Source organism: Massilimicrobiota sp. An142 (genome assembly GCF_002160725.1).
Lineage (GTDB): Bacteria > Bacillota_I > Bacilli_A > Erysipelotrichales > Coprobacillaceae > Allocoprobacillus > Allocoprobacillus merdigallinarum.
This window is the reverse complement of record NZ_NFLD01000003.1, coordinates 1-57,671: the sequence shown is the minus strand read 5'-3', so window position 1 is coordinate 57,671 and position 57,671 is coordinate 1. Positions and strand designations below refer to the sequence as shown.

Here is a 57,671-nt window from a genome sequence, read left to right as displayed (position 1 = left end):
GGTGATTCGCTTGGCAAAGATACCAGAGCAACCATTTCTAATATGAGTCAGCCGTTAGGTTATGCTATTGGAAATAGTCTGGAAGTCAAAGAAGCTATTGATACTTTAAATGGCCATGGACCAGAAGATTTATTAGAGCTTTGTTTGCAGGCCGGAAGTCATATGTTAATTCAGGCTCAAAAAACTGATTCTCTCATTACCGCAAGAAAAATGCTTGAAGATGCTATTGAAAGTAAAAAAGCACTTCGTACATTATGTGCTATGGTGAAAGCACAAGGTGGCGATGATGCCTTTATCAGACATCCAGAAATGTTTCCTAAAGCGAAAGAGGTGATTCCTGTTTATAGTCAAAAAACAGGATATGTCAAAGATTTAAAAGCAAAGCCTTTAGGAATAGTGAGTATGAAATTAGGTGGAGGACGTGAAAAAACAGATGATGACATTGATTATAGTGTCGGTCTCGTTCTTCATAAAAAAATAGGGGATTTTGTAAAAAAAGGTGAAGTGTTAGTTGAAGTTCATACAAATACGGGTTTGAGTCAGGAGCTTGAAACTGAGATTTTCAATGCTTATGATTTTTCAGATGAATTTGTTGGAAAGCCACAACTCATTGATGAAGTTTTGTCATAATTATTTTCAAAAAGTGATATTTTTATATGTGATGTTGAAAAATGATGTATAATAATATGCGGTGGTGAAAATAATGGGAAAATTTTTATTTTTTGATATTGATGGGACATTAGTAGGAAAATCTAAAATGGTGACAGAGAAAACAAAGTTGGCCATTCAAAATGCAAGACAAAATGGACATCGTGCTTTTCTTTGTACAGGGCGTGCTCCAACGTCTATTGTTGGGGATATTCGAAATATTGAATTCGATGGTGCTATTTGTAGTGCTGGAGGATTTGTCATTGTGGATGGAGAATATATTTTTGAAAACTTTATGAATCAATATATTCTATCTGAAGTCATGACTTTATTCATTAATAATCATATTTTATTTACATTAGAAACAAAAAAAGCTTTATATCAGACACCAGGTGTGAATGAATTTTTTGATCAGAAACATCAAAAAGATTGTGAAAACAATCTTGAATTAATGCGCTTTTTTCAACTCAGACGTATGGGTGAAAATCGTTTGCCAATTAAAGACTTTAATATTTTAACGACAGGTGTCACAAAAGTGTGCTTTATTGCTCCAAATAAACAAAGTTTTTATGACTGTGTACCATTTTTAGAAGAATTCTTTAATATTGTGACTTTTTCAAAAGAAGATGATGATTTTATCAATGGTGAAATTATTTTAAAACATTGTACAAAAGCTGATGGTATTTTAAAGGTTGTGAATCATTTTCATGGTCAGATGAAAGATACAATTGGTTTTGGTGATAGTATGAATGATTATCAGATGCTTCAAGAAGTCGAAACAGGTGTTGTTTATGAAGGAGCATCAGATAATTTAAAAGCGTTAGGAAAATATTTCTTTACTGATCCAGATCAAGATGGTATTTATAAGGTTATGAAAGAAATGGATTTAATAGGATAATACAATATCAGGCTTGAATGGAATCAAGCCTTTTTCAATGAAAAAATTTGTCATTCTTTTCTTTAAAAGAAGCTTTTTGATGATAAAAATGATTTATTTCATAGAAAAATAAGTATTTGATTATTATTTTTGATACAATCATTATGTCTTCTATCTATTTGAGAAAAAAACATGTTTTTTGATAAAAAAGGATTATAATAAAATTATCAGATAAGGAGGCTTCTTTATGGACATTGTTTTATCAAGAATTTTAAAGTATTTAAATGGATGTTTAGATGATGACCATATGTATCGCATTGGATTGTTTATTGTTCATCATTATGTGGAGATGGAAGATTATTCATTGCAAAGGGTCATGGAGGAAGGGCATTTTAGTGAAGATGAGATTTTAGATTTCTGTCGTCACTTAGGTTTCCAGACATATGAAGATTTTCAAGACGAACTGATTGCGGATTATATGCTTCGTGTTTCTCAGATTCGTGCACGTATGTTAGGTGTTTCTGCTGCTGGATTAATTGAACAATTAGATTCATCTTATGATAAAGAAAATCTTGTGAAGGAATTAGAATTAATCTGTGAACTTATATTTAAAAATAAACGTGTGATTCTTATTGGAGCTTTGTATCCAACAAGTATTGCTGTAGAGTTCCAGACGGATTTTATTACTTTTGGTAAAGAAGTGATTCAATATCATCATTTTGTGAAAGATTTTCAATTCCAAAAAGATGATGTCGTTATTTTTATGAGTGCAACAGGAAGAACATTGCATGATTATTTAAAAGAAAGTGCGCATCAAAATATCCAGGATGCTCAAATTGTATTATTGACACAAAATGTTAAATATAAAAATAAAAATGATTTAGGAGCACAATATGTGATTCAGGTCCCAGGACGTTTTGATGGTATTCAATTCAATTATCAGATGATGATGATTTTTGATGTTTTACGTATTTATTATTATACAAAATATTATATTTAGAAGGTTTCATTTATGGATGTTAAAGCAATTATGTGTGATGTTGATGGAACATTATTAAATAGTCAAGGAATTGTTTCACCAATGACAGTAGAAATGATTAAAAAAGCAAGAGAAAAAGGAATTTTATTTGGTTTATCAACTGGTAGAGATGTGCATAGTGTCAAAACGCTTTTAAATATTTGGGGTATTGATGGTTTGGTAGATGCAATTGTAGGAACAGGTGGCGCTGAAATTTATGATTATACTCTTCAAGTCGATAAATCAAGCTATCCACTGGATGGAGAACTGATTAAAGACATTATTCATCATTATGAAGATATGGATGTCAATTTTGCAGTGCCATATCAAGGTGTATTGTATGCACCAAAAGATGATGATTATATTCAAATGTTATCTAGAGATGATCGTGTGCCTTATGAGGTTGTAGATTTTGATGAATTCTTAAAGGAACCACGTCCTAAACTGATTATTATCTGTAATCCTGAATATATGGATAAAGTTGTGGAAAGAAGTCAGACATTTTCAAATGATAAATATAAGTCATCTTCTTTAAAAACAGCCAGTGTTTTATATGAATATATGGATCCAAGAGTGACAAAAACACATGGATTACAGGAAGTTATGGCAATGCATGATATTTCAATGGAACAATTATGTACATTTGGAGATGCCGATAATGATTATGATATGACACTTCATGCTGGTGTAGGTGTTGTGATGGCGAATGGTAGTGATAAGACAAAGAGCGTCGCTGACTATATCACTGACGATAATGATCATGATGGTATTGGAAAATTTATTGAAAAACATATTTTATAAGCTTTCATTTTGATGAAGGCTTTTTTTCATGTATAATAAAAATAGGAGGTGATAGGGATGAATATAGCTTTGATAGCACATGATTCTAAAAAACAGGAAATGATTGAATTTGTGAAAAAACATGAATCTTTTTTTAAACAGCATACACTGTTTGCGACAGGAACAACAGGACTTAAAATTATGGAAAATACAGATTTGAAAGTTCATCGCTGTTTATCTGGGCCATATGGTGGAGATCAGCAGATTGGAGGATATGTGGGAGAAGGAAAAATGGACTTTGTCATTTTCTTTAGAGATCCTTTGACAGCACAGCCACATGAACCAGATATTAATGCTTTAATGCGTGTTTGTGATGTGCATCAGGTTCCTCTAGCATCACATCAAAAAACAGCAGAACTGATTATAAAAACTTTAGAAAGTGAGGGAAGTATAGAATGAAGTATGAAATTCAAGGAACCCCTTTTCCAGTTGTCATTTGTGAATTAGAAAAGGGAGAAAAAATGGTGAGTGATAGTGGAGCTATGGCTTGGATGGATCCATGTATGACGATGGAAACAACAAGCGGTGGTATAGGGAAAGCTTTTGGGAGAATGTTTTCAGGTGAAACAATGTTTTTAAATGTCTATCAGGCTAGAGAAGCTGGTAAAATTGCTTTTGGTTCTTCATTTCCTGGTGAAATTCGTAAATATGATATTGCACCTGGACAGGAAATCGTTGTCCAAAAATCATCTGTTCTGGCATGTGAAGAAACAGTAGAAAGAAGTGTTTTCTTTAATAAAAAAGTATCTACAGGACTTTTTGGTGGTGAAGGTTTTGTTATGAGTCGTTTATCGGGACATGGTATTGCATTTATTGAACTTGATGGCGCAACGGTTGAATATCAGCTGGAAGCAGGTCAACAATTGATTGTTGATTCAGGAAATCTGGCTATCATGGATGCGACGTGTCAATTGTCAATACAAAGTGTACCAGGCATGAAAAATAAATTATTAGGTGGCGAAGGTTTATTCAATACAGTGATTACAGGACCAGGACGTGTCGTTTTACAGACAATGCCAATATCAACAGTCGCCAATAGTATTATTCCTTTTATACCAACTGGTAAGTAGACGATGATTTTTAATATAAGTGGTCGCACAGATATCGTTGCTTTTTATAGTGACTGGATATTTCAACGTATCAAAGAAGGATATGTCTATGTGAGAAATCCTTATTATCCAACCCAGATTACCAAATATTTGATTAATGAGGATGTTGTTGATTGTTTTATTTTCTGTACAAAAAATCCTCGACCTATATTATCTCGTTTAGATAAACTGAAGCCTTATCCTTCTTTTTTCTATGTGACTATAACGCCTTATGGTCGCGATATAGAGCCTCATGTTCCTGATTATCAAAATGTCATATCAGACATTCAAAAGCTATCTTCTCAATTAGGAAAGCAATCTGTTAGCATCAGATATGATCCTATTTTTATCAATCAGGAATATACAATAGAGAAGCATCTTTATTATTTTGAAGATATCCTCTCTCAGCTTCAAGGTTATGTTCATCATTGTGTGATCAGTTTTATTGATCTTTATCAAAAAACAAAAAGAAACTTTCCTGGTATTCAGGAAGTTCCTTTGTTTTGGCAACAACAGCTAGTAAAAGCTTTTGTACAGATTGCTAAAAAATATCAATTTCAGATTCAAATGTGTGCAGAACCATATGATTTTTCAGAGTATGGTGTTTTATCACAAAGTTGTTTGAATGCGAGAATACTCAAAGATATAACAGGATATGATTTTATATCTGTGTCTAGTCAGCCTTTAAGACAACATTGTCATTGTTATCCTAGTCGTGATATAGGGGAATATAATACATGCCCACATGGTTGTTTATATTGTTATGCAAATGAAAATAAGCAAAAAGTTATAGAGAACTATCAACTTCATGATCCTTTATCTCCATTGCTGATAGGACATGTTCATGAAGATGATATTATCAAGCAGGCTAAACAAAAAAGTTATAAAAACAGACAATTATCTTTGGATATATAAAAAATGCAAGGTGGATTACCATCTTGCATTTTTAAGATAAGAGCCAATCAATGAGATATAAAGATTTGATACCCTCATAGGATTTAATATAGCTTCTATCCATTGATAAAATTATTTTACCATTATATAAAACTTTACATTATTCCCACATCTGCAAATACCAGTTACAATTTTAACAAGATGAATATCTTTGTTTGAAATGAGCTGATTTCAATATTCGGGACGGTTTATAAGCTTAGTCATGAAATTCCTTCTATCTTTTTTATATATTATATCCGAAAATATAAAAAACAATAGTTTCAGACATGTAAGTCTAAAACTTTGTAAAAAACGATATTTTTCGACATATAAACTCATTATTTCAACAAATTGTACAAATGATTTGTTTTGTTAATATGTCTACATAATAAATGAGATCAACATTTCTCATTTTTATGAGATATGTGGTTTTTATGATTTGTCATCATTTTGATACAAAAATGAATGAAGTGAATAGAATAAGTTTTTTGTTGAAGTAAGCATAAACAATCTTTGTAAAAATGGACTGTTTTTCGCTTTTTTTCATATAATAAATTGAGGTGTTTTGATGATAAAAAAATGGTTGATTTGTTTATGTGTCTTTGTATTATGTCTCCAGATAACACCGGTTCATGGAGAAGAATTAAAATTAGCACCAAATGCTTCAGCATCCTTATTAATGGAAGCATCAAGTCGACAGGTTCTTTATTCAAATCATGAAAAAGAAAAGCTTTTTCCAGCTTCTACCACAAAGATTATGACCATGATTTTACTTTTTGAAGCTATTGAAAAAGGCAGTTTAAAATGGGATGAAGAGTTGACATGTAGCGCCTATGCAGCCAGTATGGGTGGTAGCCAGATTTATCTGGAAGAAGGAGAAAAAATGAGTGTCGCAGATTTGTTTAAAGCGATTAGTATTGCTTCTGCTAATGATGCCTGTGTGATGATTGGAGAACGTATTGCTGGAACGAATGATAATTTTGTGAAAATGATGAATGAAAAAGCGAAGGAACTCAAATTGGTGAATACTCACTTTGTGAATCCTACTGGTTTACATGATGATAATCATTATACATGTGCCTTGGATTTAGGAACAATGGCCGCCTATTTAATAGAAATGGGTGGAGAACGTTTATTACAGACAACTTCTTTATACGATAGTTATATCCGTGAAGATACTGCTCATAAGTTTTGGCTTGTGAATACGAATAAGTTATTGAAATCTTATCAGGGAGCTGATGGATTAAAGACAGGTTATACCAAAGAAGCAGGCTATTGCATTGTTTCAACTGCCAAAAGAAATGGTTTAAGATTAATAGCGATTGTTTTAAAAGAAAGTGATCCTAAAGTCAGAAATCAGGAAGTATCACAACTCTTGGATTATGGATTTTCTTTATACGAAAACATCACTTTATTTCAAAAAAATGATGTCATTGAAAAAGTTAACATTGATAATGCCCGTGTATCTCAAGTGGAAATCATAGCAAAAGATGATATTCAGTATGTTCAAGATAAAAATGATACGACCAAAGTCACTTATCAGATGAATTATACAAATCTTGTGCCACCATTAAAAAAAGGTGAAGTGGTTGGTCATCTGTTATTGATGCGTGGAGATATTAATATTGGTTCTTTTGATGTTACTGTGAAAACAGATGTTGAAGCCTTATCTTTTGTAGAAAAAGTCGTCAATCAACTCAAAGTTTTACTTTAAAAATCTATCTTGTGATGGATTTTTTATTTTGCATAAATATTCTAGTTTTGTTGAATAAGTTCTAGTTTTAGCGAAACGATTTTTTTTCATTTGGAATTGGTATATGATACCAAAGAAGGAGGAAGAGATATGGATAATCATATAGAGATTGAAAAAGCAAATCATCTGATTATTGTTCATTTTTATGGTGAAATTGATAGTGTTATGGCACCGGTTTATCGTGGACAGTTAAGTGATTTGATAGATGAGAGTGAAGAAGATGTGATTTTTGATTTTCAAAATACATCTTTTATAGATAGTTCAGGCATAGGACTTGTGCTAGGACGTTATAATCAGTTGAAATTTGAACATCGTACACTGATTTTAACAGGATTAAATCCTGTGGCTTATCGTCTTTTTGAATTAACAGGAATGTTTCAGATTATGCCTTATTATGAATCAATAGAAAATTTAAAGGAGGGAACATTATGAATCAAATGGAAGTCAGTTTTAGCGCTATCTTGGATAATGAAAATTTTGCCAGAACAACGGTAGCGGCTTTTTTAACACCTTTAAATCCAACTATTGATGAAATTATTGAATGGAAAACAATTGTATCAGAAGCAGTCAGTAATGCTATTATTCATGGTTATAATCAAAATACAGAATGTTCTGTGGTTATGAAAATGAAGATTGATGGACGTCAGGTTCAACTGATTGTACAGGATTATGGTAAGGGGATTGAAAATTTAGAAGAAGTCAAAGCACCTTTTTATACAACTGCAAAAGACCTTGAACATGCAGGAATGGGATTAACCATTATTGAAACACTGGCGGATCAGTTAGAAATAGAAAGTGTTGTCAATATAGGAACAAAACTTATCATCACAAAAAGTTTAAAGAATCATGACACAATCTAAAACATTGGATCTTTTAAAAAAAGTCCGTTTAGGGGATGAACAGGCTAAAGAAGAGGTCGTTAAAGATAATTTAGGATTAGTTTGGTCAATTGTGCATAGATTTAAAAATAGTTATTATGATAAAGAGGATTTATTTCAGATTGGCTGTATTGGTTTGATGAAGGCTATTAATCATTTTGATACATCATATCAGGTTCAGTTTTCAACCTATGCAGTACCCATTATTATGGGCGAAATTAAACGCTATTTTAGAGATGATGGAACCATTAAAGTTTCTCGTTCTTTAAAAGAATTAAATATTAAAGTCACCAAAGCAAAAGAATACCTGCAAAGTCAAAACAATCAGGAACCAACGATTGAAGATGTCGCCAAGTATTTAGGTGTTGAACCACAGGACGTTGTAGAAGCCATAGATGCTTCTTATTATCCAACATCATTAAATGAACCCATTTATGAAAAAGATGGATCGACGATCAGTGTAGAAGACCGTCTGATTGATAAAAGTGATGAAATGTGGTTTGAAAAGATTGCTTTAGAAATGGAAATGGAAAAACTGGATGATAAAGAAAAAATGATTATTTATATGCGTTATCAATTGGATTATAATCAAGATAAAATTGCGAAATATTTAGGTATTTCTCAAGTACAGGTTTCTCGATTAGAAAAGAAAATTGTGACAAAATTAAGAACACGCTTAAAAGATGGAAAATAGTATGCTATAATACATCAGAGGCGAGAAAAATGGAAAAAAGTGATTTTAAAAAATCTTTATTAGAATATATCAAAGTCATTATTATAACAGTGGTTTTCACACTGGGCGTTCTATATTTTGTTCAAATATCAAGAGTTGTGGGTTCATCAATGGAGCCGACTTATCAAAATGGAAATATCATTTTGGTTGATAAATTCTTTTATAAAAGAGGGAAACCCTCTTATAATGATATTGTTGTTGTGAAGTATCATGTGGGGGAGGGTGAAGATCAGATTATTAAAAGAATTGTTGGGTTGCCAGGTGATCGTCTTGAAATGAAAGATAATCAGCTTTATCGTAATGGTCAATTACTGAATGAAGATTATATCAATGGACCTATGGAAGGTAATGAAGATTTTTCTTATGATATTCCAGAAGGTAAGATTTTTGTGATGGGGGATAATCGTAATCACAGTGTTGACTCTAGAAATATAGGATATATTGATTTTGATGATCAGGTTGTTGGTCGTGTCTTTTTTAAGGTCTTTTGATAAGACCTTTTTCTTTTGGGAGGTTTTATGAAAAAATTAAGATATGAACGTGTATTGTTAGTTGGTGTGATTTTATGTTTACTCATTGGAACGATTGGATATATGTATTGTCATCGAAGTCGTTATTATGAATATCAGGGAGCTATGACAACTTATATAGGCACATATCATAAAGATGAGAAAATCTATACGTTTGATTTCAAAGGATTTCAAAAAGATAATCAATATTATTTGTCTCTTAATGATTTATATAACTGGTTTGTGATTCAAGATCAAAATGCCAAGGTCTATGTTGACTATGGTAAACATACGATGGTTTATCAATTACATGATGTGACTTATCATATTGATTTTGGAAGAGATGAAATCAGATATAATGGAAATTGTATAAATGTAAGTAAAAATAATCAACATATTTATATTTCTCATAAAAATATATACCTTTCTGTCTATTATATAGAAAAAATACTGTTAAAAAATGAAAATCAACTCAAAATAGAAAATAAAACCGCTATCATTTCATAAATTTTATGATTTTTGTAGTCAAGATGGCATTTTTTTGATAGAATTGATTCATATTTGAAAGATGGAAAAACATCTCTCAAAGGAAAGGGTGAAAATATGGCATATAAATTTAATATTACTCGTGGTAATGCAATTTTAAATTTTTCTGAAGAATTCTGTCAAAGTCGTTGTCAATTAATTGAAAGTGAGTCTTTTGCGAAAGTTTTAGAAAAATATATTAAACATATTAAAAGAACTGATACAACTATTTATGAATATTTACATGCTATTGAAGAAGATGATGTTGACTTATTAAGAGATTTAAGAGATGTTTTTAAATTATTATTAGTCATGTCAGTAGAAGAAGTTTGTGCTATGCGTTCTCAGACAAAAGCATATTTTAAAGATCGTGATATGTTTATTGCTTTGGTTGAAGATATTTATTTATTCTGGCGTCGTTTACAAAGATATGCAATTGTTTTTAATGAAACAAAAAGAGCAGGTTATCAAAATGTTCAGTTTGCTGATGCACAAAGTGAATTTGAAGAATTGGTATTAGAAGTTTATCGTTCTATTCAATCAGCGATTGGAAAGAAAGATAAAGTTTTACGTCAGATTACTGCAGGGGTAAATGCTGGTTTAGCTGTAACGCATATGCGACCATTTTTACCATATGAATATCGTAATTTAGATGAAATTCCATTTATTGAATCTGTTGTTATTCATCCACCATTTATTGCTTATTCTAAACGTAATAAACGTGATGGAGTCTTTCCAGAAATCAAAACAAATCCTATTGAAGATAAAAAGTTTGATGCAGAATCATGGTTATGTTATCCTGCAAAAGTAGGAGATTTGTTATGTTTTGTTTACTTTAACGTAAAATTTATGGCACAAGGTGTAACATTATGTAACTTGTTTGATTTGGCTGATGAATCTGAATATCGTAATCGTAAACCAGACTTAATTTATGTTTATGGTTATGAAGATGGTGAAATGAATCAGGCTTTCTATCAGGATGAATCTAATGATATGATTGTTGCTTTATTATCAGCAAGTGATGATTTTGATTATTTTGGATATATGAAAAAAATGTGTTTAACATTGCATAATGTTCAAAAAATTAATCATCGTGAATTACCAATCCATGGAGCTATGGTTAAAATGACACTTCATAATGGTGAAACAAAAAATATCGTTGTTATGGGTGATAGTGGAGCTGGTAAGAGTGAAACAATTGAACAGATTAAAGTGATTGGAGCTGCTTATATTACAGACTTAAAGACAATCTATGATGATATGGGAGTACTTTCACTTGGTGATAAAGGAAAAGTGAAGACTTCAGGAACTGAAATTGGAGCTTTTGTCAGATTAGATGACTTGGATGCAGGATATAGCTTTAAAGAATTAGACCGTTCAGTCTTTATGAATCCAGATAAAGTCAATGCACGTATTGTCATTCCAATTACAGACTATAAAGATGTTGTGGCAAAACATGATGTTGATTTGTTCTTATATGCAAATAACTATGATGAAGATGGTGAAGCATTAAGTTTCTTTGATACACCAGAAGAAGCTTTAGAAGTCTTCAGAGCAGGAAATCGTATGGCAAAAGGAACAACAACAGAATATGGACTTGTAGGAAGCTATTTTGCGAATCCATTTGGACCAGTTCAAAGAAGAGAACAGACTGAACCTATTTTACAGGATTATTTTAAAAGAATGTTTAAGCAAGGTGTAAAAGTTGGTCAGTTGCGTACACGTTTAGGTATTAAAGGAAACGAACATCAAGGACCAAAAGATGCAGCTATTGCCATTTTAAAATATGTAACAGGTGAGGAAGAATTAAAAGAATTACCTGTTGAAGAATAATAGGAAACAGCAATGTTTCCTATTTTTTAAAAGGAGGAGAAATATATGTGGATTATATTTGGAATATTAACTCTTATCATGACTTTATTGAATTTGTATATGTATAATGCTGGTAAAAATTATCATATTTTTATGGTTCTTTCCTTATTCTTGATGGCATTGACACTTTGCGATCAGTATCAAATGATAGCGTCTTGGAGTTTAGCAGGGGATTGGAGTGCTATTGCAGATGTTGCACCAACATTATCTATGATGCTATGGATATTTGTAATAGGTTCTTTTGTGGTGAATGTCATACCATTATTATTAAGTTATCGCAAGAATCGTTAATAAGTATGATGCTTTATTTATGAAAATAAAAAAGATTGTCTAAATATCAATGATATCTTGACAATCTTTTTTTTATTAATAGATTCCTTGAGAAATCATAGCAGCTACAACTTTTTCAAATCCAGCAATATTAGCTCCTTTAATTAAGTCGTAACCTAAACCATATTTTTGAGCAGCTTTGACTGAAGAGTCATGAATATCAACCATGATATCATGTAATTTCTGATCAACTTCTTCAGCGCTCCAGCTATAACGCATAGAGTTTTGAGCCATTTCTAATGCAGATACAGCAACTCCACCAGCATTTGCTGCTTTTGCAGGTCCTAAAGTTCCACCATTTTCTAAGAAGTAAGTAATGGCTTCAGGTGTTGTAGGCATGTTAGCACCTTCAATAATATATTTCACTCCATTAGCAACCAATTGTTTAGCTTCTTCTAATCCGATTTCATTTTGTGTTGCACATGGGAAAGCCATATCAACTTTTAATCCCCATGGTTTTTCACCAGCATGGAATTCACATCCAAATTTTTCAGCATAATCTTTAAGTTTAACATCATTTGAACTTCTGATTTTTAATAAGAAATCAATTTTTTCATCAGTTGTAATTCCATCAGGATCATAAACATACCCATCTCTACCAGAAATAGATACAACTTTTGCACCATATTCTCTGGCTTTTAAACATACACCCCAGGCAACATTTCCATAACCTGAACATGCAATTGTTTTACCTTCATAAGAATCATTAAAGTGTTTTAAAACTTCTTTACCATAATAAACAGCACCAAATCCAGTTGCTTCAGGTCGAATTAAAGATCCACCATATGGTAATGGTTTACCAGTTAAGACACCATTTTCATAGGCTCCTCTGATTCTTTTATATTGTCCATACATATATCCAATTTCTCTGGCACCTGTTCCAATATCCCCAGCAGGTACGTCAACGTCTGGTCCAATATGACGATATAATTCAGTCATAAATGATTGACAGAAACGCATGATTTCATTGTCTGATTTTCCTTGTGGATCGAAATCAGAACCACCTTTACCTCCACCAATTGGTAAAGTTGTTAATGAATTTTTAAAGATTTGTTCAAAACCTAAGAATTTAATAATTCCTAAATTGACAGATGGATGTAATCTTAAACCACCTTTATATGGTCCAATCGCATTTGAGAATTGAACACGATATCCTCTATTGACATGAACTTTTCCCTGATCATCTTGCCAAGGAACTTTGAACATAATGGCTCTATCAGGTTCTACCAATCTTTCTAAAATAGCCATATCCTCGTATTCAGGATGAGCTTCAATAACAGGTTCTAAGCTTTCCAAGACTTCTTCTACAGCTTGAATAAATTCAGGCTGATCAGCATTTTTTCTTTTTACATCTTCTAAAACTCTTTCAATATATTTCATAGTTTGAATCCTCCTTGAACTTATTATATACAATGATAAATAAAAAACAAGCATTTTAATAAAAAATTATTACATTTTTTGAAATTTAGATAAAATAATTCTTATTTTTTAGTATAAATAGAATTAAATGATAGATTTGTTTTGAAAATAATAATTTTTTATAATGTTATGAATAAAGTTTTCATTCTTTATAAAATATGTTAAACTACAAGAGGTGATAAAAAATGATGAAAAAATTTAAAGAATATCGAACATTTTTATTTTGTCTTTTCTTATTTATTATATTGATGATTTTAAGTCTTTATGCTTTTATGCAAAAAGCTTTACCACAGGCCATAGGTTGTCTTTTATTATCATTGATTGCACTTTTATTAATGACTGCAAGATATAAGATTATTTTATTTGATAATGAAATGATGATTTATGAGTGGAAAGTTGCAGCTATGTTACCAACATTGATTCCTTATCAAAATATTCAATCCATTCAAAAAAAGTCTAAGCATCATATTATTGTTGAGCATCAAAAAACAAGTCATATCTATGTTTTTAATAGTGATGCTTTTTTAAAAGCTTATAATGAGTTCACTCAAGAGGATAAAACCAATGAAAATGAATAAACAATGTTTACCATGTCTGGTTAATCAGGTTGTCAAGATGGCAAGTATGACAGGATGTCTGGATCAGGATGAATTGTTTCACCAGTTTTTTGCCTCTATGAGTCAGGTTGATTTTACAAAAACAAACCCTGAAATTATAGGTGAAGTTTTTGACATGGTCAAAGCGTATATTCATCATGATGATCCTTACTATCAGTTAAGACGTGATTATAATCAGATGTTTTTAAAACAACTGAATCAATTAGATAACCAGATTCATTCTTTTGAAGAGGCTGTTAAATATGCTATTGTGGGAAATGTTATCGATTTTAGTCCTATCCATCAAAATGTACAAAAAGATATGATGACTTATTTTCAAAATATGGATCAATTATCTTTAACTATTAATCATGTTGAAAGATTAAAAGAAGATTTAATGAATGCTTCTTCTTTAGTCTATCTGGGAGATAATTGTGGTGAAATATGTCTTGATTTATTGTTGATTAAAAGAATAAAAGCAATGAATCCTCAACTCAAAATCTATTTTGTGACAAGAGGGAAACCGGTTGTTAATGATTCTATATTAGAAGATGCTTATGAAGTTGGTATGGATCAATATGCAACAATTATTTCTAATGGGGATGGATCACTGGGCACGATTCTTTCTTGTGTCAGTCAAGAGTTTTTAGATGTTTATCATCAGGCCGATCTCATCATTGCGAAAGGTCAAGCTAATTTTGAAAGTTTAAGTGAGGAAGATAAGAATATTTATTTCTTATTGATGGTAAAATGTGATGTAATCAGCCGATATATAGGTGTGAAGCAAAAATCATTTGTCTGTCTATCTCAGAAAATGAGGTGAGAAAGTGGAATTACATATTCAAAGAATGCAAGATCGTATAAGTTATAAAAGACAGAATAGACTCACTATTATGATTTTCCTTATTATTTTGATAGGATGTTCTATTGGTTTAGTATGTATAGACTTTCATTGGAGTTCTATAGGAATTATTATAGCATTGGGGATTTTATGTTTAGAATTTATTGTTATTGCAAAAAAGAAAAAAATGAATAAGCTTCAACAAACGATTAGTAGTGACTTAGTTATTATTGATGAAAATCATCGTTTCTTTTATCAAAATCGTATTTTTGATTTAACATCTCTTAAAAAGGTACAATATGATTCAAAAGTTATTATCGCTTTTTTTGAAGATTTTATTTTATATATTGAATATGATAGAGATGTTGTCAATTATTTTCAATCTTTGTGTACAAAGGTAATAGATTCAACAATGACACCAAAAAGAAAAATGTCTATGCTTTTACTTATATTACTTGTTGTAGCTTTTTGCTCAGTTGTGATGAAGCTTATCACAGGTGTTGGTTATTGTTTATTAATGAATACTTATCTTATTGATTGGACTGGATTATGGATAGAGCTTATCATTATACTTGTTGTGATAATAAGTATTGGACTTGTTTTGATAATGAAAAAACACTCTTTTCCTATATATTTAATAGGATGTATAATCATTGGTTTATTTATAGTATTACCATTTGGAAAACTTAATTATTTCAATTATCATGATCAATATTTAGCTTATCGTATAGATGATAAACAGTTGACTCTTTATGATAACGTACGTTATTTATTTGGACAAAAAGTTTTTGAAATAGATACCAATTTTGTTCAAAGAGTGGGTCAATTTGAAGATGTTTTTTATGTTGCCTACGATGATACTTATAAATTTTATGCAATGAATAAAATCACACAGGATCAAGATAGCTTCATAGATGAATATGAAGGATGTATATATGGAAATGAGTGGATGAACTTAGTTATTAAACAACATCAAGTTGTTATGAATCAAGATGTATGTGAGGTTTCTCTTGTAGGTAATCAAATTTTATATATATCAGATGAACTACATGATTATCTTATTCAATTGGATAATGATGAATGTAAAATTTATCAATTGGATAGACAATATAATAATACTCTTAGAATAAATCCGGATTTATTTGAAGAAGATTTAAATAAACAAGAAACAGAAAAATCTATATCAACCAATGAATCAACAGATTCCTCACAAGAAGAATCTAAGCAAGAATCATATGAAATAGCAGAGGAAGAAAAAGACCAGCAACGTTATGCAAGTTATACTCAACTACTGGAAGTTGATGATATTTCAACTATAAAATCGGATGAAAATCTTATTAAAGTGCAAGATGAAGATGATATTTATCAAGCTGTAAAAAGTATTGATCAAGGAATCACACGAATAGATAATAGTGAGGGTGTTATTTTAGATGTGCAAATATTGGATATGACCATCTATTCACAAAATGATGATCAATATGGTGTTTATATAACACGACGTATTGATTCCTCGGTAGCAGAATCTCAAACAGTGCAGGATATTATTCTAATGAGGAAACAGGACCAAAACTACGTTGGAACAAGATTTTATAGTGTTCGTTTTATGCCATCTACACATCAAACGCATAATGAGCCTTATGACACAAGCTGGACAACTGATTATCTTTATCGTGTGGATGGACATAACATTGTAGATAATGCATGGTAAAGTTTGATAGAAAGGTTTTACTGACCTTTCTTTTTTTATATAAGTCTTTAAAAGTTGATTTTTAAGTTATGAATATGATAGATGAGAATACTTATAAAGTTTTTATAAAAAATTCTTTTTTTTATCTTTTAAATGTGTTAGAATGATAAAAAATGAGGTGATATTTATGAAAAAGACAATTTTAAATCAACAATTTCATCGCCATCACCATTGGAACACTTAGGGTTATATCTATGAAAGATACAGCCCGTTTTGCATATACTTTATAAATGGGTGTATCTAATGACTTATAGAAGGTTTGGACGAGTCATTAAGACTCGTCTTTTTTGTTAAAGGAGGATTGACATGGAAGAGTTTAAATATTTAATACCTGAAGAAAGTATTGATGCCATTATGAATAATGTGTCTAAGTTAAGAGATATTGAAAATGATTTAAGACATATTTTTGTTGAACATGGCTATTTAGAAGTTTTAATGCCATCATTTGAATATGTGGAACTTTATAATGATATGGATATTGGAATTGATGAAGAAAAGATGTTTCAATATATCAATTATGAAGGCAAAAGAGTGGCATTGAGAGTGGATTTTACAGTTCCACTAGCAAGATTGTATAGCTCACAAAAAGAAAATGGTGAAAAAAGATATTGTTATTTTGGGAAGGTTTATCGTAAAGAAAAAAGACATAAAGGAAGAAGCAGTGAATTTTTTCAGGCAGGTATTGAATTGCTTGGAAAAGCAGGTGTTGCGGGAGATTTAGAATGCTTAGAGCTTGTTTTAGAAACAATGCAGTGTTTAAGATTAAAGACATTACGCATTGAAATGGGATCGGCTCAATTTTATAACCGTTTAGTTGAAATAGTGGATGATGAGAAATTTGTCAATATATTAAAAAGACGTGATTTAAGTGCTATGAAAGACTTTGTAGAGAGTCATCATTTTGATAGTCATCTCCATGATTTGTTGTTGATGTTACCTCAAGCTTTTGGTGATATTCAAGTTTTATATCAGGTTCAATCACTGATAGATGATCCATTATTAAAAGAGGCTATTGAAGAGTGCATTCATTTATATCAACAATCAAAGATGAAAGACATTTTAACATTTGATTTAGCTATGACGCCAATGATGAAATATTATACAGGTATTATGTTAAAGGGGTATTCGCCTTATAGTGCTGAACCTATTATGAATGGTGGACGTTATGATAAACTCATGAATCATTTTCAAAGGCAGGTTCCTGCAATTGGATTTAGTTATGATTTAAGTCATATTCTCAAAGCTTTAGAAAAGGAGGAAGAAGCATGATTAAAATAGCCATTACAAAAGGGCGTATTGAAAAGCAGGTTTGTCAATTGTTATCAAAACAGGGATTTGATATGGAACCTATTTTTCATAAAGACCGTGAACTCATGATTGAAACTCCTGATGGTTTATCAATGATTTTTGCGAAAGCCAATGATGTTTTGACTTTTTTAGAACATGGGATCGTTGATGTCGGTTTTGTAGGAAAAGATACTTTAGAAGATAGTGATTTCCAGGATTATTATGAAATGTTGGATTTGGATATTGGAAAATGTTATTTTGCAGTCGCTGCTTATCCTGGTTACAAAGATAAAGTTTTTCATCGTCGTAAACGTATTGCTTCTAAATATACCAAAGTGGCTAAGGATTATTTTAACCAAAAACAGGAAGATGTTGAAATCATAAAGCTGGAAGGTTCAGTAGAACTGGGGCCTGTTGTGGGATTAAGTGATGCTATTGTGGATATTGTAGAAACAGGTTCAACGCTTAAAGCCAATGGTTTAGAGGTTATTGAAAAAATCAGTGATATTTCTACAAAAATGATTGTCAATAAAGTGAGTTTAAAATTTAAAAAAGAAGAAATCTTTGATTTGATTTATAAATTGAAAGGGGAGTAACAAGATGTTAAAAGTTTATGATTTACAAGGGCAGTTTAAGGATGTTGTGCAAAAGTTTTCATCACGTAAAACTGAAATGACCAAACAGGTCAATGATACTGTCATGAATATGATTGAAGATGTTGAAAAAAATGGAGATCAGGCATTAATGAAGTATTGTCGAGATTTAGATGGTTTCATGATTGATAATCCTAAAGATTTGATTGTCTCAAAACAAGAAATCTTGGATGGTGTCACAAGTGTTGGTAAAGACTTTATGCGTATTTTAGAGCGTACTAAAGAACAGTTAATAGCTTTTCATCAACATCAGGTGGATAAATCATGGTCATTATATAAGGAAAATGGTGTCATGATGGGACAGTTAGTACGAGGCTTAGAAAAAGTGGCTTTATATGTACCAGGAGGAACAGCAACGTATCCATCAACTGTTATGATGAATGCAATTCCTGCGAAGCTTGCAGGAGTTCAAAACTTGATTATCATCACGCCAGTAAAAGCTGATGGAAAAGTGAATCCTAGCATTCTAGCAGCAGCCTATGTTTGTGGGATTGATGAAATTTATAAGGTAGGGGGCGCTCATGGTGTTGCTGGAGTTGCGATAGGAACAGCAACCTTACCAAAAGTTGATAAAATTGTCGGACCAGGCAATATTTATGTAGCGACAGCTAAAAAATGCTGTTATGGCCGAGTAGACATTGATATGATTGCTGGACCTAGTGAGATTTTAATTGTGGCAGATGACAAAGCCAATCCTAAATATATTGCAGCCGATTTAATGAGTCAGGCGGAACATGATCGTTTAGCCAGTGCTCTTTTGGTCACAACATCGCCTTCACTTGTTGAAAAGGTCAATGAAGAGTTGAAACGACAGATACAGTTATTACCAAGAACAGAAATTATTGAAGAATCGTTACAGAACTATGGTGGAGCATTTATTGTGAATTCGATAGAAGAAGCGTTTCAGGTTTCTAATGAGTTTGCGCCTGAACATCTTGAAGTGCTTGTAGAAAATCCAATGAATACTTTACCACTGATTCATAATGCTGGATCTATATTTTTAGGTGAATATACACCAGAACCACTTGGTGATTATATGTCAGGAACAAATCATGTTTTACCAACCGGAGGAACAGCTAAATTTTATAGTGCTTTAGGTGTTTATGATTTTGTGAAATACTCATCATACAGTTATTATCCAAAAGCAGCTTTAGAAGCATTGAAAGATGATGTTATCACATTTGCCAAAAAAGAAGGATTAGATGGACATGCCAATAGTGTTGCAGTGAGATTTGAGGAGGATACATATGAGAAAAAGTCAAATAAAGCGTGAAACAAGAGAAACATCTATTGATATGTCCTTAAATCTAGATGGGCAAGGGATAGCTCAAATTGATACAGGTATTGGATTTATGGATCATATGCTTGAATTATGGGCTTTCCATAGTGGTTTTGATTTAAAAGTGATTTGTCATGGTGATTTAAACGTAGATAGTCATCATACAATAGAAGATTTAGGAATTGTTTTAGGGGAATGTATCAAAGAAGCATTAGGTGATAAAAAAGGCATTTATCGCTATGGTCAAATGGCTATTGTCATGGATGAAGCACTCGTCACAACAACACTTGATTTAAGTGGTCGTCCTTACCTTGTTTATCATGCACAATTGCCTTGTATGAAACTTGGTCAATATGAAACGGAGATGACAAAAGAGTTTTTTAAAGCAGTCAGTGATCATGCTATGATGACTTTGCATATTCATGAAAGCTATGGTGAAAATACACATCATATTATTGAAGCGATGTTTAAAAGCTTTGCACGTGCATTAAAACAGGCAGTCATGATTGATGAAAATCATCAAGATCAGATTGTGTCATCAAAAGGAGTTTTATAAGATGATTGTGATTATTGATTATCATGTTGGAAATTTAATGAGTGTGCAAAATGCTTTTTTGAAACTTGGTATGGATGTTGTGGTGAGTCGAGATCACGATGTGATTCGACAGGCCAAAGGAATTGTACTGCCTGGTGTAGGAACATTTCCAGTAGCGATGGAACATTTAAAGAAATATGATCTGATTGATATTTTAAAAGAAAGAAAAGAAGCGGGTATTCCAATATTGGGAATCTGTTTAGGAATGCAAATTTTATTTGAAAAAGGTTATGAAGTGACTCCAACGGAAGGATTAGGCTTTTTAAAGGGAGAAGTCAAACTGATGGATGTGCAGGCCAAAATCCCACATATGGGATGGAATGAACTGATTCTCACACAAGATCATCCCTTAATGAAAAATATAAAAAATGGGGATTATGTTTATTTTGTTCATTCTTATATGGCTTATCCAACCGATGATGAACTCATTGCCTGTTGTGAATATGGCCAAGCCAAGATTACGGCTGTTGTTGCAAAAGATCATGTCATGGGATGTCAGTTCCATCCTGAAAAAAGTGGTGCAGTTGGAAGAAAAATTTTATTAGCGTTTAAGGAGATGGTGCAATGATTATTATTCCAGCAATTGATTTAAAAGATGGTGAGGCAGTGCGTTTATATAAAGGTGATTATCAACAAAAAACAGTCTATTCTTCATCACCAGAAACACTGGCTTTACAGTTTCAGAATATGGGAGCCAATTATTTACATGTAGTAGATTTAGATGGAGCTAAAGATGGGACAACAACAAATCTTTCAACAATTCAAAAAATTCGTCAGACCATCTCTATTCCTATTGAAGTCGGTGGTGGCATTCGAACGATGGATACGGTAGAACTATACTTAGAAAAAATAGGGATTGACCGTGTGATTTTAGGTACGGCAGCTATTGAAAATCCTGAATTTTTAAAAACAGCTTTAAAGAAATACGGAGCTAAACGTATTGTTGTGGGCGTGGATATCAAAGATGGATTTGTATCGACTTCAGGATGGCTTGTCAATACACAGATATACTACTTAGATTTTTTACAGGAATTAGAAAAAATGGGAGTTCAATATATTGTGTGTACAGATATTTCTAAAGATGGTACATTACAGGGACCATCATTTCCCATCTATCAAAAAATCAAAGACACAACATCTTTACATTGCATTGTTTCTGGCGGTGTAAAAGGAGCTGAAGATATTTTGGAAGCAGCCAGACAAGGTTATTATGGCTGTATTGTTGGAAAAGCTTATTATGAAGGTCAGATTGACTTGAAAGAGGTGATATCATGCTTGCCAAAAGAATCATTCCCTGTTTAGATATTAAAGATGGTATGGTTGTCAAAGGAGTGAATTTTGTAGGATTAAAAAATGTGGGTGATCCTATTGAAATTGCGAAAAGATATGATGAACAATGTGCTGATGAAGTTGTTTTTTTAGATATCACAGCGACTTATGAAAATCGCGATATTATCAAAGATCTCATTCAACGTGCAGCTAGTGAATTGTCGATTCCATTAACTGTCGGTGGGGGTATTCGTACTTTAGATGATTTTCGTATGATTTTATCCAGTGGAGCAGATAAAGTCTCTATTAATTCAGCAGCGATTTTAAATCCACAATTGATCCAACAGGCTGCAGATGAATTTGGTGTGCAGTGTGTCGTTGTGGCAATTGATGCCAAGATGCGTGAGGACCACAGTGGTTATGATGTCTATATGGCTGGTGGTAGAAAAAATACGGGATTGGATTTAATCACATGGGTTCAACAATGTGAACAGCTGGGAGCTGGTGAGATTTTATTGACATCTATGGATAAAGATGGAACCCGTGATGGATTTGATATTGATATGTTAAATGCAGTCCTTGATGTTGTTTCTATTCCCGTTATAGCCAGTGGTGGTTGTGGGAATCAGGAAGATATTGTGGAAGTATTTGAAAAAACAAATTGTGATGGTGCCTTGGCAGCTTCTTTATTTCACTATCAGGAAGCGACTATTGATGATGTGAAAGCATTATGTGCCAGTCATCACATTCCAGTAAGGAGGAATTGAGAATTGATGAAACCAGATTTTGAAAAAGGAAATGGGTTAATCCCAGCGATTGTACAAGATGTCAAAACAAAGGATGTATTGATGTTAGCTTATGTCAATGAAGAGGCCTATGAAAGAATGTTGACAACCAAAGAAACTTATTTTTATTCACGTTCACGTCAGGAACTTTGGCATAAAGGAGAAACATCTGGACATTTCCAATATATTCAAGGGATGTATTTAGATTGTGATGAGGATACTTTACTGATTCTGGTTGAACAGGTTGGAGCAGCCTGTCATACTGGAGCCTATTCATGTTTTTTTCAGGAAGTCATACCTTACATTTTTGAAAAGAATATTTTTCATGAAGTTTATGATGTCATTGCAGATCGACAGGTACATCCTGTTGAAAAATCATATACAAATTATTTATTGGAACAGGGTGTTGATAAAATCTGTAAAAAAGTAGGCGAAGAAGCCAGTGAAACAATTATTGCAGCAAAAAACAACAATCAAGAAGAATTAATTGGTGAAATCAGTGATTTATTTTATCATGTATTGGTTTTGATGTATCAACAAGGTATTCAGGTTGAGGATATAGAAGAGAAATTGAGGGAAAGACATCAAATCAGTGGTAATAAAAAAGAATTTCATCAAAGAGGAGATTATTAGTGATTCTGATAATCTTTTTTTGTTTTGATAAACAAATAAATTTAATGTTAAGCGCTTTCAAACTATGTTATAATGAACATATGAAGAAGAAAGGAGTATGTGTATGGGTGGTTTAAAACAAGAGTATTTAGATAAAATTGACGCTATTGTTGATAAGCATAAAGATGAGCGTGGTCCCATGAAATTAATGCTTCATGATATTCAGGATGAACTTGGATATATTCCTTTTGAAGCAATGGAAAAAATAGCTGAAGCATTAAATGTTCCCGTTTCTAAAGTTTATGGTGTTGTGACATTTTATTCACAGTTTACAACAGAACCAAAAGGTAAACATATCATTTCTGTATGTTTGGGAACAGCTTGTTATGTCAATGGTGCTCAAACGATTTTGGATTTACTCTGTGAAATGACAGAATGTGAAGTCAATTCGACAAGTGAAGATGGATTATTTTCCATTGATGCCACACGTTGTGTTGGAGCCTGTGGTTTAGCTCCTGTTGTCAGTGTTGATGGCACTGTATTTGGATGTCAAAAACAACTGGAAGATTTGAAAATGCTGATTCTTGATTACTTAAAGGAAGAAGAACTATGTTGATGAAAGACATTATTGATATGTTGGATGCCAGGGCCATTTATATTGCTGATGAAAATATTTATGAAAAAAATTATGACAAGGGTTTTGCGACAGATTTAATGTCTGATGCTTTAGCATTATTGAAAAATGAAACTGAGGATGTTTTGTTTTTAACGGGTCTTTCTAATGTTCAGTCATTAAGAACTGCCGAAGTACTTGATTTAGATACTGTTCTTTTTGTAAGAGGAAAACCGATTGATTGTCATATTATCGAAACAGCAAAAGATTTGCATATCAATATCTTTCAAACGAATCAGACAATGTTTGAGGTATGTGGACAACTTTATAGACAAGGAATGAGATAATGAAAAAAGTTTATCAGGTAGAAAAAGATAATTATGAAGATGCTGGAAAAGTTTCTACAGATATTAAAAGAACTCTCAAATCTATTGGTATTGATCGCATTGTTCTTAAAGCTGTCGCAATTGCCTGTTATGAAGCAGAAATGAATATTGTCATCCATTCTGATGGTGGTACAGTTACTTTTGAAATTGATGATGAGGGATTGATTCAGCTCTTATTTGATGATATAGGACCAGGAATTGAAGATCTTGAATTAGCTCAAAAGCCAGGTTATTCAACCGCTTCTGCAAAAGCACGATCACTGGGATTTGGTGCAGGTATGGGATTATATAATATGAAAAGTGTAGCTTCTTCTTTTGAGATGACATCTTCAAAAGAGGGAACACATATTCGCATGACATTTCAATGAAACCTGTTATCCATTTTTTAGGTGATTACTGCACAAGTTGTATTAAATGTGTCAAATCGTGTCCTACAGAAGCTATATCTATTATCAATGGAAAAGTTGTAATTGATGATGCACACTGCATTCATTGCCATGTCTGTGTTCAATCATGTCAACATAAACAGTTAAGAATAAGAGAGGTCAATCTGGAAAAAGCATTTCAACAACATGAGTATAATATTGCATTAATACCAACATCAATACTTTCAGATTTCCAAAAATTCGATGAACTTAAAGATTTTGTTTATGCGATAAAAGAATTTCATTTTGATGAAGTTGTTCAATATAGTGATATTGAAGGACAACTTTATCAACAGGCATTACAGGATAGTTTAAACTCATCCCAGGTGATGCTGACATCATTTTGTCCAACCATTAACAGATTAATTAAGCAGGAATATCCAACATTGATTGATCATCTATTGCCTTATGATTATCCAGTCGAAATTGCGGCTAAACGTTTAAGAGAAAAATACAAGGGAAAAGATATAGGAATCTTTTCACTCTGTGAATGTGTAGGTAAATTAACACTTGCGAAAGAACCGCTTGGGAAAATGGATTCACAGATTGATTATGCTTTGAGTATTTCTAGAATGTTTCCTCATTTTAATAAACGAAAAGGGAAAGGCAAGGAAGAGATGACTATAAACGCAGATGGTATCAAAAGTAATGTCAGTGATTTATTTGGTGATCATCGTTTATCTGTGGTGAGTGTTGAAGGATTATCTCAGATTCGTATGGTTTTAGATTTGATTGAATTTGATCAGTTAAAACATATTCAGCTGATTGCCTTGTATCATTGTTATCAGGGGTGTATTGGTGGCTATTATTTATGGAATAACCCATTTGAAGGACGTTTTCGTATTGAAAGTATGGTATCTCAATGTGATGCACCTGCTGTTGCATTAAAACATAATGAATATTTTAAAAAGCGTCGTGTCAATGAACAAAAACAAACTTTTAAAGAACGTATGGCCTGGTTTCATAAAGTCAATGCCATTTTGGAAACTTTGCCACAATACGACTGTGGCAGCTGTGGCTTTGCCAATTGTCGTAGTCTGGCTATGCGCATTGCCAGTGGAGAAGTGGATGATTCATTGTGTCGTGTTAAAAAGAAGGTGAAATGATGAAAGTCAAAGAGATATTACAATTACCTTTACAATCTATTAATGATGTTTCTTTCAATCAGGATATTCAGGATGTTTATATTGGTGATTTATTGAGTGTTGTCATGGCAAGTGGTCAAGAAGGTATGTTATGGTTAACTGTACAAAAGCATTTGAATGTGATTGCGATTGCTGAATTGCATGATTTTGCAGGAATTGTCTTTGTTCAAAATAACTATCCTGACAGGCAAACGATTCAAAAAGCAACGGATCTACAAATTCCATTATTTGTCAGTCAACAGGATGCTTTTCATCTTGCTAAAGAGCTGATAGCTTTAGGTTTATAGTATGTATTATGATTTACACATTCATTCTGCCTTGTCACCTTGCAGTGATGACACAATGACAATTCATAATATTTTCAATATGGCTTATATCAAAGGGTTAGATCTTATTGCGATTACTGATCATAATTCTTTAAAACAACAATATTATTTAGAAAAAGTGATTCAAAGTCCCATATTAGAAGGAAAGATCAACTTTATACATGGTGTAGAATTACAAAGCATTGAAAACATTCATATGTTAGCGTATTTTCAAAGAGGCACAGATTTAAAACCTATTCAACAGTGGATAGAACAGCATCTTATCAAACAAGAAAACGATCGCCAATATTATGGTCATCAATATATATTTGATGTCAATGATGAGATTGAAGATGAAGAACAATATTTATTATTGAATTCTTTACGTTTAAATATTTATGAAATTGTAGAAGCTATTCATCGTTTTCAAGGGATTATTATTTTAGCGCATGTACTGGCTCAAAAATATGGCATTTATGAAGTTTATCATGGGATACCAGAAGACTTAGACTATGATGGTATCGAAGTGACATGCTTAAAAGAACATCATGATTTAAAAAAACTGTGTCCAAATGTTAAAGATGAATATGTTTTTATCAATAGTGATGCTCATCAATTGGAAGATATTCAAGAACCTATATATACCATTGATGAAGATAAATTAAAGAGATTATGGAGTCAAAGAATATGCAAGAAATCGCTATGACTATTTTAGATATTGTTCAAAATTCTATACGTGCTGGTGCTCATTTGATACACATATGGATTGTGAATAGTCAAAAAGAAAATAAAATTCATATTGAAGTTCGTGATGATGGTTGTGGTATGAATCATGACACATTACAAAAAGTGATTGATCCTTTTTATACAACACGAACAACACGTTCTATTGGTTTAGGAATTCCGATGTTTAAAGAAAGTGTGGAAATGACCGGTGGATATTTCTTTATTGATTCAAAAGAAAACAAAGGAACAACGATTATTGGTGAGTATGTCAAAAATCATATTGATACACCACCAATGGGAGATTTAGTGGAAACAGTTGTTTCCTTGCTTCAATATGATGAACATATAGATTATTGTTTTCGTTACCAGGAAGATGATAGGGAATTTGTTTTAGATACACAGGAAATTAAAGAATTGCTTGAGGATGTTCCTATTAATCAACCTGAGATTATACTTTGGTTAAAAGATTATATAAAGGAGGGTATGTGGAAATGAAGTCATTAGATGAATTAAAGAAGATTAGATATGAGGCTAAAGAGAAAATGGCTATGCGCGGCAGTGGTGATCAGGATTATCGTGTTGTCGTTGGTATGGCCACTTGTGGTATTGCGGCCGGAGCACGACCTGTTTTAAATACACTTGTTGAAGAAGTCGCAAAAGCCCATTTACCTGTAACGGTTATGCAGACTGGCTGTATTGGCATGTGTGCTTTAGAACCCATTGTAGAAGTCTTTGATAAAGATAATCATAAGACAACTTATGTATTGATTGATGCTAAGAAAGCAAAGGACATTGTTTTACGTCATTTGATACATGGAGAAGTGATTGAAGAATATACAGTCGGACAATATTCAAAATAGGAGGGTAGAAAATGCCATATAAGAGAACACAAGTTTTAGTTTGTGCTGGAACCGGTTGTACAATTGGAAATTCAGGCGAATTAATTGAAGAATTTGAAAAAGAAATCAAATCAATGGGACTTGATCGAGAAATAGAAGTCTTAAGAACAGGATGTTTAGGTTTATGTGGAGCAGGACCTAATATTTCCATTTATCCAGATAATATTATTTATAAAGGTGTCAAAAAAGAAGATGTGAAAGAAATCGTTATGGAACATCTTTATAAAGGAAGACCTGTTCAGCGCCTTATGTTGAATGAGGCTGATCAGGAAACAAAAGAAATTTATGATATTAATCATACACGTTTTTATGCCAAACAAAAGCGTGTTGCTTTGCATAACTGTGGTGTCATTGATCCTGAAAATATTGAAGAATATATTGGACAGGATGGTTACTTTGCATTAGGACAGGTTTTATCACAAATGACACCTCAGGAAGTTGTCGATGTGATTAAAAAGAGTGGTCTAAGAGGACGTGGTGGAGGAGGTTTTCCAACGGGCTTAAAATGGCAGTTTGCGCTTGATGAACCTGGTGAAGAAAAATATGTCATTTGTAATGCCGATGAAGGAGATCCTGGTGCTTTTATGGATCGTTCTATTTTGGAAGGAAATCCTCACAGTGTGATTGAAGCCATGATTATTGCAGGCTATGCGATAGGAGCGCATTATGGATATATTTATATTCGTGCCGAATATCCTATTGCAGTAGAACGTTTAAAAACAGCGATTGCTCAAGCTAAAGAATTAGGATTATTAGGAAATAATATTTTTGATTCTGGTTTTGATTTTGATTTGGAAATTCGTTTAGGAGCAGGGGCATTTGTCTGTGGAGAAGAAACAGCTTTGATTCAATCTATTCAGGGTGAAAGAGGAATGCCTATTTCTAAACCACCATTTCCAGCTCATAAAGGGGTTTGGGGAAAACCAACGATTATCAATAATGTTGAAACCTTTGCTAATATTGCGCAAATCATTTTAAATGGTGCTGACTGGTTCCGCTCTATAGGAACAGAATCATCACCAGGTACAAAAGTTTTTGCCTTGGGTGGAAAAATTAGCAATACAGGATTGGTTGAAGTCCCAATGGGAACAACGCTTCGTGAAGTGATTTATGAAATTGGTGGAGGATGTCCAAATCATAAGCGTTTTAAAGCTGTTCAGACAGGTGGACCATCTGGAGGTTGTTTGACTGAGGACCAATTAGATACACCTATTGGTTTTGATGAACTTGTTAAATTAGGATCTATGATGGGTTCTGGTGGAATGATTGTTTTAGATGAAGATAACTGTATGGTGGATGTAGCGAGATTCTATATGGACTTTATCGTTGATGAGTCATGTGGAAAATGTACACCATGTCGTGTGGGAACAAAGCGTATGTTAGAATTGCTTGAACAGATCTGTGATGGTCAGGGAACAATGGAAACATTGGATGAGCTTGAAACATTAGCAATGACTATTAAAGATACAGCTCTTTGTGGACTTGGACAATCAGCTCCTAATCCAGTTCTTTCAACCATTACACAATTTAGAGATGAATATATCGCTCATATTGTGGATAAACGCTGTCCTGCTGGAGTATGTAAGAAATTGCTTCGTTATGAAATTAATAAAGATGAATGTCGTAAATGTGGTCTTTGTGCAAGACAATGTCCTGTGGGGGCTATCAGTGGAAAGATTGGAAAAGAAGTCTTTGAAATTGATCCAGAAAAATGTATTCGCTGTGGTCTATGTATGAAAGCATGTCACTTTAAAGTCATAGAAAGAAAGTAGGTGTAGATATGTCAAAAATAAAAATAACAATTAATAATAGAGAAGTTGAAGCTTATGAAGGACAGACAGTTCTTGAAGCTGCCAAAAATAATGGCATTCATATTCCTACTTTGTGCTATTTAAAAGATGTCACTGGAACAGGAGCCTGTCGTGTCTGTCAAGTAGAGGTAGAGGGTGCCAAGACATTATGTGCAGCCTGTGTTTATCCTGTGCGTGATGGTATGGTCATTAAAACCAATTCGCAACGTGCCTTGGATGCCAGACGTAGAGTTGTAGAACTGATTGTATCTAATCATTCTAAAGACTGCTTATCATGTATTCGTAATACCAATTGCGAATTACAGCGTTTGTGTCAGGAACTTGGTGTCAGAGAAGATGCATTTGCTGGTGAAAAGAGTGAACCAACATTTGATACTGTATCACCAGGTATTGTGAGAAATACATCTAAATGTGTTTTGTGTGGACGTTGTGTTGAAACATGCATGAAAGTTCAGGGATTAGGTGTTTTAGGTTATATGAATCGTGGTTTTAAAACTAAAGTTGCGCCTATTTATGATAAAAGCTTTGATGATGTCAATTGTATGCAATGTGGACAATGTATTAATGTCTGTCCTGTAGGGGCTTTGCATGAAAAAGAAGAAATTCATTATGTCATTGAAGCCTTAAATGATCCACAAAAGCATGTTGTTGTACAAACCGCACCAGCAGTGCGTGGCGCTTTGGGTGAAGAATTTGGAATGCCAATTGGCACAAGAGTGACTGGAAAAATGGTACATGCCTTAAAATTAGTTGGATTTGATAAAGTTTATGATACGAATTTTGGTGCAGATTTAACAATCATGGAAGAAGGATATGAATTTTTAAATCGACTACAAAATCAGGGCACTTTACCAATGATTACATCTTGTAGCCCAGGATGGGTCAACTATGTTGAACATGAGTATCCAGATTTACTTGATCATCTTTCTACTTGTAAATCACCACACATGATGCTAGGAGCAATGGTAAAATCTGTTTATGCTGAGGCAAAGGGAATTGATCCTCGTGATATTTATGTTGTTTCTATTATGCCTTGTGTTGCTAAAAAGGGTGAAAAACAGCGAACTGAGAATAAAACATCTCCATATCAGGATGTCGATGCTGTTTTAACAACAAGAGAACTTGCGAAACTTATTAAGATGTTTGGTATTAATTTTAGAGATTTAAAAGATGATGATTTTGATCAGGATCTTTTTGGTGAATATAGTGGTGCAGGTGTTATTTTTGGTGCCAGTGGTGGTGTTATGGAAGCTGCTTTAAGAACAGTAGCTGATATCTTAGCTCATGAAGACCTTTCCATGATTGATTATCATGCTGTTAGAGGGGTAGAAGGAGTGAAAGAATCAACGATTAAAATTGGTGAACAGACGCTAAAAGTTGCTGTTGCGCAAAGTATGGCACTTGCTAAACCACTATTAGATGATATTAGAAATGGTGTTTCTCCATATCACTTTATTGAAATTATGGGATGTCCAGGTGGCTGCATTAATGGTGGTGGACAACCATATGTCAATGCAACGATTAGAAATAGTGGATTTAATTTCAAACAGGCCAGAGCCAAAGCTTTATATGATGAAGATATTTCATTACCTGTACGTAAATCACATAAGAATTCACAAATACAGAATTTATATAAAAACTATTTGGGTGAACCAAATAGCGAAAAGGCTCATCACTTGCTTCATACTCACTATACTAAAAAAGCAAGATTTAAATAATTGATGGAGGCTTTTATGAAGAAGTTAATGAATATATGTTTATGTATGATGACAAGTTTATTGATGGTGGGATGTCATCAGGAAAGGAGTACTGTTCATATTTTATGTCCAACTGGAGCACCTTCACTTGCGCTGGTAGGTGAATATGAAAACATTACAAAAGATGGGAACATTCAGTTGGTTGATGGAACTGATCAGCTTATTGCCGAATTGACAAAAGCTGATAGTGAATATGACATCATTATAGCGCCTATTAATTTAGGGACACAGTTGATTGCTAAAGGACAAACAGATTATCGTTTACAGAGTGTATTGACATGGGGAAATCTTTATTATGTAGGAACATCACAAGATGCCCTGGAAAAAACAGGAGAGTTAGCTTTGTTTGGAGAAGGAGCAGTGCCTCAAAAGATTGTAGAAACAGTTGCTATTCAAACACAGCTTGAACCACATTATTATTCATCAGCAACACTTGTTCAACAAAAATTATTATCAGGACAGGTGGAAGTAGGAATGCTGGCTGAACCTCTTGCCAGTGCGACTATTGCGAAAGCAAAACAATCAGGAATGAATTTATCTGTTCTTGTTGATTTACAAAAAGAGTATGGAACACAAGGATATCCTCAGGCAGCCATGTTTGTCAAAGAAGGATATCAAAATGATGAATTATTCCAGGCTATTCAAGATTTTACAGAAAACAATTATCCTGATTTAAAAGAAAAACTGGAAAGCATTGGTATTGATCAGTTAGGTTTGCCTAGTGTTGATATAACAGTGGCCTCTATTGAACGTCAAAATGTCCATTATGTTGAAGCACATCAATGTGAAGATGAAATCAAACAGTTCCTTGAACTCTTCAACATCACTTATAGCTCTGATATGTTAGTATCATGAAAAGAAAATTAACGACAGTTTTTATTCTCCTTATTTTATGGCAGATGGCTTCCTGGATGATTCAAAAGGAAGTCATCTTGCCATTTCCTGGTGATGTTTTGATGCGTATGGGCAGTTATTTGTTTGACAAGCCATTTTATATCGCTATCTTCTATACATTGATTCGTATTCTCATCAGTTTTGTTGTGGCTATGCTAGTGGGAATCACTTTAGGCATATTCGGTGGTCTTTATTCATCCTTTCGTCAGTATTTACAGCCGATAATGACTTTACTTCAGACTATTCCACAAATTGGCTATATGCTTATATTACTGGTATGGGTTGATAGTGATTTATCTTTATTGCTGATTATCTTTTTTATGTTAATGCCGATCTTTTATTTCAATACTATGCATGGAATGATGCATATTGATAGTGATTTACAGGATATTATCACCTTGTATCATCATCCTTTGTACTATAATCTTCGTTATGCCTATTTACCATTGATTAAAGGTTATATTTTATCAGCTGTTGAGACATGTTTACCATTAAGTTTTAAAGTCGGTGTCATGGCAGAAGTTTTTGTTTCAGCCCAACATGGGATAGGCAAGCAATTATATCTGGCTAGGGTTCAAATTGATATGATTGGTATTTTTGCATGGATTTTATGGATGGTCATCATTGTTTGGATGCTGACAAAATTTTCAACATTTATTATGGGGTGGATTCAAAATAAAAATAAAAAATAGCGAATGTTTATGAAAATAATGTCCATACTCTTGATGAGGTGAAAATATGGATTTTAAAAACAGTCAGACAAAAGATAATTTAATGCGTGCTTTTGCAGGTGAATCACAAGCGAGAAATCGTTATACATTTGCAGGAGGATTGGCAGCCAAAAAAGGTCATCATATGTTGGCAGATGTCTTCTATTTTACAGCCAATCAGGAAAAGGAACATGCTGAAATCTTCTACAATCATTTAAAAGAGCTAACAGGTGAAACGATTGTGATTGATGGAGGATATCCTGTTGATACTTATGATGATGTCTTATCATTATTAAAGAGTGCCAGACATAATGAATATGAAGAATATGAAGATGTCTATCAGAATTTTGGAGCGATTGCAAAAGAAGAAGGTTTTCATAAGATTGCACAGGATTTTTTCAATATTGCTGAAATTGAAAAAACACATGGTGATCGTTTTGAAAAAATGGCGACGTTGTTGGAAAATGGACAACTTTATGCATCCAAACAGCCTTGTTATTGGATGTGTCTGAATTGCGGATTTATTTTTGAAGGAACACGTGCCCCTCAATTATGTCCAGTTTGTTCACATGATCAAGGTTATTTTATCAGATTAAAAGATGCTCCATTCACTTGTGAAATAGAGCAGTAAAGAAGAGGAAGAATATCTTGTTGATATTCTTTTTTTAATAGAATGATGTTAGAGCTATACTCTTATTTTTATTTAGTATATAATAAGATTAATACTGTTTAAAAAGGAAGGGGGAACTATATGAAACTTATATTACATTATCTCAAAAGATATAAAAAGTTATTGATTTTAAATATTATATCTGTCTTTGGCTTTGCTTTGGTTGAATTAGGTTTACCAACAATCATTGCTAATATGATTGATAATGGGGTTACCAATCAAAATGTGGAATATCTTTATTCTATGTGGTTTCTAGCGATTGTGATTTCAATCATTGGGGTGGCAGGAACTATTGTTTTAGGATATTGTTGTGCGAAAATTTCAACATCTATTACAAGAGATATGCGAAATGATATTTTTAGTCATATTCAAACATTTTCACCACATGAATTTAATCATTTTGGGATTTCATCATTAATTACACGTACAAATAATGATGCTTTTCAAATTCAGCTGTTTGTCAATGTCATCTTGAGAACAGCTTTATTAACACCAGTTATGGTTATCATTAGTGTTTTTATGACAATGCGTACATCATTGGAACTCTCTTTGATTATTGCCGCAACATTACCAGTGATTGTTGTAGGGGTTATCGTGGTAGCTAAAATATCAGAACCAATGTCACAAAAACAGCAGTTATCATTGGATCGTTTAAATCGTATTACAAGAGAGAATTTATCAGGCTTAAAGGTCATTAGAGCTTTTAATAATGATGCTTATGAACAAGCTCGTTTTAATCAGACAAATGATGAATTTACAAGTTATACAAGAAAGATTTTTAAACTGATGCTTTTAACACAGCCCATCTTTTATTTTTTAATGAATTTGGTTACACTTGTTATTTTTTATGTAGCCAGTCATATGATTGATGCTGGAACATTACAGGTTGGAAAACTCATTGCTTTTCAGGAATATCTTTTCCATGCCATGTTTTCAATGATGTTATTTTGTAATGTGTTTGTGATGTATCCACGTGCCGCTGTTTCAGCAAAACGTATTATGAGTGTTTTATCAACGCAAAGTGATATTAAAGATCATGTTTTACAAACACCACAATCTTCAACGTCTCAACATCATTTATCTTTTCGAAATGTGACTTTTGCTTATCCTGATGGTGAGGAAGCTGTTTTAAAAAACATCTCTTTTGAAGCCCATGAAGGAGAAACGATTGCTTTTATTGGAAGTACAGGATCTGGTAAAAGTACACTGATTAATCTGATTCCACGTTTCTATGATATCAGTAGTGGAGAGATACTTATTGATGGTATTGATATACAGGATTATCGTATTGATGATTTGAGAAATAAAATTGGTTTTATTCCTCAAAAAGCTATGTTGTTTACAGGAACAATAGCTGAAAACTTACGTTATGGAAAGGCTGATGCAACTTTAGAAGAGTTAGAACATGCTGCTAAAGTTTCTCAAAGCTATGATTTTATTATGGAAAAACCAAATGGTTTTGATGAAATGATTACAGAAAGTGCAACGAATGTTTCAGGAGGACAAAGACAACGTTTAAGTATTGCGAGAGCTTTAATCAGAAAACCTGAGATTTATATTTTTGATGATTCTTTTTCGGCTTTGGATTATAAAACGGATGCCATTTTACGTCATGCTTTAAAAGAAGAAACGCAACATTCTATTGTTTTCATTGTTGCTCAAAGGATTTCAACGATTAAAGATGCTGATCAGATTATTGTATTGGATGAGGGGCAAATTGTGGGGCATGGAAAACATAAGGAACTTTTACAGACATGTCCTATTTATCATGAAATTGCTTTATCACAATTAAGTGAGGAGGAATTGAACTATGAGTAAAAAATGGCAGACATTTAAAAAATCAGTCCAACAGATTTCTCCGTTTTTATCGCCCTATAAGTGGGAATTTATTATCGCTATATTCATGATTGTTGTGACATGTTTTGCATTATCTGTTGCACCTATGATTGAAGGAATGATGACTTCATTATTGATGGAAGATGCGATGGCTATGATGAATAATGTGCCAGGAGCACATGTTGAATTTGATCGTGTGATTCATATTATGGTGATGTTGTTTGGCATTTATTTATTAAAGACAATATCTCAGTCTATCACAATTACAGCCTTGACAAATTCTATTCAAAGAACTATGCATGATTTGCGAAATGCCCTGCAAGAAAAGATTAGAAAATTACCTGTTAGTTATTTTGACAAACATAAATATGGTGATGTTTTAAGTCGTATTACAAATGATGTAGATACACTTTCGAATGCCTTACAACAGACACTCACGGAAATCATAAGAGGTGTATTGATGCTGATTTTAGCTATTGTCATGATGGTGCGTATACATATTGTCATGACTTGCATTGTCTTATTGATTATTCCTGTGGCATTGATCATTACCAAGATTATTGTTAAACGTTCACAAAAGAAATTCCAGGCCCAGCAGGATGCTTTAGGAAACTTAAATGGTGCTATTACCGAAATGTATGGTGGTTATCGAGAAATTCTTTTGTTTAATAAACAACAAGATGCTATTAAAAAATTTAAAGATATCAATCAGACACTTTATCGTAATGCATTTCAGGCCCAATTTATGTCATCAATTATTTCACCATGTATTTCTCTTGTGACATATATGGTTATTGGAACAATTGGTTTTGTTGGGAGCTTATTTGTTTTAAATGGAAGTATACTTGTAGGAGAATTGCAGGCTTTTGTCCGCTATATATGGCAGGTTAATGATCCTATATCTCAAGTCAGCAATTTATCTTCACAAATTCAATCGGCTTTTGCGGCTTTACATAGAATATCCGAAATTTTAAACGAAACTGAAGAAAAACCAATTGAAAATCCACAAACCTTAACTCATGCAAAAGGGCATGTTCAATTTGATCATCTTTGTTTTGGATATCATGACAAAGAAGTTTTACACGATTTGAATATTGATATTCAAAGTGGACAGATGGTAGCTATCGTTGGACCAACGGGTTCAGGAAAAACGACTTTGATTAGTTTGTTGTTACGTTTTTATGATGTAACTTCTGGTAGCATTCGCATTGATGGTGTTGATATTCGACAGATTCCAAGAGAACAGTTACGTTCTATGTTTGGGATGGTTTTGCAGGATACATGGCTATTTCATGGGACTATTTATGAAAATATACATTATGGACGTTTAGATGCCAGAAAAGATGAAGTGATTGAGGCAGCTAGACAGGCTAATGTGGATCACTTTATCAGAACATTGCCAGATGGCTATGATATGATTGTGAATGAAGAAGCCAATAATATTTCTCAAGGAGAAAAGCAATTACTGACGATTGCCAGAGCGATGTTAAAAGATCCACAAATTATGATTTTAGATGAAGCAACATCATCGGTTGATACACGACTGGAAAAGAGATTACAGGATGCTATGCAAAATGTGATGAAAGGTCGTACAAGCTTTGTGATTGCGCATCGTTTATCCACAATTAAAAATGCTGATTTGATTTTAGTTATTAAAGATGGTTACCTTGTGGAACAGGGAAAACATGAAGAATTATTGGCTCAAAATGGGTTTTATAGTCAATTATATAATGCACAATTTGTAGAAGAGTAAGGTAGTTGTATTCAACTGCCTTTTTTTGTGAAGAAAAATAATTTTTCATGAACTTCTTTTACAAATGATAGGAAGTTGTGTATAATGTTTTCAACAAGGAGATAAATTTATGGATATTCATGTCATTAAACAACAATCTAATCAGTTATATCAAAAATATAAAAAACAGGTTATCCCTGAATTTTTCTATGTTGGATATGTTGGAATTTTAGCACAATATTTAAGAAGTGGTATTTTCTCTTTTTTTGTATCACTGTTTTTATGTCCAATAAGTCATGGTTATGTGAAATGTGCAATGAAACTGGTTGATGAAGAAAAGCCAGTTCTTGATTATCATGATTCATTGAATGGTATTTTCTGTTTTCCCAAAGTAGCTCCTGCATATTTAATGCGTAAAGCTATTATTGTTTTGTGTACGCTTATATGCTTTTTACCATCTTTTTTGGCAATTCATGAATTGATACCAGAATTTTCTATTGAATGGTTTTCGTCATTGGGGAATACATTAATACAAACAGAATATTTTGTACCTCAATTTGAATATATAGCATTGATTTTACAAAATATATTTCTAGTTGGTAATATTCTGATCTGTATTGCTGTTTATCTTTTTTTAACAGCATTATTTATGCCTGTTCCTTATATGATGGAATTAGAAGAACTTTCATGGAGCGAATGTATGAGCTATTCAATTCAATTGATGAAAACAAGAATTTTTCAATTTGCTCATCTGTATATATTATATATTTTACGTCATGCCTGTTATTGGGTTATAACTGGTTGTATTGTTTTATGGATTGGACATTTCAATGATATTTTGATGTTGTTTTGTATTGTGACATCTTTATTTTTATATATTGAAGTTTTTAAAGGAAGATTTGAAATCGCAAAATACTTATTTTATAAGGAAATGAGGAATGAGTATCATGAGAGAGATTAAAAATATCAAAAAAGTCATTATTAAGATTGGTTCATCATCATTGTGTCATGCCAATGGTTATATAGATCAACAAAAGATTTTGTATTTAGTGATGCAAATAGCGCAATTAATTGAACAGGGAATGACAGTTGTGGTCGTTTCTTCAGGTGCCATCAGTGCTGGAATGGGGGCTATGAAATTAGAGAAAAAACCTGAAACGTTACCACAAAAACAGGCTTTAGCGGCTATTGGACAGGCACAGCTGATGCAGATTTATGAAGAAATATTTCAACTGTTTCACTTAAAATGTGCACAGGTTTTAGTGAACCATGATGATTTTGATCATCGTCAACGTCTTTTAAATCTTTCACATACAATGAATGCTTTAATTGATTATGGGGTTATACCGATTGTGAATGAAAATGATGCTTTGGCAGTAGATGAAATTAAAGTAGGAGATAATGATACTTTATCTGCATTGTTAGTACCTGTGATAGATGCAGATTTATTGATATTAGTCAGTGATATAGATGGTTTATATACGGATAATCCACATCATAATCCACAGGCTCAGCTTTTAAAATATGTTGAACAGATTGATGAAGAGATTGAAAACATGGCTTCCGGTTCAACTTCAAAATTAGGGACAGGTGGTATGGCTACAAAAATTAAAGCAGCGAAAATTGTGAATGATTATGGTAAGCATATGGTGATTGTAAATGGTCAAAAGAAAGAGAGTTTGTTGCATATTTTTGATGAGTGTGAAGAAGGTACATGGTTTAATGGGAAAACGGGGAAACATCTTAATGCGAAAGCTCATTGGTTAACTTATCGAACACAATCTAAAGGTGAAATTATTGTTGATGATGGAGCGTGTCAAGCTTTAAGGCATCATAAAAGTTTATTGCCTTCAGGCATTAGTGATGTTCATGGACAGTTTTTAGCGGGACAGGTTGTGGATGTTATGAATCAGCAAGGACAAAGAATTGCAAAAGGGATTGTACAGTATACAAGTTTTGAAATCGCATTAATCAAAGGACATCATAGTCAGGATATTAAAAATATATTAGAAAGTTATGATTATGATGAAGTGATTCATGCTGATAATATGGTTATATTAGGAGGTGAATCTCATGAATGAACAACTTTTCAAGCAATTGACACAGGCAAAACAGGCCAGTCGTCACATGATGACAATGAATACGCAATCTAAAAATCAGGCTTTAATAAAGATTGCTCAGGCTTTAAAAGATCATGTTTTAGAGATTATCAATGAAAATCAAAAAGATATAGAACATGCAAAGGCATCAGGAATGTCAGATGCGATGGTTGATCGTTTGTTGCTGAATGAAGATAGAATTGTTGCAATGGCAGATGATGTTTTGAAATTAGTGAGTTTAGATGATCCAGTTGGTGATATAATCAGAGAGATCAAAAGACCTAATGGATTGCTTATTAAACAAGTGCGTGTTCCTATTGGGATTTTTGGAATCATTTATGAATCTCGACCAAATGTAACAGTTGATATTGCCTGTCTATGTATCAAATCAGGAAATGTCTGTGTATTAAAAGGTGGTAAAGAGGCTATGCATTCTAATCGCATTTTAACAAAGCTTATGCGAGAAGCCATCAAAGAGACATTACCTGTTGATTGTGTGCAATTGATTGACTATGGTGGAAGAGAAATGGTTGATGAATTGATTCATGCTTATGGTTATGTGGATGTTGTCGTGCCACGAGGAGGAGCTGGCTTAATTCAGCATGTTGTGCAAAATGCAACTGTTCCTGTTATTGAAACAGGTGCTGGAAATTGTCATTTGTATATTGATAAAGAAGCAGATCTGAAAAAGGCCATAGATATCACTGTCAATGCAAAGATTCAAAGACCATCTGTCTGCAATGCCATTGAAACCATTCTCGTGCATCAGGATATAGCGGATACGTATTTACCATTATTGTATGAGGCTTTTCATGAACGTGTTGACATACGTGGGGATAGTAAAGTTCAAAAGATCATTCCATGTCAGTTAGCTACATTAACAGACTATGCGACAGAATATGACGATTATATTGTGGCTGTTAAAATTGTGGATAGTTTAAAAGAGGCTATTGAACATATTTATCAGTATTCTACTAAACATTCTGAAGCTATTATTACTGAAAATCAGGATACTGCCCATATGTTTTTAAATAGTATAGATTCAGCATGTGTTTATCATAATGCTTCGACACGTTTTAGTGATGGAGGACAATTTGGTTTTGGTGCGGAACTTGGTATCAGCACGCAAAAGCTACATGCCAGAGGACCATTAGGTTTGTTGGAAATGACATCTTATCAATATAAAATCTATGGTCAGGGACAAGTGAGAGAATAAAGAGTGAATCATAACGATTCGCTTTTTTATTGACAATACTTAGTATACTAAGTATAATGATGAGTACGCTAAGTAATAGGAGGGATTTGATGGAATATGATTGTTTTAGTGAAATGATGGAGGAGATGCGAGAGATTCATAAAATGATTCAAAAGTTAACCTCTCAAAAATGTCATCATTTAACAGTGGAACAGGCAAAATTGATTTTTTTGATTGCTCATCAACAGATGAATCAAAAAGAGATTGCACAGAAACTTCGTATTACTGAAGCTACGCTTTCAGTAAGGATCAAAAGATTGGTGGATATGGGGCTTATTGAAAGAAAGCTGAATGAAGATGATAAAAGACATTATTATATTGTTTTATCTTCTCAAGGAGAAGCAGTCATTGACGAGATGAAGAAAGATTTTCATCATGTACATCAGATTGTCTGTAAAGGGATGACAGATGAAGATTATATGGCTGTTTTGAATGTTGTCAAAAAAATAAAAAGGAATTTAAAGGAGGAAATCAAGTGATTAAGTTACGAAAATTTGCATATAAGTTTTGGTTACCAATCATTTTGTGTATTGGATTTGTTTTTATTCAATCTCAATCAGAATTGGCCTTACCAGATTATATGAGTGATATTGTAACAAATGGGATACAAGCTGGTGGATTTGATACATCAATAGGTGATGTTTATAGTCAGGATACTTTTGAACATCTCTTGATTTTTGCTGATGACAAGCAAAAAGAAACGATTGAATCAAGCTATACTTTGACTTCTTACGACGATTTATCACAAGATATAAAAGATAAATTTCCAAAAATAAAGGATGCCTATGTACTTCATGATCTTTCTCAAAAAGAAACAGAAGAATTAGAAAGTGCATTAATAAAACCTATGTTAATGGTTTCTGCCATTGATTCAATGGATCCTAATTCAAAGGAATATCAGCAACAATTTCAAAATATTCCTGAGGGGATGGATATTTATCAGGTTTTTGAAATGATGGATGAACAGACACGTCATCAGATGACAGAGAAAATTGATGCCCAAATTGAGACAATGGGTGAATCAACAATGCTTGTCGCTGCAGGTAATGGTGTCAAAAATGAATATATGGCTTTAGGAGCAGATGTTGACCAGATACAGACACAATATATTTTTGTAGCTGGGTTAAAGATGTTAGGCATTGCATTATTAGGCTCTTTAGCAGCTATGGCTTCAGCCTTTTTATCTTCAAGAGTGGGTGCTGGGTTTGCGAGAGATTTAAGACGAGCAGTTTTTAAGAAAGTTGAAAGTTTCTCAAATAGCGAGTTTAATAAATTTTCAACAGCTTCATTAATTACACGTACAACTAATGATATTACACAAGTTCAGATGTTAATGATTATGTTGTTGAGAATTGTATTGTTTGCCCCTATGATGGGAATTGGTGCATTAATCAAAGCCTTTACGCATTCATCATCAATGACATGGATTATTTTAATGATTCTCATTGTCATTACACTTGTCATTATGGTTTTGATGAAAGTTGTTTTACCTAAGTTTAAGGTCATTCAGTCTTTGATTGATAGATTGAATTTAACAATGCGTGAAAATTTAACTGGAGTTTTGGTTATTAGAGCTTTTGGAAATGAAAAGCACAGTGAAGAACGTTTTGATAAAGCTAATGATGATTTAACAACTGTTAACTTATTTGTTAACCGCGCTATGGCAACATTAATGCCAATCATGATGTTTATCATGAATTTTGCGACTGTTTTGGTTGTTTGGGTTGGTTCTCAACAATTAGATTTAGGAAATATTGCGATTGGAGAAATGATGGCCTTTATTCAATATGCAATGCAAATTATTATGTCATTCTTATTTATTGCGATGATTTTCATTATGATTCCTCGTGCCAGTGTGGCAGCCGATCGTGTTTATGAAGTCTTATCAACAGAATTAACAATTCAAGATCCAAAACAACCTGTTGAATTTGATTCACAACAAAAAGATGTTGTTGAATTTAAGGATGTTTCATTCCAATACCCTGGAGCTCATGAAGCTGTTTTGAGTCATATTAGCTTTACAGCTAAACCTGGACAGACAACGGCTTTTATTGGTTCAACGGGTTCAGGAAAGAGTACATTAATCAATTTGATTCCTCGTTTTTATGATGTCACTGCAGGTGAGGTTATTGTTGATGGTGTCAATGTCAAAGATGTGAATCAACATGATTTAAGAGAACGTATTGGTGTTGTTCCTCAAAAAGGGGTCTTATTTTCAGGAACGATTCGTTCCAATTTAAAATATGGCGCTCATGAGGCTACTGATGAAGAATTAAATGAAGTCATTCGTGTGGCTCAGGCAAAAGAATTTGTTGATGCAAAACCACATGGTTTAGATGAAGCTATTTCACAAGGTGGAACAAATGTGTCTGGAGGACAAAAACAACGTTTAGCTATCGCCAGAGCTTTAGCAAAAAATCCAGAAATTCTTATTTTTGATGATAGTTTTTCAGCATTGGATTTTAAAACAGATGCTATTTTAAGAAAAGAATTAAGTCAATTGATGGAAAAAAATCAAAATACTGTTTTGATCGTTGGACAAAGAATCGCTTCTATCATGGATGCAGATCAGATTATTGTTTTAGATGATGGAAAAATTGTTGGAAAAGGAACTCATGATGAATTGATGAAGAATTGTCAGGTTTATCAGGAAATTGCTTATTCACAACTTTCAAAGGAGGAATTAGCCAATGCCTAGAGGACATATGGGTGGTAGACAGATGTCTAATGAAAAAGCTAAGGACTTTAAGGGAACAATTAAAAAATTGTTTGCTCATTTACGACCTTATTATGTGAAATTTATATTTATTTTTATATTTGCTGCGGGTTCAACTGTTTTTTTAATCTTTGGACCAAAAGTTTTAGCTCAAGCCACAGATAAATTGAGCGAAGGAATTATGGCGAAAGTCACACATACTGGTGGTATTGATTTTGATGCTATTTTCCAGATTCTCTTTTTCCTGGTTTGTATTTATTTATTAAGTGCACTTCTTAATTATATACAAGGATTTTTAACTTCTGGTATTTCGCAAAAAGTTGCTTATGATTTTAGAAAAGAAATTTCTGAAAAAATGGATCGTTTGCCACTCAGTTATTTTGATACACATTCGAGTGGTGATACATTATCACGTGTAACAAATGATGTCGATTTGATTGCTCAATCATTGAATCAGAGTTTAACGCAAATCGTGACATCTTCAGTAACGGTTATTGGAATTTTTATCATGATGCTGACAATCAGTATTCCAATGACATTATTAGCATTATGTGTGTTACCTGTTTCTATGTTTTTCATGTCAAAAATCATGAAAAGAACACAAAAATACTTTATTTCTCAACAGACAAGTTTAGGGAATGTCAATGGTCATATTGAAGAAATGTATGGTGCTCATCAAGTTGTCAAAGCCTTTAATGGTGAAGAGGATTCTGTTGCCAGATTTGAAGAATATAATAATGATTTATATAATTCAGCTTGGAAGTCACAATTCTTTTCAGGTTTATTACAGCCACTGACAACATTTGTTGGAAATATTGGATATGTTGGTGTTTGTTTATTAGGTGGATTTTTAGCGACAGGAAATATGATCTCTATTGGAGATATTCAGGCTTTTATTCAGTATGTGCGTCAATTTAATCAGCCTATTACACAATTGGCTCAAATCATGAATCAATTACAATCTACAGCCGCTGCTGCTGAACGTGTTTTTGAATTTTTAGATGAAACAGAAATGGAAGAAGAACACGCTTTAGTCACAAGCGAACAAGTTAACCATATGCAGGGAAGTGTTACTTTCAATCATGTTCAATTTGGTTATACGCCAGAAAAAACCATTATCCATGATTTCTCTATGCATGTGCATGCTGGACAAAGTGTGGCTATTGTTGGGCCAACGGGTGCAGGAAAAACAACCATTGTGAAATTATTGATGCGTTTCTATGAATTGAATGGTGGACATATTTTAGTAGGTGGTGAAGATATTACTCATTTTGCTAGAAGTGATTTAAGAAGTCTATTTGGAATGGTCTTGCAGGATACATGGCTATTTGGTGGAACAATCCGTGAAAATTTAAAATATGGAAAATTGGATGCTACAGATGAAGAAATGTATGAAGCTTGTCGTTTGGCGTATGCTGATCATTTTATTAATACATTGGAAGATGGATATGATACCATTATTAATGAAGAATCTAGTAATATCTCTCAAGGTCAAAAGCAGTTATTAACGATTGCGAGAGCTTTCCTTGCTAATCCTAAGATATTAATATTAGATGAAGCAACATCATCTGTTGATACCAGAACTGAAGTTTTAATTCAGCGTGGTATGGATAAATTAATGGAAGGAAGAACATGTTTTATTATTGCGCATAGACTTTCTACAATCAAAGATGCTAATACTATTATTGTGATGAAAGATGGAGATATTGTTGAATTAGGAAATCATGAGTCATTATTGGAAAAAGGTGGCTTCTATGCTGATCTTTATCAGTCACAATTTGAATCTAGTCATGAATAACTTACTCGTTTTGAGTAAGTTTTTTTATGATGTTAAATACTTTAAAAATTTATATAAAAAATTTTAAATAAATTAATGAAAATCTATTTACAAATCTAAAAAAGAGGTGTATAGTAACATTACTTCAAAAATTTGAAGTAAGAATATAAAAAATTTTAAGTAAGCACATAGGAGGACATATCATGTTTGAACAAGTAAAAGATGCATTAGTAGAATCTTTAAATATTGATGGAGAAGAAATTAAATTAGAATCTAACTTAAAAGATGATTTAGGAATTGATTCTTTAGCAGCTGTTGAATTATCTTTAGATTTAGAAACAGAATTCGACGTTGAAATTTCTGATGAAGAATTAGCTGCATTAGTAACTGTAGAAGATATTGTGAAATTAATTGAATCTAAACAATAAGCTAAGGTTTCACTTAGCTTATTTTTCTAAGGAGGAACATGTATGGATACTGAAAAAATTAAATCAATTATGAAGATGTTTGAAGAAAGTCAAATATCTAAGATGGATTTAACTGATGGTGATTTACATATCACATTAGAAAAAGATATAGAAGCAAAACAAATCATAACACCTACCGATGTCAAAACACCTAGTGAACACAATGAAGAAACAATTCAGGAAACAGGTACACCTATCAAAAGTCCAATTGTTGGAACATATTATCAATCAAGTGGTGCGGGAAAAGAACCTTATGTCAAAGTTGGAGATATGATTCAAGAAGGAGACACGATTTGTATCATTGAAGCCATGAAAGTCATGAATGAAATTAAAGCAACTGTTTCTGGAAAAGTTTTATCTATTGAAGTTCAAGATGGTCAAACAGTTGAATATGATCAGACTTTAATGATGATAGGGTAAGGTGATAATGTGATTGAAAAATTATTGATTGCCAATCGCGGAGAAATCGCAGTCAGAATTATACGTACATGTAAAGAAATAGGAATTCAGACTGTTGCCGTTTATTCAACAGCTGATAAACATTCTTTGCACGTGCAATTAGCAGATGAATCTGTATGTATTGGTGGACCATTAGCTAATGAATCATACCTGAATATGAATGCGATTATTCAGGCGGCCTGCAATACGGGATGTGATGCGATTCATCCTGGATTTGGTTTTTTAAGTGAAAACAGTGAATTTGCCAGACTTGTTATTCAATGTGGATTGATCTGGGTAGGACCATCACCTGATATTATTGATATGTTAGGAAATAAGTCTGCCGCAAGAAAGATGATGAAAGAAGCAGGAGTTCCTGTGATTCCTGGTTCTAAAGAAATTATTGAAACTGTAGAACAGGGGAAAAAGGTTGCTGAAGATATAGGATATCCCGTTATGATTAAAGCCAGCAATGGTGGTGGTGGACGTGGTATGCGTGTAGTTCATAATGAAGAAGAGTTTGAAACACAATATCTCAATGCCAAAGCTGAAGCCAAAGCTTGTTTTGGTGATGATGATGTCTATTTAGAAAAATTAATTGAAAATCCAAAACATATTGAAGTTCAAGTCATTGGTGATCATCATGGTCATGTGATTCATTTATTTGAAAGAGATTGTTCATTTCAAAGACGTCATCAAAAGATGATTGAAGAAGCACCATGTCATATTTTAAAGAAAGATGTGCGTCAAAGATTGTTTGAAGATGCCATCAAGGCTTGTCATCATGTGGGATATAATAGTGTTGGAACAATTGAGTTTTTATTAGATAAACACGGACAATATTATTTTATGGAAATGAATACACGTATTCAGGTTGAACATCCTATTACAGAGATGATTTGTGGTATTGATTTAGTCAAGTTACAGATTAAGGTTGCTGAAGGATTAAAACTTCCATACAAGCAAGAAGATATTCATCAAAATGGATATGCTTTAGAATGTCGTATTAATGCTGAAGATATGAATCGTGATTTTGCGCCAACACCTGGAAAAATAACATTTATGCATTTACCAGGTGGAAGAGGAGTGCGAGTGGATAGTGCCATGTATAGTGGGTGTGAAATTTCACCTTATTATGATTCGATGATTTTAAAATTAATTACTTTTGCACCAACACGTCTAGAATGTATTAAAAAAATGCGTGCAGCGTTAAGTGAAGTCATTATTGATGGTATTTCAACGAATACAAAATTCCATTATTATGTTCTACATTCTAAAGAATTTATTGAAGGAAGTTATGATACAAGCTTCTGTGAAACATTTATAAAGGAGTTGAAAGATAATGGATCAATTGTTTAAAAAAAGAAATGAAGAATTAAAACAATTCTCATCATGGTTAAATAGACATAAAATTAAAGAAAAAAAAGAAATTCCTGAAAATATCTTTAAACAATGTGATCATTGTCATGAATCTATTCCTTATTTTTCACTTATCGAAAATGATTATGTTTGTCCTAAATGTGGTCATCATATGAAAATCAGTGCCAGACAGCGTATACGTGATTTAATGGATGAAGGCACTTGGAAAGAATATTTTGAAAAAGATAAAACATCTAACAATGAAAATTTTCCTGGTTACGATGAAAAGCTAAAAAAAGCCTGGATGTCAACCGGTATGAATGAAGCTGTCATTTGTGGTGTTGGTAAAATCAACCAGAGTCGTGTTGTCTTATGTGTCATGGATTCTCGTTTCATGATGGGAAGTATGGGAAAAGTTGTTGGTGAAAAAATATGTAAAGCAGTAGAACTGGCTACACGTAAAAAATTACCATTGATTATTAGCTGTACCAGTGGTGGTGCCAGAATGCAAGAAGGTATTGATTCTTTAATGCAGATGGCTAAAATCAGTGCTGCTTTAAAACGTTTTTCAAATCAAGGAGGTCTTTATATAGCCTTATTAACACATCCTACAACAGGTGGTGTCAGTGCCAGCTTTGCGATGCTGGGAGATATTATCATTGCTGAACCACAGGCCATGATTGGATTTGCTGGAAAACGTGTTATTCAAGATACAATTAAGCAGGAGTTACCTGAAGGTTTCCAAACTGCAGAATTCTTACTTGAAAAAGGTTTTATTGATATGATTGTGGAAAGACATGATTTGAAAAATGTTATTTCAGATTTATTAAAATTACATGGAGGAAAATTATGAGCCTCGTAGATAATGAAAGAAAAATAAAAGAGTTACAGGCGAAAAGAGCTGTAACAGAAGATCAAAAAGAGTTCGATGAACTTTCTCAAGAGATTGATACTCTCACAAAAGAAACATATCATCATTTAACTGCTTGGGATCGTGTGTCTATCGCAAGACATCCATCACGACCAAAAGCAAGTGATTTTATTGAGGGATTGTTTGACCATTTCTATGAACTTCATGGGGATAGATGTTATGGAGATGATCAGGCTATTATTGGGGGAATTGGTTATTTTCACGATATGCCAGTCACTGTTATTGCGCAAGCCAAAGGAAAGACATTGGAAGAAAATTTGAATCGTCATTTTGGAATGTGTAATCCTGAAGGTTATCGTAAAGCTCTCAGACTTGCCAGACAAGCCGAAAAGTTTCATCGACCAATCATTACTTTTGTAGATACCGCAGGAGCTTATCCTGGTATCGAAGCTGAGGAGAGGGGACAGGCACAGGCGATTGCTGAATGTTTATACACTTTTTCTGATTTGAAAACACCTGTTATTTGTATTGTTTTATCAGAAGGTGGTAGTGGAGGAGCATTAGCTTTAAGTGTTGCCGATCGTATTTGTATGTTAGAAAATGCCATTTATTCTGTTTTATCACCTGAAGGTTTTGCAAGTATTTTATGGAAAGATGATAGTCGTGTTCAAGAAGCGGCTGAAGTGATGAAACTGACATCGTATGATTTATATGATAAAGGAATTGCTGATTATTTGGTCAAAGAACCAACAGGTGGTATGCAAAATGATTTAAAACTTGTATTAGATAATATTGATCAGTATTTACAAAAAGAATTAGATGTTTTAACTCATACAAAAGAAAAAGATTTATTGGAAAAACGTTATCAAAAGTTCCGTAAGATAGGAGTTATGTCATGAGTTCAATAGAAATATTAGGAACTGGGTTTGTTAAAGCTCAAAAGAAAGTAACGAATTTTGATTTAGAAAAAAGAGTTGAAACAAGTGATGAATGGATTGTACAAAGAACAGGTATTTCATCACGTTATGTGAGTGAAACTGAAAATACAAGTGATTTGGCTTATAAAGCCAGTTTACAGGCGATTGAAGATGCACATATTCAAAAAGAAGACATTGAAGTGATTATTGTTGCAACAATGACACCAGATTGTATGACACCTTCAACAGCTTGTCTTGTTCAGGCAAAACTGGGATTAAATGATTGTCCTGTCTTTGCTTTTGATATTAATGGAGCATGTAGTGGATTTTTATATGCATTTCAGATTGCCAGTGATTTATTAAGTAGATATCACCATATCTTAGTCATTGGTAGTGAAACAATTAGTAAGATGATTGACTGGAATGATCGTTCAACTTGCGTTTTATTTGGGGATGGTGCAGGTGCGATGGTTCTTGGTCGAGGAGATACAAAACTTTATCACTATGCCAATAGTGAAGGAGACTTACAGGAAGTCTTACATGCTCAAGGATTGCCTTTAGTTCATGATTTACAAAATCAGGGAGCATCAACACATTATTTAAATATGAAAGGAAATGATGTGTTTAGATTTGCAATTAGAGTTTTAAAAGAATCTATTGAAAATGTTTTGGATCAGTCAGGACTTTCTATAGATGATATTGATTTGGTTATTCCACATCAGGCGAATTATCGTATTATTTCTCATGTGGCAAAAAAGATGAAAGTCGATTTATCAAAATTTTATATGAATCTTCAAGAGTTTGGAAATACTTCAGCGGCCAGTATTCCTATTGCTTATGCAATGGCCCAAAGAGAAGGAAAAATTCCTGAAAAGGGACGTGTTATTTTGGTTGGATTTGGTGCTGGATTAACTTATGGAGCAACTCTTATTGACAATAGAGGAGGACAATAAAGTGTTATTAAATGAATTATTAAATATAAAATACCCTATTATTCAAGGAGCTATGGCGAATATTGCAACTGCTTCCTTTGCTGCCTGTGTTTCTAATAGTGGTGGTTTAGGGATTATTGCGACAGGATCAATGGATGCAGCTCAAACACGTGAAGAAATCCAAAAATGTAAACAATTAACAGACCAGCCTTTTGGTGTCAATGTCATGTTGATGAATCCATATGCCAGTGAAATTATTGATGTTATTGTTGAAGAAGGCGTTCATGTTGTGACAACAGGAGCGGGAAATCCAGGACCTTATATGGCAAAACTCAAAGAAGCTGGAATTAAAGTTTTACCAGTTGTGCCTAGCGTTGGTTTGGCTAAACGTATGGAAAGAGCTGGTGCTGATGCCTTGATTGTTGAAGGTGGAGAATCAGGTGGACATGTTGGTGAAATGACAACAATGGCTTTGGTTCCACAAGTTGTAGATGCTGTCAATATTCCAGTGATTGCAGCTGGTGGAATTGGAGATGGACGTGGTGTGATGGCAGCTTTGAGTTTAGGGGCTATTGGCGTACAGATTGGAACATGTCTATTGGTTGCTGATGAATGTCCAATTCATGAAAACTATAAAGATGCTGTTATTAAAGCCAAAGATACTGATACTGTTGTAACTGGAAGAAGTGTGAATACACCAGTCCGTATTTTAAAGAATCAAATGGCAAGAGAATATTTAAAACTTGAAGGACATTTTGAAAGTCGTGAAGAATTAGAAAAATTAACACTTGGGGCTTTAAGAAAAGCTGTACAAAGTGGTGATGTGAAAACTGGGTCTGTGATGATGGGACAAATTGCTGGAATGGTCAAAGAAAAGAAACCAATGCAACAGATTCTTGATGAAATGATGGCTTCAACAAAACAAGTTTATGCAAACCTGCAAAAAGTCATGGAGGAAATGCAATGATTCAAATCCAAAATCGTATCATGAAACTTCCTATCATTCAAGGTGGTATGGGAGTCGGTATTTCTTTATCATCATTAGCAGGAGCAGTTGCAAAATGTGGTGCTATGGGTGTCATCAGTGCCGCTCATCCTGGCTATAATTATGAAGGATTTAGAAAAAATCCAATTGCTGTCAATTGTCAGGCTTTAAAAGATCATATTCAACGTGCCAAAGAGCTTGCTAAAGGAAATGGTTTGATTGGTGTCAATATTATGGTTGCCAGTCAAAACTATGAAGATTTCGTGAAAGCATCTCTTGAAGGTGGTTGTGATGCCATTATTTCAGGGGCAGGATTACCATTAGATTTACCTAAGTTTGCTAAAGGAAAGGCGCTTTTAGCACCGATTGTATCGAGTGGAAAAGCGGCCAAACTGATTGCCAGAGTATGGGATAAACGTTATCAGTATACACCTGATTTCGTAGTGATTGAAGGTAGTGAAGCTGGTGGACATCTGGGATTTAAAAAAGATGATTTATTGGCACATACGTGTCAAAAACTAAGTGATATTTTAGCTGATGTTAAAAAAGAATTAAAAGTTTGGGAAGACAAATACAAAAAGACAATTCCTGTTTTTGTTGCTGGAGGTATAGATTCTGGAAAGAAGATTGCTGAATTCATCAAATTAGGTGCAACAGGTGTACAGATTGCCACACCATTTATTGCGACTTATGAATGTGATGCAGCACAAGAATTTAAAGATATGGTTATTCAATGTCGCCAAGAAGATATTGAACTTGTCTCAAGTCCAGCAGGACTTCCAGGACGTGCTATTGTCAATGATTTTGTAAAGAAAACAAGACAAACAGGAAATATCTGTATGAAAAATTGTCTGCATTGCATGATTCCTTGCAATCCTGAAAATACACCTTATTGTATTAGTGAAGCATTGATACAGAGTGTAAAAGGAAATGTACAAAATGGTCTGGTTTTTGTAGGAAGCCAGGCAGCGAGAATTCATGAAATGAAACATGTTGAAGAAGTGATTCATGAATATATGAAAGAAATGGAGGAAAATCTATGAAAATAGGAATGATTTTTGCTGGTCAAGGTAGTCAATATGTAGGTATGGGAAAAGCATTTTATGATGAATTCCAAGAAGCCAGAGATGTTTTTGATCAGGCCAATATTGATATTGATGTCAAAAAAGTATGTTTTGAAGGACCTGAAGATGTTTTAAATGAAACATCATATGCACAGCCTTGTATTTTAACAACATCATTAGCTATCGCGAAAGTGATTGAAGCACAAGGTATTCATCCTGATTATGTGGCAGGTTTATCATTAGGAGAATATTCTGCTTTGGCTTATGCAGGAGCATTTGACACACAAGATGCGATTTCAATCGTGAGACGTCGTGGACAGATTATGAGTGAAGCCCTGCCAGCTGGAACAACATCTATGGCAGCTGTTTTAGCCATGGATGCTGAAAAGATTCAAGAAGTTATTGAACCTATTGATGGTGTCACAATTGCCAATTATAATTGTCCAGGACAAATTGTGATTACAGGAACAAAAGAAGCTGTTGAGATTGCTTCAGAAAAATTAAAAGAAGCTGGCGCAAAACGTGTCATTCCATTAAAAGTTTCAGGAGCATTCCATTCTCCATTATTAGAAGAAGCATCATATAAGCTGAAAGAAGAGTTAGAAAAATATGATATTCATGAAACAAAGATTCCAGTTGTTTATAATGTTTCAGGAAAAGAAGAAGATGGAGATCTCATTGATATTTTAACTCGACAAATCAAATCAAGTGTTTATTTCTATCAATCAATTCAATATATGATTGCACAAGGTGTTGAAGCTTTTGTGGAAATTGGACCAGGAAAAGCATTAAGTGCCTTTGTTAAGAAGACAGATAGAAGTATTCCTGTTTATAGTGTAGATAGTATTGAAGGTTTAAATCAAATGTTAGGAGCGTTAAAAGATGAGTAAAGTAGCGTTAATTACTGGTGCCAGTCGTGGAATTGGTAGAGCCATTGCTTTAAAATTTGCAAGTGAAGGATATAATATTGCGATTAATTATATTGGAAATCAGGATGAAGCTTTAGAAGTCCAAAAAGAATGTTGTGCCCATGGTATTGAAGCTATGATTTATGAAGGTGATGTCACTGATTATGATGCCATGGATCAAATGATGAAAGCTGTTTTAGAACAGTTTGGTTCTATTGATGTCTTGGTTAACAATTCAGGGATTACAAAAGATCAGTTATTATTAAAAATGAATACACAGTCATTTATGGATGTCATTGATGTCAATTTAAAAGGAACATTTAATACCATTAAAGCTGTTTCTCGTATTATGATGAAACAAAGATCAGGTGTTATTATCAATATGGCAAGTGTAATTGGAATTATTGGAAATGTTGGACAAGCCAATTATGCAGCCAGTAAAGCTGGTGTCATTGCTTTAACAAAATCAGTTGCGAAAGAATTAGCACCACGTCATATTCGTGCGAATGCTATTGCGCCAGGATTCATTGCCACAAAAATGACAGATGTTTTAAGTGATGATACAAAAGAAAATATCTTAAAAAATATTCCATTGCAACAAATGGGTGAACCAGAGGATGTTGCGAATGTTGCATACTTTTTAGCAAGTGATAGTGCAAAATATATTACGGGTCAAGTCATCAATGTTGATGGCGGAATGGTCATGTAAGGAGGACAAAACATGAAAAAAAGAGTTGTCGTTACTGGAATGGGAGCCGTATCTCCAATTGGAAATACTGTTGAAGAAACTTGGAATGGTATTTTAAATCAGACATGTGGAATTGATGAAATTACACATTTTGATACAAGTGATTATAAGGTCAAATTAGCTGGAGAAGTGAAAAATCTTGATTTAGAACAATATTTTACAAAAAGAGATTTAAAATTTAATGATCGTTTTACGCAATTTGCCAGAGTTGTTTCTAAACAGGCTATTGAAAATGCAAAGTTGGATTTAGAAACAATGAATAAAAATCGTTTTGGTGTCATTATTGGTAGTGGTATTGGTGGTGTTGAATCTATTGAAAAAGCGGAACAAAGTTTATTAAATAGAGGACCATCAAAAGTTTCACCATATTTTATTCCTATGACTTTAATTAATTTAGCAGCAGGAAGTGTTGCGATTGATTTAGGTGCAAAAGGTTATGTATCTTCTGTTGTAACCGCATGTGCAGCTGGAACAAATGCAATTGGTGAAGCCTTCCATAAAATCAGAGATGGATATGAAGATGTTATGATTGCTGGAGGAAGTGAAGCTTCTATTACACCATTATCAGTTGCAGGATTTGCTTCTATGAAAGCTTTGCATACTGGTGAGGATAAAAATCGTGCTTCTATTCCTTTTGATAAAGATCGTAGTGGCTTTGTAATGGGTGAAGGAGCAGCTGTTTTAGTGTTAGAAGAATTACAACATGCCTTAGATAGAAATGCGACAATCTATGGTGAAATTGTTGGTTATGGAGCAACTTGTGATGCTTATCATATTACAGCCCCATTATCTGATGGAAGCGGTGGTGGAGAAGCGATGAAACAGGCTTTAGAAGATGCTGCTTTACAACCATCTGATATTGATTATATCAATGCTCATGGGACATCTACACCATTAAATGATAAGACAGAAACAATGGCTGTGAAATATGCTTTTGGTGACGATGCATATCATTTGGCTATGTCATCAACAAAATCTTATACAGGACATTTATTAGGAGCGAGTGGTGCTTTAGAATCTGTTATTTGTGTAAAAGCATTACAGGAAGGATATATCCCAGCTACAATTCATTATCAAAATAAAGATGAAGACTGTGATTTAGATATCGTCGCTAATGTTGGTAGAAAACAAGATATTCATTATGCTATGAACAATTCTCTTGGATTTGGTGGACATAATGCATCATTGATTTTCAAGAAATGGGAGGATTAGAGATGTTATATAATTCTAATGATATTCAAAAAATTATTCCTCATCGTTATCCATTTTTACTTGTAGATTGTATTGAAAGCATCAGTGAAGATGGAAAAACAATTGTAGGAAGAAAATGTGTAACTGCTAATGAAATGCAATTTTTAGGACATTTCCCTGAAAAACATGTGATGCCAGGTGTCTTAATTATTGAAGCCTTAGCTCAAACAGGATGTGTTTTATTACTTTCTAAAGAAGAAAATAAAGGGAAGATTGCTTTCTTTGCTGGTATTAATAAAGCACGTTTTAGAAAACAAGTGATTCCTGGTGATGTTTTAACAATGACTGTCACTTTAACAAAAGAAAAAGGTGGTATTTACTTTGCTGCTATTGAAGCAAAGGTTGAAGATGAAATTGCTGTCACTGGAGAAATCATGTGTGCTGTTGGTGAATAATTCAATAGAGAACTGAAACAGAAAGATATCTTGTCTTTCTGTTTTCTTTTTTATGGTAGTTATAAAAAACTATTGGTTATATGATAAAACATATTTCCAATAGCTTTCTTATTATTAATGTTTTTTAAACTTATAGATGATTTTATTAGCATAAGGAATAGAAGAGAGTTCTTCAGGGTGATCAGAATAGAAGTAGATAATAATCACAAAATAAACAATAACTCCAATACATACAGAAAGTATTAAAGGAATCAAAACTCTTCTTGTTAAAGCAAAAAATCCATAATAAACAATAGCTACAATCACACCCATTAATAGAGACGCAATAATAGGTAATAGGTAAGTTTTTCTTATTTCTTGTTTGTAATGAGTAATTTTACGTAACATTTTTTGATTGAGATAACAAACTTGTAAACCATAAAAACAATTAGCAATAACCAATGAATATAATCCTAAAGGTGTTAATAAAAGCAGAACAATTGTAATAACGATATGATAGATTAATGCAATGGCTGCATTTTTTAAAGGTGTATTGACTTGCCCTATAGCTTGTAAAATTCCATTGGTTAAAGTCGATAGGCCAAAGAAGACGACACCAGGACTACCAACAGCTAACATAATGGTAGAAATCATAACAGTCTCTTCTTGAGGGAAGAGAATACCAATGATTGGATATGCTAGAACGCTCATTCCTACGGCCGCTGGAATCAAAAGCATCATTGTCACACGAATACCAGAACGGATATGTTCTCTTGTTTCACGATAATTCTTCAATGACCATGATGATGAAATGGCTGGAATAGAAGCCGTAGACATTGCTGAAGCTAAGGCTACAGGAACGTTTTGTAAAACAATATATTGTCCTGAATAAACACCCCACATAGTTGCAGACTGTGGATCAGTACCAATGATAAATGAATAAATATATTGATCAATAACGGTAATCAGATTATAAACACATGTTGCAAAAATAATCGGTGTGACAATGTGGATAATCATTTTAAAAATATCTTTATAGGAATCTTCATAATCATCAGGTGTATCTTTGATAAACAGGTGATTATGATTTTTGATATACATGATAAACATGAAAATGAGTCCCACAAGAACACCAACACCAGGGCCAACAGCTCCACCAGCTGCACCAGCTGCAGCCATTTCACTGCCACCCGTTTCCATGAATGGACGAACAAATAAATAAGCACAGCCAATCGCAACCACAGCATTAAAGATTTGTTCAATAATTTGAGATACTGATGTATAGAAAGTTGTCTGATGAGCCTGGAAATAGCCTCTAAAGACACCTAATAAACCAGATAAAAAGATAGTTGGACATAAGATTCTAAGTGGTAATACAGAATGCCCTGTAACAAGCACTGGAGCCAATAAGTAAGCAATAATGGCAGCACTTCCCCCAATAATACAAATATAAATAAATGAACATTTTAAAATCTTTTGAACATTATTGTATTGATGTAATGCCAGTTTTTCAGCAATAAGTTTTGAAATGGCAGTTGGAATACTATACGAAGATAAAAGTAAAATAAGAGCATAAATATTATAAGCCATAGAGTAATAACCAATACCTTCGGCAGTAATTAAAGCCGTTAATGGACTTTTATATAAAGCTCCAATAATTCTGACTAATATTCCTGCTATAGCGAGAATAGAAGCCTGTTTAACAATTGAGCGTGACATGGGTAAACCTCACTTTCCAATAATTCTTTGTTTATTATATCATTAATTCGAATAATTGCAAAAAAACTTATGAAATTATACATAAAAAGACTTTTTTGTGGTTTTTACACATTGCTATGACAAAATTTTTGTAAAAAAGGGTAGATATAGATGTGAAAATATAGATAATGATTGTTGAATATATGATTATAGAATGTATTGTATTCTTGGAACAGAACACATAGTCAAGTTCTTTTAAAAATAGTTAAATGATAAGTTGTGATTGGGGGAGTTTTATTATTTGACTATTTATTGATAATAGTCAATTATATAGTTAGTTTAAATTTTATGCAGTGGGATAATAACATTTCATATTTTAGCAGCTCAACAGAATATGAAACTTTCTTATTATATGTTGAAGTATGCCTTAAAAGTCCAAAAAGTTTATTTTTTGAAGAAAGAGAGAATATTGGATATACAGTCTTAAGTTATTGTTATCCTTTAGATCATTATAATAATCAATGAAAAAATAGAAAATGAAAATTCAAATCATCGTTTAAACTATTGTGGGTTTTATGATAGTCGAGAAATGAAGTATATGAGATATAGCTTTAAGAATATTATACAATTGATGGTCATTATAAGAATGTTAAATATCAGGATTATGAGGTTATTTATAAAAAATAGATATAATCTAATTTAATTTGAAAAGTAAATTCTACTTTTTTTAAGACTAAGTTCTACTTAAAAAACATTGATAAGTAGAACTTAATCTTGGAAATGTCATAATTTATATTTTTAATCTTTGTGTTTGTG

Annotated in this window: 61 protein-coding genes (1 of these 61 running past the window's edge); 59 read left to right on the top strand and 2 right to left on the bottom strand. The window is 33.1% G+C overall.

The annotated features are described in order from the left end of the window. From B5E87_RS02150 to B5E87_RS02080, 15 genes are all read left to right on the top strand, one after another. Positions 1–630: the 3' end of a pyrimidine-nucleoside phosphorylase gene (locus tag B5E87_RS02150; RefSeq protein WP_087243303.1), read on the top strand. It extends 672 nt beyond the left edge of the window; the window shows 630 of its 1,302 coding nt (coding positions 673–1,302); its start codon lies off the left edge, out of view; its stop codon occupies positions 628–630. Positions 631–703: 73 nt separating this feature from the next. Continuing rightward, a complete protein-coding gene (locus B5E87_RS02145; protein WP_087243302.1) occupies positions 704–1,546 on the top strand; it encodes a Cof-type HAD-IIB family hydrolase in 843 nt (280 codons plus the stop codon). Between the two features lie 226 nt (positions 1,547–1,772). Further along, positions 1,773–2,525 (top strand): MurR/RpiR family transcriptional regulator, encoded by a 753-nt coding sequence (locus tag B5E87_RS02140; RefSeq protein ID WP_087243301.1) that lies wholly within the window; start codon positions 1,773–1,775, stop codon positions 2,523–2,525. Between the two features lie 12 nt (positions 2,526–2,537). Further along, complete coding sequence (locus B5E87_RS02135) at positions 2,538–3,344, top strand: Cof-type HAD-IIB family hydrolase (protein ID WP_087243300.1); 807 nt, start codon at positions 2,538–2,540, stop codon at positions 3,342–3,344. A 57-nt stretch (positions 3,345–3,401) separates the two neighbouring features. Then, positions 3,402–3,782 (top strand): methylglyoxal synthase, encoded by a 381-nt coding sequence (gene mgsA, locus B5E87_RS02130; RefSeq protein ID WP_087243299.1) that lies wholly within the window; start codon positions 3,402–3,404, stop codon positions 3,780–3,782. Next, positions 3,779–4,453 (top strand): TIGR00266 family protein, encoded by a 675-nt coding sequence (locus B5E87_RS02125; RefSeq protein WP_087243298.1) that lies wholly within the window; start codon positions 3,779–3,781, stop codon positions 4,451–4,453. The genes mgsA and B5E87_RS02125 overlap by 4 nt, the downstream gene beginning before the upstream one ends. A 3-nt stretch (positions 4,454–4,456) precedes the next feature. Continuing rightward, entirely contained in the window at positions 4,457–5,386 is a 930-nt protein-coding gene (locus tag B5E87_RS02120; protein WP_087243297.1) for a DUF1848 domain-containing protein, read from the top strand. A 586-nt stretch (positions 5,387–5,972) separates the two neighbouring features. After that, positions 5,973–7,118, top strand: a complete 1,146-nt coding sequence (locus B5E87_RS02115) for a D-alanyl-D-alanine carboxypeptidase family protein (protein ID WP_087243296.1) — start codon at positions 5,973–5,975, stop codon at positions 7,116–7,118. Positions 7,119–7,247: 129 nt separating this feature from the next. Continuing rightward, entirely contained in the window at positions 7,248–7,589 is a 342-nt protein-coding gene (locus tag B5E87_RS02110; protein WP_087243295.1) for an STAS domain-containing protein, read from the top strand. Continuing rightward, positions 7,586–8,017, top strand: coding sequence for an anti-sigma F factor (gene spoIIAB / locus B5E87_RS02105; RefSeq protein ID WP_087243294.1), 432 nt, complete (start codon positions 7,586–7,588; stop codon positions 8,015–8,017). Before B5E87_RS02110 ends, spoIIAB begins: the two co-directional genes overlap by 4 nt. Further along, positions 8,004–8,729 (top strand): SigB/SigF/SigG family RNA polymerase sigma factor, encoded by a 726-nt coding sequence (locus B5E87_RS02100; RefSeq protein ID WP_087243293.1) that lies wholly within the window; start codon positions 8,004–8,006, stop codon positions 8,727–8,729. The genes spoIIAB and B5E87_RS02100 overlap by 14 nt, the downstream gene beginning before the upstream one ends. 29 nt (positions 8,730–8,758) lie before the next feature. Beyond that, entirely contained in the window at positions 8,759–9,259 is a 501-nt protein-coding gene (gene lepB / locus B5E87_RS02095) for a signal peptidase I (protein ID WP_087243292.1), read from the top strand. Between the two features lie 27 nt (positions 9,260–9,286). Continuing rightward, a complete protein-coding gene (locus B5E87_RS02090; protein ID WP_087243291.1) occupies positions 9,287–9,784 on the top strand; it encodes a hypothetical protein in 498 nt (165 codons plus the stop codon). Between the two features lie 96 nt (positions 9,785–9,880). Further along, entirely contained in the window at positions 9,881–11,635 is a 1,755-nt protein-coding gene (locus B5E87_RS02085; protein WP_087243361.1) for a phosphoenolpyruvate carboxykinase, read from the top strand. Between the two features lie 45 nt (positions 11,636–11,680). Next, a complete protein-coding gene (locus B5E87_RS02080) occupies positions 11,681–11,965 on the top strand; it encodes a hypothetical protein (protein ID WP_087243290.1) in 285 nt (94 codons plus the stop codon). Between the two features lie 75 nt (positions 11,966–12,040). On the opposite strand, the gene gdhA is transcribed toward B5E87_RS02080, so the two are convergent. Beyond that, positions 12,041–13,384, bottom strand: a complete 1,344-nt coding sequence (gdhA, locus tag B5E87_RS02075) for an NADP-specific glutamate dehydrogenase (protein WP_087243289.1) — start codon at positions 13,382–13,384, stop codon at positions 12,041–12,043. A gap of 224 nt (positions 13,385–13,608) precedes the next feature. Between gdhA and B5E87_RS02070 the strand changes: the two genes are divergently transcribed. The 44 genes from B5E87_RS02070 (at position 13,609) to fabZ (ending at position 55,178) form a co-directional block, all read left to right on the top strand. After that, the gene (locus tag B5E87_RS02070) at positions 13,609–14,001 is read left to right on the top strand and encodes a hypothetical protein (protein WP_087243288.1); all 393 of its coding nucleotides are present in this window, start codon (positions 13,609–13,611) and stop codon (positions 13,999–14,001) included. After that, a complete protein-coding gene (locus tag B5E87_RS02065; RefSeq protein WP_087243287.1) occupies positions 13,988–14,842 on the top strand; it encodes a damage-control phosphatase ARMT1 family protein in 855 nt (284 codons plus the stop codon). Before B5E87_RS02070 ends, B5E87_RS02065 begins: the two co-directional genes overlap by 14 nt. Positions 14,843–14,846: 4 nt before the next feature. Beyond that, positions 14,847–16,568: a hypothetical protein gene (locus B5E87_RS02060; protein WP_087243286.1), complete on the top strand. Its 1,722-nt coding sequence runs from the start codon at positions 14,847–14,849 to the stop codon at positions 16,566–16,568. Positions 16,569–16,913: 345 nt separating this feature from the next. Beyond that, the gene (locus B5E87_RS02055; RefSeq protein WP_087243285.1) at positions 16,914–17,876 is read left to right on the top strand and encodes an ATP phosphoribosyltransferase regulatory subunit; all 963 of its coding nucleotides are present in this window, start codon (positions 16,914–16,916) and stop codon (positions 17,874–17,876) included. Then, a complete protein-coding gene (gene hisG, locus B5E87_RS02050; protein ID WP_087243284.1) occupies positions 17,873–18,490 on the top strand; it encodes an ATP phosphoribosyltransferase in 618 nt (205 codons plus the stop codon). The genes B5E87_RS02055 and hisG overlap by 4 nt, the downstream gene beginning before the upstream one ends. Positions 18,491–18,494: 4 nt before the next feature. Then, entirely contained in the window at positions 18,495–19,820 is a 1,326-nt protein-coding gene (gene hisD, locus B5E87_RS02045; protein ID WP_087243283.1) for a histidinol dehydrogenase, read from the top strand. After that, complete coding sequence (gene hisB, locus B5E87_RS02040) at positions 19,795–20,382, top strand: imidazoleglycerol-phosphate dehydratase HisB (protein ID WP_087243282.1); 588 nt, start codon at positions 19,795–19,797, stop codon at positions 20,380–20,382. The genes hisD and hisB overlap by 26 nt, the downstream gene beginning before the upstream one ends. 1 nt (position 20,383) lies before the next feature. Further along, positions 20,384–20,989 (top strand): imidazole glycerol phosphate synthase subunit HisH, encoded by a 606-nt coding sequence (gene hisH, locus B5E87_RS02035; protein ID WP_087243281.1) that lies wholly within the window; start codon positions 20,384–20,386, stop codon positions 20,987–20,989. After that, on the top strand, positions 20,986–21,723 hold the full coding sequence (gene hisA, locus B5E87_RS02030; RefSeq protein ID WP_087243280.1) for a 1-(5-phosphoribosyl)-5-[(5-phosphoribosylamino)methylideneamino]imidazole-4-carboxamide isomerase: 738 nt from the start codon (positions 20,986–20,988) through the stop codon (positions 21,721–21,723). The genes hisH and hisA overlap by 4 nt, the downstream gene beginning before the upstream one ends. Further along, positions 21,693–22,457 carry an imidazole glycerol phosphate synthase subunit HisF gene (gene hisF / locus B5E87_RS02025; protein WP_087243279.1) on the top strand — a complete coding sequence of 255 codons (765 nt, stop codon included), beginning with the start codon at positions 21,693–21,695 and terminating at the stop codon, positions 22,455–22,457. The genes hisA and hisF overlap by 31 nt, the downstream gene beginning before the upstream one ends. A gap of 6 nt (positions 22,458–22,463) precedes the next feature. Continuing rightward, complete coding sequence (hisIE, locus tag B5E87_RS02020) at positions 22,464–23,108, top strand: bifunctional phosphoribosyl-AMP cyclohydrolase/phosphoribosyl-ATP diphosphatase HisIE (protein WP_087243278.1); 645 nt, start codon at positions 22,464–22,466, stop codon at positions 23,106–23,108. Positions 23,109–23,211: 103 nt separating this feature from the next. Further along, entirely contained in the window at positions 23,212–23,703 is a 492-nt protein-coding gene (locus B5E87_RS02015; protein ID WP_087243277.1) for an NADH-quinone oxidoreductase subunit NuoE family protein, read from the top strand. Next, entirely contained in the window at positions 23,697–24,047 is a 351-nt protein-coding gene (locus B5E87_RS02010) for a hypothetical protein (protein WP_087243276.1), read from the top strand. Before B5E87_RS02015 ends, B5E87_RS02010 begins: the two co-directional genes overlap by 7 nt. Then, positions 24,047–24,454, top strand: coding sequence for an ATP-binding protein (locus B5E87_RS02005; protein ID WP_087243275.1), 408 nt, complete (start codon positions 24,047–24,049; stop codon positions 24,452–24,454). Before B5E87_RS02010 ends, B5E87_RS02005 begins: the two co-directional genes overlap by 1 nt. After that, entirely contained in the window at positions 24,451–25,617 is a 1,167-nt protein-coding gene (locus B5E87_RS02000) for a [Fe-Fe] hydrogenase large subunit C-terminal domain-containing protein (protein ID WP_087243274.1), read from the top strand. The genes B5E87_RS02005 and B5E87_RS02000 overlap by 4 nt, the downstream gene beginning before the upstream one ends. Next, positions 25,617–25,943: a hypothetical protein gene (locus B5E87_RS01995; RefSeq protein WP_087243273.1), complete on the top strand. Its 327-nt coding sequence runs from the start codon at positions 25,617–25,619 to the stop codon at positions 25,941–25,943. The genes B5E87_RS02000 and B5E87_RS01995 overlap by 1 nt, the downstream gene beginning before the upstream one ends. A gap of 1 nt (position 25,944) precedes the next feature. Next, the gene (locus B5E87_RS01990) at positions 25,945–26,667 is read left to right on the top strand and encodes a PHP domain-containing protein (RefSeq protein ID WP_087243272.1); all 723 of its coding nucleotides are present in this window, start codon (positions 25,945–25,947) and stop codon (positions 26,665–26,667) included. Continuing rightward, positions 26,649–27,182, top strand: a complete 534-nt coding sequence (locus B5E87_RS01985; RefSeq protein ID WP_087243271.1) for an ATP-binding protein — start codon at positions 26,649–26,651, stop codon at positions 27,180–27,182. The genes B5E87_RS01990 and B5E87_RS01985 overlap by 19 nt, the downstream gene beginning before the upstream one ends. Further along, on the top strand, positions 27,179–27,547 hold the full coding sequence (locus B5E87_RS01980; protein WP_087243270.1) for a (2Fe-2S) ferredoxin domain-containing protein: 369 nt from the start codon (positions 27,179–27,181) through the stop codon (positions 27,545–27,547). Before B5E87_RS01985 ends, B5E87_RS01980 begins: the two co-directional genes overlap by 4 nt. Positions 27,548–27,558: 11 nt before the next feature. Continuing rightward, complete coding sequence (locus B5E87_RS01975) at positions 27,559–29,358, top strand: NADH-quinone oxidoreductase subunit NuoF (protein ID WP_087243269.1); 1,800 nt, start codon at positions 27,559–27,561, stop codon at positions 29,356–29,358. 8 nt (positions 29,359–29,366) lie between these two features. Beyond that, positions 29,367–31,115 (top strand): NADH-dependent [FeFe] hydrogenase, group A6, encoded by a 1,749-nt coding sequence (locus B5E87_RS01970; protein WP_087243268.1) that lies wholly within the window; start codon positions 29,367–29,369, stop codon positions 31,113–31,115. A gap of 15 nt (positions 31,116–31,130) precedes the next feature. Next, on the top strand, positions 31,131–32,009 hold the full coding sequence (locus B5E87_RS01965; protein WP_087243267.1) for a hypothetical protein: 879 nt from the start codon (positions 31,131–31,133) through the stop codon (positions 32,007–32,009). After that, on the top strand, positions 32,006–32,740 hold the full coding sequence (locus B5E87_RS01960; RefSeq protein ID WP_087243266.1) for an ABC transporter permease: 735 nt from the start codon (positions 32,006–32,008) through the stop codon (positions 32,738–32,740). Before B5E87_RS01965 ends, B5E87_RS01960 begins: the two co-directional genes overlap by 4 nt. A gap of 46 nt (positions 32,741–32,786) precedes the next feature. Continuing rightward, positions 32,787–33,389, top strand: coding sequence for a rubrerythrin (gene rbr / locus B5E87_RS01955; protein ID WP_087243265.1), 603 nt, complete (start codon positions 32,787–32,789; stop codon positions 33,387–33,389). 120 nt (positions 33,390–33,509) lie between these two features. Further along, complete coding sequence (locus tag B5E87_RS01950) at positions 33,510–35,246, top strand: ABC transporter ATP-binding protein (RefSeq protein WP_087243264.1); 1,737 nt, start codon at positions 33,510–33,512, stop codon at positions 35,244–35,246. Beyond that, complete coding sequence (locus B5E87_RS01945) at positions 35,239–37,017, top strand: ABC transporter ATP-binding protein (protein WP_087243263.1); 1,779 nt, start codon at positions 35,239–35,241, stop codon at positions 37,015–37,017. Before B5E87_RS01950 ends, B5E87_RS01945 begins: the two co-directional genes overlap by 8 nt. Before the next feature lie 109 nt (positions 37,018–37,126). Continuing rightward, complete coding sequence (locus B5E87_RS01940) at positions 37,127–37,957, top strand: hypothetical protein (RefSeq protein WP_087243262.1); 831 nt, start codon at positions 37,127–37,129, stop codon at positions 37,955–37,957. Next, positions 37,935–39,077 (top strand): glutamate 5-kinase, encoded by a 1,143-nt coding sequence (gene proB, locus B5E87_RS01935; RefSeq protein WP_241147113.1) that lies wholly within the window; start codon positions 37,935–37,937, stop codon positions 39,075–39,077. The genes B5E87_RS01940 and proB overlap by 23 nt, the downstream gene beginning before the upstream one ends. Beyond that, entirely contained in the window at positions 39,070–40,311 is a 1,242-nt protein-coding gene (locus B5E87_RS01930; protein ID WP_087243260.1) for a glutamate-5-semialdehyde dehydrogenase, read from the top strand. The genes proB and B5E87_RS01930 overlap by 8 nt, the downstream gene beginning before the upstream one ends. 89 nt (positions 40,312–40,400) lie before the next feature. Next, positions 40,401–40,829 carry a MarR family winged helix-turn-helix transcriptional regulator gene (locus tag B5E87_RS01925; protein WP_087243259.1) on the top strand — a complete coding sequence of 143 codons (429 nt, stop codon included), beginning with the start codon at positions 40,401–40,403 and terminating at the stop codon, positions 40,827–40,829. Then, positions 40,826–43,048: an ABC transporter ATP-binding protein gene (locus B5E87_RS01920; RefSeq protein ID WP_087243258.1), complete on the top strand. Its 2,223-nt coding sequence runs from the start codon at positions 40,826–40,828 to the stop codon at positions 43,046–43,048. The genes B5E87_RS01925 and B5E87_RS01920 overlap by 4 nt, the downstream gene beginning before the upstream one ends. Continuing rightward, complete coding sequence (locus B5E87_RS01915) at positions 43,041–44,864, top strand: ABC transporter ATP-binding protein (RefSeq protein WP_087243257.1); 1,824 nt, start codon at positions 43,041–43,043, stop codon at positions 44,862–44,864. Before B5E87_RS01920 ends, B5E87_RS01915 begins: the two co-directional genes overlap by 8 nt. A 182-nt stretch (positions 44,865–45,046) precedes the next feature. Then, complete coding sequence (locus B5E87_RS01910; protein ID WP_087243256.1) at positions 45,047–45,271, top strand: acyl carrier protein; 225 nt, start codon at positions 45,047–45,049, stop codon at positions 45,269–45,271. Positions 45,272–45,313: 42 nt separating this feature from the next. Beyond that, positions 45,314–45,730: an acetyl-CoA carboxylase biotin carboxyl carrier protein gene (accB, locus tag B5E87_RS01905; RefSeq protein WP_087243255.1), complete on the top strand. Its 417-nt coding sequence runs from the start codon at positions 45,314–45,316 to the stop codon at positions 45,728–45,730. A 9-nt stretch (positions 45,731–45,739) separates the two neighbouring features. Continuing rightward, positions 45,740–47,107 (top strand): acetyl-CoA carboxylase biotin carboxylase subunit, encoded by a 1,368-nt coding sequence (gene accC, locus B5E87_RS01900; protein ID WP_087243254.1) that lies wholly within the window; start codon positions 45,740–45,742, stop codon positions 47,105–47,107. Further along, complete coding sequence (gene accD, locus B5E87_RS01895) at positions 47,091–47,960, top strand: acetyl-CoA carboxylase, carboxyltransferase subunit beta (protein ID WP_087243253.1); 870 nt, start codon at positions 47,091–47,093, stop codon at positions 47,958–47,960. Before accC ends, accD begins: the two co-directional genes overlap by 17 nt. Continuing rightward, on the top strand, positions 47,957–48,877 hold the full coding sequence (locus tag B5E87_RS01890; protein ID WP_087243252.1) for an acetyl-CoA carboxylase carboxyltransferase subunit alpha: 921 nt from the start codon (positions 47,957–47,959) through the stop codon (positions 48,875–48,877). The genes accD and B5E87_RS01890 overlap by 4 nt, the downstream gene beginning before the upstream one ends. Further along, on the top strand, positions 48,874–49,848 hold the full coding sequence (locus B5E87_RS01885) for a beta-ketoacyl-ACP synthase III (RefSeq protein ID WP_087243251.1): 975 nt from the start codon (positions 48,874–48,876) through the stop codon (positions 49,846–49,848). The genes B5E87_RS01890 and B5E87_RS01885 overlap by 4 nt, the downstream gene beginning before the upstream one ends. 1 nt (position 49,849) lies before the next feature. Next, complete coding sequence (fabK, locus tag B5E87_RS01880) at positions 49,850–50,794, top strand: enoyl-[acyl-carrier-protein] reductase FabK (protein WP_087243250.1); 945 nt, start codon at positions 49,850–49,852, stop codon at positions 50,792–50,794. Then, on the top strand, positions 50,791–51,855 hold the full coding sequence (locus B5E87_RS01875) for an NAD(P)H-dependent flavin oxidoreductase (protein ID WP_087243249.1): 1,065 nt from the start codon (positions 50,791–50,793) through the stop codon (positions 51,853–51,855). Before fabK ends, B5E87_RS01875 begins: the two co-directional genes overlap by 4 nt. After that, positions 51,852–52,766: an ACP S-malonyltransferase gene (gene fabD / locus B5E87_RS01870; RefSeq protein ID WP_087243248.1), complete on the top strand. Its 915-nt coding sequence runs from the start codon at positions 51,852–51,854 to the stop codon at positions 52,764–52,766. The genes B5E87_RS01875 and fabD overlap by 4 nt, the downstream gene beginning before the upstream one ends. Continuing rightward, positions 52,759–53,493, top strand: a complete 735-nt coding sequence (gene fabG, locus B5E87_RS01865; RefSeq protein ID WP_087243247.1) for a 3-oxoacyl-[acyl-carrier-protein] reductase — start codon at positions 52,759–52,761, stop codon at positions 53,491–53,493. The genes fabD and fabG overlap by 8 nt, the downstream gene beginning before the upstream one ends. A gap of 12 nt (positions 53,494–53,505) precedes the next feature. Continuing rightward, positions 53,506–54,744, top strand: coding sequence for a beta-ketoacyl-ACP synthase II (gene fabF, locus B5E87_RS01860; RefSeq protein ID WP_087243246.1), 1,239 nt, complete (start codon positions 53,506–53,508; stop codon positions 54,742–54,744). Between the two features lie 2 nt (positions 54,745–54,746). Next, positions 54,747–55,178, top strand: coding sequence for a 3-hydroxyacyl-ACP dehydratase FabZ (gene fabZ / locus B5E87_RS01855; RefSeq protein ID WP_087243245.1), 432 nt, complete (start codon positions 54,747–54,749; stop codon positions 55,176–55,178). Between the two features lie 114 nt (positions 55,179–55,292). Here fabZ and B5E87_RS01850 read toward each other — a convergent pair whose 3' ends face one another. Continuing rightward, the gene (locus B5E87_RS01850; RefSeq protein WP_087243244.1) at positions 55,293–56,876 is read right to left on the bottom strand and encodes a putative polysaccharide biosynthesis protein; all 1,584 of its coding nucleotides are present in this window, start codon (positions 56,874–56,876) and stop codon (positions 55,293–55,295) included. Positions 56,877–57,671 lie beyond the last annotated feature (795 nt).

Coding starts and splice junctions, on each gene's coding strand:
- B5E87_RS01930 (WP_087243260.1), top strand. CDS start 39,070: ATGAATGAACAACTTTTCAAGCAATTGACACAGGCAAAACAGGCCAGT.
- accD (WP_087243253.1), top strand. CDS start 47,091: ATGGATCAATTGTTTAAAAAAAGAAATGAAGAATTAAAACAATTCTCA.
- B5E87_RS01925 (WP_087243259.1), top strand. CDS start 40,401: ATGGAATATGATTGTTTTAGTGAAATGATGGAGGAGATGCGAGAGATT.
- fabD (WP_087243248.1), top strand. CDS start 51,852: ATGAAAATAGGAATGATTTTTGCTGGTCAAGGTAGTCAATATGTAGGT.
- B5E87_RS01875 (WP_087243249.1), top strand. CDS start 50,791: ATGATTCAAATCCAAAATCGTATCATGAAACTTCCTATCATTCAAGGT.
- B5E87_RS02015 (WP_087243277.1), top strand. CDS start 23,212: ATGGGTGGTTTAAAACAAGAGTATTTAGATAAAATTGACGCTATTGTT.
- B5E87_RS02135 (WP_087243300.1), top strand. CDS start 2,538: ATGGATGTTAAAGCAATTATGTGTGATGTTGATGGAACATTATTAAAT.
- B5E87_RS01945 (WP_087243263.1), top strand. CDS start 35,239: ATGAGTAAAAAATGGCAGACATTTAAAAAATCAGTCCAACAGATTTCT.
- B5E87_RS01910 (WP_087243256.1), top strand. CDS start 45,047: ATGTTTGAACAAGTAAAAGATGCATTAGTAGAATCTTTAAATATTGAT.
- B5E87_RS02145 (WP_087243302.1), top strand. CDS start 704: ATGGGAAAATTTTTATTTTTTGATATTGATGGGACATTAGTAGGAAAA.
- B5E87_RS01960 (WP_087243266.1), top strand. CDS start 32,006: ATGAAAAGAAAATTAACGACAGTTTTTATTCTCCTTATTTTATGGCAG.
- B5E87_RS01965 (WP_087243267.1), top strand. CDS start 31,131: ATGAAGAAGTTAATGAATATATGTTTATGTATGATGACAAGTTTATTG.
- B5E87_RS02140 (WP_087243301.1), top strand. CDS start 1,773: ATGGACATTGTTTTATCAAGAATTTTAAAGTATTTAAATGGATGTTTA.
- B5E87_RS02085 (WP_087243361.1), top strand. CDS start 9,881: ATGGCATATAAATTTAATATTACTCGTGGTAATGCAATTTTAAATTTT.
- hisH (WP_087243281.1), top strand. CDS start 20,384: ATGATTGTGATTATTGATTATCATGTTGGAAATTTAATGAGTGTGCAA.
- gdhA (WP_087243289.1), bottom strand. CDS start 13,384: ATGAAATATATTGAAAGAGTTTTAGAAGATGTAAAAAGAAAAAATGCT.
- B5E87_RS01980 (WP_087243270.1), top strand. CDS start 27,179: ATGAAGTCATTAGATGAATTAAAGAAGATTAGATATGAGGCTAAAGAG.
- B5E87_RS02125 (WP_087243298.1), top strand. CDS start 3,779: ATGAAGTATGAAATTCAAGGAACCCCTTTTCCAGTTGTCATTTGTGAA.
- B5E87_RS01940 (WP_087243262.1), top strand. CDS start 37,127: ATGGATATTCATGTCATTAAACAACAATCTAATCAGTTATATCAAAAA.
- B5E87_RS02010 (WP_087243276.1), top strand. CDS start 23,697: ATGTTGATGAAAGACATTATTGATATGTTGGATGCCAGGGCCATTTAT.
- B5E87_RS01985 (WP_087243271.1), top strand. CDS start 26,649: ATGCAAGAAATCGCTATGACTATTTTAGATATTGTTCAAAATTCTATA.
- hisA (WP_087243280.1), top strand. CDS start 20,986: ATGATTATTATTCCAGCAATTGATTTAAAAGATGGTGAGGCAGTGCGT.
- B5E87_RS02115 (WP_087243296.1), top strand. CDS start 5,973: ATGATAAAAAAATGGTTGATTTGTTTATGTGTCTTTGTATTATGTCTC.
- B5E87_RS02055 (WP_087243285.1), top strand. CDS start 16,914: ATGGAAGAGTTTAAATATTTAATACCTGAAGAAAGTATTGATGCCATT.
- B5E87_RS02000 (WP_087243274.1), top strand. CDS start 24,451: ATGAAACCTGTTATCCATTTTTTAGGTGATTACTGCACAAGTTGTATT.
- B5E87_RS02005 (WP_087243275.1), top strand. CDS start 24,047: ATGAAAAAAGTTTATCAGGTAGAAAAAGATAATTATGAAGATGCTGGA.
- B5E87_RS01975 (WP_087243269.1), top strand. CDS start 27,559: ATGCCATATAAGAGAACACAAGTTTTAGTTTGTGCTGGAACCGGTTGT.
- B5E87_RS01850 (WP_087243244.1), bottom strand. CDS start 56,876: ATGTCACGCTCAATTGTTAAACAGGCTTCTATTCTCGCTATAGCAGGA.
- hisB (WP_087243282.1), top strand. CDS start 19,795: ATGAGAAAAAGTCAAATAAAGCGTGAAACAAGAGAAACATCTATTGAT.
- lepB (WP_087243292.1), top strand. CDS start 8,759: ATGGAAAAAAGTGATTTTAAAAAATCTTTATTAGAATATATCAAAGTC.
- hisD (WP_087243283.1), top strand. CDS start 18,495: ATGTTAAAAGTTTATGATTTACAAGGGCAGTTTAAGGATGTTGTGCAA.
- hisF (WP_087243279.1), top strand. CDS start 21,693: ATGCTTGCCAAAAGAATCATTCCCTGTTTAGATATTAAAGATGGTATG.
- fabG (WP_087243247.1), top strand. CDS start 52,759: ATGAGTAAAGTAGCGTTAATTACTGGTGCCAGTCGTGGAATTGGTAGA.
- B5E87_RS01995 (WP_087243273.1), top strand. CDS start 25,617: ATGAAAGTCAAAGAGATATTACAATTACCTTTACAATCTATTAATGAT.
- B5E87_RS01950 (WP_087243264.1), top strand. CDS start 33,510: ATGAAACTTATATTACATTATCTCAAAAGATATAAAAAGTTATTGATT.
- spoIIAB (WP_087243294.1), top strand. CDS start 7,586: ATGAATCAAATGGAAGTCAGTTTTAGCGCTATCTTGGATAATGAAAAT.
- B5E87_RS02100 (WP_087243293.1), top strand. CDS start 8,004: ATGACACAATCTAAAACATTGGATCTTTTAAAAAAAGTCCGTTTAGGG.
- hisG (WP_087243284.1), top strand. CDS start 17,873: ATGATTAAAATAGCCATTACAAAAGGGCGTATTGAAAAGCAGGTTTGT.
- B5E87_RS01970 (WP_087243268.1), top strand. CDS start 29,367: ATGTCAAAAATAAAAATAACAATTAATAATAGAGAAGTTGAAGCTTAT.
- mgsA (WP_087243299.1), top strand. CDS start 3,402: ATGAATATAGCTTTGATAGCACATGATTCTAAAAAACAGGAAATGATT.
- B5E87_RS02120 (WP_087243297.1), top strand. CDS start 4,457: ATGATTTTTAATATAAGTGGTCGCACAGATATCGTTGCTTTTTATAGT.
- B5E87_RS01885 (WP_087243251.1), top strand. CDS start 48,874: ATGAGTTCAATAGAAATATTAGGAACTGGGTTTGTTAAAGCTCAAAAG.
- B5E87_RS01990 (WP_087243272.1), top strand. CDS start 25,945: ATGTATTATGATTTACACATTCATTCTGCCTTGTCACCTTGCAGTGAT.
- B5E87_RS02070 (WP_087243288.1), top strand. CDS start 13,609: ATGATGAAAAAATTTAAAGAATATCGAACATTTTTATTTTGTCTTTTC.
- B5E87_RS02065 (WP_087243287.1), top strand. CDS start 13,988: ATGAAAATGAATAAACAATGTTTACCATGTCTGGTTAATCAGGTTGTC.
- fabF (WP_087243246.1), top strand. CDS start 53,506: ATGAAAAAAAGAGTTGTCGTTACTGGAATGGGAGCCGTATCTCCAATT.
- B5E87_RS01915 (WP_087243257.1), top strand. CDS start 43,041: ATGCCTAGAGGACATATGGGTGGTAGACAGATGTCTAATGAAAAAGCT.
- B5E87_RS02110 (WP_087243295.1), top strand. CDS start 7,248: ATGGATAATCATATAGAGATTGAAAAAGCAAATCATCTGATTATTGTT.
- fabZ (WP_087243245.1), top strand. CDS start 54,747: ATGTTATATAATTCTAATGATATTCAAAAAATTATTCCTCATCGTTAT.
- rbr (WP_087243265.1), top strand. CDS start 32,787: ATGGATTTTAAAAACAGTCAGACAAAAGATAATTTAATGCGTGCTTTT.
- B5E87_RS01890 (WP_087243252.1), top strand. CDS start 47,957: ATGAGCCTCGTAGATAATGAAAGAAAAATAAAAGAGTTACAGGCGAAA.
- accB (WP_087243255.1), top strand. CDS start 45,314: ATGGATACTGAAAAAATTAAATCAATTATGAAGATGTTTGAAGAAAGT.
- proB (WP_241147113.1), top strand. CDS start 37,935: ATGAGTATCATGAGAGAGATTAAAAATATCAAAAAAGTCATTATTAAG.
- hisIE (WP_087243278.1), top strand. CDS start 22,464: ATGAAACCAGATTTTGAAAAAGGAAATGGGTTAATCCCAGCGATTGTA.
- B5E87_RS02080 (WP_087243290.1), top strand. CDS start 11,681: ATGTGGATTATATTTGGAATATTAACTCTTATCATGACTTTATTGAAT.
- B5E87_RS02090 (WP_087243291.1), top strand. CDS start 9,287: ATGAAAAAATTAAGATATGAACGTGTATTGTTAGTTGGTGTGATTTTA.